The organism is Pseudomonas sp. F9001 (genome assembly GCF_013385435.1).
Taxonomy (GTDB): domain Bacteria; phylum Pseudomonadota; class Gammaproteobacteria; order Pseudomonadales; family Pseudomonadaceae; genus Aquipseudomonas.
The window spans coordinates 1-57,671 of the sequence record NZ_JACAPX010000013.1; the positions used below are offsets into that span (position 1 = coordinate 1).

Annotated in this window: 48 protein-coding genes (1 of these 48 running past the window's edge); 27 read left to right on the top strand and 21 right to left on the bottom strand. The window is 61.4% G+C overall.

Annotated features, from left to right (window positions below; translation table 11 throughout):
* Window positions 1-86: 86 nt before the first annotated feature.
* Window positions 87-1,187 carry a glycine-betaine demethylase subunit GbcB gene (gene gbcB, locus HX818_RS12550; RefSeq protein WP_003216947.1) on the bottom strand — a complete coding sequence of 367 codons (1,101 nt, stop codon included), beginning with the start codon at window positions 1,185-1,187 and terminating at the stop codon, window positions 87-89.
* A gap of 280 nt (window positions 1,188-1,467) precedes the next feature.
* Here gbcB and gbcA point away from each other — a divergent pair, with 280 nt between their 5' ends.
* The gene (gene gbcA, locus HX818_RS12555; RefSeq protein ID WP_003216945.1) at window positions 1,468-2,763 is read left to right on the top strand and encodes a glycine-betaine demethylase subunit GbcA; all 1,296 of its coding nucleotides are present in this window, start codon (window positions 1,468-1,470) and stop codon (window positions 2,761-2,763) included.
* An 801-nt stretch (window positions 2,764-3,564) separates the two neighbouring features.
* On the opposite strand, the gene HX818_RS12560 is transcribed toward gbcA, so the two are convergent.
* The 6 genes from HX818_RS12560 to HX818_RS12585 all read right to left on the bottom strand — a co-directional run bounded on the left by HX818_RS12560 (window position 3,565) and on the right by HX818_RS12585 (window position 11,316).
* On the bottom strand, window positions 3,565-4,335 hold the full coding sequence (locus HX818_RS12560; RefSeq protein WP_177020214.1) for an electron transfer flavoprotein subunit beta: 771 nt from the start codon (window positions 4,333-4,335) through the stop codon (window positions 3,565-3,567).
* Between the two features lie 10 nt (window positions 4,336-4,345).
* Window positions 4,346-5,566 carry an electron transfer flavoprotein subunit alpha/FixB family protein gene (locus tag HX818_RS12565; RefSeq protein WP_008430652.1) on the bottom strand — a complete coding sequence of 407 codons (1,221 nt, stop codon included), beginning with the start codon at window positions 5,564-5,566 and terminating at the stop codon, window positions 4,346-4,348.
* A complete protein-coding gene (gene dgcB / locus HX818_RS12570) occupies window positions 5,566-7,506 on the bottom strand; it encodes a dimethylglycine demethylation protein DgcB (RefSeq protein ID WP_177020215.1) in 1,941 nt (646 codons plus the stop codon). Before dgcB ends, HX818_RS12565 begins: the two co-directional genes overlap by 1 nt.
* 149 nt (window positions 7,507-7,655) lie before the next feature.
* Complete coding sequence (dgcA, locus tag HX818_RS12575; protein ID WP_087694764.1) at window positions 7,656-9,716, bottom strand: dimethylglycine demethylation protein DgcA; 2,061 nt, start codon at window positions 9,714-9,716, stop codon at window positions 7,656-7,658.
* A 15-nt stretch (window positions 9,717-9,731) separates the two neighbouring features.
* Window positions 9,732-10,262: a DUF5943 domain-containing protein gene (locus HX818_RS12580; RefSeq protein WP_008430647.1), complete on the bottom strand. Its 531-nt coding sequence runs from the start codon at window positions 10,260-10,262 to the stop codon at window positions 9,732-9,734.
* Window positions 10,263-10,338: 76 nt separating this feature from the next.
* Window positions 10,339-11,316 carry a dipeptidase gene (locus tag HX818_RS12585; protein ID WP_003216932.1) on the bottom strand — a complete coding sequence of 326 codons (978 nt, stop codon included), beginning with the start codon at window positions 11,314-11,316 and terminating at the stop codon, window positions 10,339-10,341.
* A gap of 219 nt (window positions 11,317-11,535) precedes the next feature.
* Here HX818_RS12585 and HX818_RS12590 point away from each other — a divergent pair, with 219 nt between their 5' ends.
* Both HX818_RS12590 and HX818_RS12595 read left to right on the top strand, forming a co-directional pair.
* Complete coding sequence (locus tag HX818_RS12590) at window positions 11,536-11,937, top strand: lysozyme inhibitor LprI family protein (protein WP_003216930.1); 402 nt, start codon at window positions 11,536-11,538, stop codon at window positions 11,935-11,937.
* Between the two features lie 42 nt (window positions 11,938-11,979).
* Window positions 11,980-12,396, top strand: a complete 417-nt coding sequence (locus tag HX818_RS12595; protein WP_177020216.1) for a DUF3010 family protein — start codon at window positions 11,980-11,982, stop codon at window positions 12,394-12,396.
* 137 nt (window positions 12,397-12,533) lie between these two features.
* Here the strand turns inward: HX818_RS12595 and HX818_RS12600 are convergent, their stop codons facing one another.
* Window positions 12,534-13,478, bottom strand: a complete 945-nt coding sequence (locus tag HX818_RS12600; RefSeq protein WP_003216927.1) for a GlxA family transcriptional regulator — start codon at window positions 13,476-13,478, stop codon at window positions 12,534-12,536.
* A gap of 193 nt (window positions 13,479-13,671) precedes the next feature.
* On the opposite strand from HX818_RS12600, the gene HX818_RS12605 reads away from it, so the two are divergent.
* The 6 genes from HX818_RS12605 (at window position 13,672) to HX818_RS12630 (ending at window position 19,164) form a co-directional block, all read left to right on the top strand.
* Window positions 13,672-14,616, top strand: a complete 945-nt coding sequence (locus tag HX818_RS12605; RefSeq protein ID WP_003216926.1) for a choline ABC transporter substrate-binding protein — start codon at window positions 13,672-13,674, stop codon at window positions 14,614-14,616.
* A gap of 87 nt (window positions 14,617-14,703) precedes the next feature.
* Window positions 14,704-15,591: a 3-keto-5-aminohexanoate cleavage protein gene (locus HX818_RS12610; RefSeq protein ID WP_177020217.1), complete on the top strand. Its 888-nt coding sequence runs from the start codon at window positions 14,704-14,706 to the stop codon at window positions 15,589-15,591.
* A 177-nt stretch (window positions 15,592-15,768) separates the two neighbouring features.
* Window positions 15,769-16,734, top strand: a complete 966-nt coding sequence (locus HX818_RS12615; RefSeq protein ID WP_017476440.1) for an L-carnitine dehydrogenase — start codon at window positions 15,769-15,771, stop codon at window positions 16,732-16,734.
* Window positions 16,735-16,874: 140 nt separating this feature from the next.
* Window positions 16,875-17,351: a thioesterase family protein gene (locus HX818_RS12620; RefSeq protein ID WP_003216921.1), complete on the top strand. Its 477-nt coding sequence runs from the start codon at window positions 16,875-16,877 to the stop codon at window positions 17,349-17,351.
* 9 nt (window positions 17,352-17,360) lie between these two features.
* A complete protein-coding gene (locus tag HX818_RS12625) occupies window positions 17,361-18,521 on the top strand; it encodes a gamma-butyrobetaine dioxygenase (RefSeq protein WP_003216919.1) in 1,161 nt (386 codons plus the stop codon).
* A gap of 379 nt (window positions 18,522-18,900) precedes the next feature.
* Entirely contained in the window at window positions 18,901-19,164 is a 264-nt protein-coding gene (locus HX818_RS12630; protein ID WP_003216918.1) for a hypothetical protein, read from the top strand.
* A 107-nt stretch (window positions 19,165-19,271) separates the two neighbouring features.
* On the opposite strand, the gene HX818_RS12635 is transcribed toward HX818_RS12630, so the two are convergent.
* Both HX818_RS12635 and HX818_RS12640 read right to left on the bottom strand, forming a co-directional pair.
* The gene (locus HX818_RS12635; RefSeq protein ID WP_003216915.1) at window positions 19,272-20,375 is read right to left on the bottom strand and encodes a GlxA family transcriptional regulator; all 1,104 of its coding nucleotides are present in this window, start codon (window positions 20,373-20,375) and stop codon (window positions 19,272-19,274) included.
* Between the two features lie 540 nt (window positions 20,376-20,915).
* Window positions 20,916-22,292 (bottom strand): L-serine ammonia-lyase, encoded by a 1,377-nt coding sequence (locus HX818_RS12640; protein WP_177020218.1) that lies wholly within the window; start codon window positions 22,290-22,292, stop codon window positions 20,916-20,918.
* Between the two features lie 436 nt (window positions 22,293-22,728).
* Here HX818_RS12640 and HX818_RS12645 point away from each other — a divergent pair, with 436 nt between their 5' ends.
* From HX818_RS12645 to choV, 3 genes are all read left to right on the top strand, one after another.
* Complete coding sequence (locus tag HX818_RS12645; RefSeq protein ID WP_003216912.1) at window positions 22,729-23,676, top strand: choline ABC transporter substrate-binding protein; 948 nt, start codon at window positions 22,729-22,731, stop codon at window positions 23,674-23,676.
* Window positions 23,677-23,743: 67 nt separating this feature from the next.
* Window positions 23,744-24,589 carry a choline ABC transporter permease subunit gene (gene choW / locus HX818_RS12650; RefSeq protein WP_003216909.1) on the top strand — a complete coding sequence of 282 codons (846 nt, stop codon included), beginning with the start codon at window positions 23,744-23,746 and terminating at the stop codon, window positions 24,587-24,589.
* Window positions 24,586-25,764, top strand: a complete 1,179-nt coding sequence (gene choV, locus HX818_RS12655; RefSeq protein WP_003216907.1) for a choline ABC transporter ATP-binding protein — start codon at window positions 24,586-24,588, stop codon at window positions 25,762-25,764. Before choW ends, choV begins: the two co-directional genes overlap by 4 nt.
* A 154-nt stretch (window positions 25,765-25,918) precedes the next feature.
* On the opposite strand, the gene HX818_RS12660 is transcribed toward choV, so the two are convergent.
* Window positions 25,919-27,853 carry a BCCT family transporter gene (locus tag HX818_RS12660; protein WP_236260840.1) on the bottom strand — a complete coding sequence of 645 codons (1,935 nt, stop codon included), beginning with the start codon at window positions 27,851-27,853 and terminating at the stop codon, window positions 25,919-25,921.
* Window positions 27,854-28,229: 376 nt separating this feature from the next.
* Here HX818_RS12660 and betI point away from each other — a divergent pair, with 376 nt between their 5' ends.
* The 10 genes from betI to yccS all read left to right on the top strand — a co-directional run bounded on the left by betI (window position 28,230) and on the right by yccS (window position 43,136).
* A complete protein-coding gene (gene betI, locus HX818_RS12665; protein WP_003216902.1) occupies window positions 28,230-28,823 on the top strand; it encodes a transcriptional regulator BetI in 594 nt (197 codons plus the stop codon).
* A 61-nt stretch (window positions 28,824-28,884) separates the two neighbouring features.
* The gene (gene betB / locus HX818_RS12670) at window positions 28,885-30,357 is read left to right on the top strand and encodes a betaine-aldehyde dehydrogenase (RefSeq protein WP_003216900.1); all 1,473 of its coding nucleotides are present in this window, start codon (window positions 28,885-28,887) and stop codon (window positions 30,355-30,357) included.
* Between the two features lie 196 nt (window positions 30,358-30,553).
* Complete coding sequence (betA, locus tag HX818_RS12675; RefSeq protein ID WP_003216899.1) at window positions 30,554-32,257, top strand: choline dehydrogenase; 1,704 nt, start codon at window positions 30,554-30,556, stop codon at window positions 32,255-32,257.
* A 211-nt stretch (window positions 32,258-32,468) separates the two neighbouring features.
* Window positions 32,469-33,911 carry a TldD/PmbA family protein gene (locus HX818_RS12680; protein ID WP_003216898.1) on the top strand — a complete coding sequence of 481 codons (1,443 nt, stop codon included), beginning with the start codon at window positions 32,469-32,471 and terminating at the stop codon, window positions 33,909-33,911.
* Window positions 33,911-35,227 (top strand): TldD/PmbA family protein, encoded by a 1,317-nt coding sequence (locus HX818_RS12685; RefSeq protein WP_177020219.1) that lies wholly within the window; start codon window positions 33,911-33,913, stop codon window positions 35,225-35,227. The genes HX818_RS12680 and HX818_RS12685 overlap by 1 nt, the downstream gene beginning before the upstream one ends.
* Window positions 35,228-35,556: 329 nt before the next feature.
* Window positions 35,557-36,447, top strand: coding sequence for an alpha/beta fold hydrolase (locus HX818_RS12690; RefSeq protein ID WP_177020220.1), 891 nt, complete (start codon window positions 35,557-35,559; stop codon window positions 36,445-36,447).
* Window positions 36,448-36,483: 36 nt separating this feature from the next.
* The gene (gene mdtD / locus HX818_RS12695) at window positions 36,484-37,911 is read left to right on the top strand and encodes a multidrug transporter subunit MdtD (protein ID WP_003216894.1); all 1,428 of its coding nucleotides are present in this window, start codon (window positions 36,484-36,486) and stop codon (window positions 37,909-37,911) included.
* Window positions 37,912-38,041: 130 nt separating this feature from the next.
* Window positions 38,042-39,379 carry an ATP-dependent RNA helicase DbpA gene (gene dbpA / locus HX818_RS12700; protein WP_236260841.1) on the top strand — a complete coding sequence of 446 codons (1,338 nt, stop codon included), beginning with the start codon at window positions 38,042-38,044 and terminating at the stop codon, window positions 39,377-39,379.
* 160 nt (window positions 39,380-39,539) lie between these two features.
* Entirely contained in the window at window positions 39,540-40,718 is a 1,179-nt protein-coding gene (locus tag HX818_RS12705; RefSeq protein WP_177020221.1) for an NAD(P)/FAD-dependent oxidoreductase, read from the top strand.
* A gap of 234 nt (window positions 40,719-40,952) precedes the next feature.
* On the top strand, window positions 40,953-43,136 hold the full coding sequence (yccS, locus tag HX818_RS12710) for a YccS family putative transporter (RefSeq protein ID WP_003216889.1): 2,184 nt from the start codon (window positions 40,953-40,955) through the stop codon (window positions 43,134-43,136).
* A gap of 104 nt (window positions 43,137-43,240) precedes the next feature.
* Here yccS and HX818_RS12715 read toward each other — a convergent pair whose 3' ends face one another.
* Window positions 43,241-43,978 (bottom strand): ABC transporter substrate-binding protein, encoded by a 738-nt coding sequence (locus HX818_RS12715; protein ID WP_177020222.1) that lies wholly within the window; start codon window positions 43,976-43,978, stop codon window positions 43,241-43,243.
* Between the two features lie 220 nt (window positions 43,979-44,198).
* Here HX818_RS12715 and HX818_RS12720 point away from each other — a divergent pair, with 220 nt between their 5' ends.
* A complete protein-coding gene (locus HX818_RS12720; RefSeq protein ID WP_177020223.1) occupies window positions 44,199-44,651 on the top strand; it encodes a GNAT family N-acetyltransferase in 453 nt (150 codons plus the stop codon).
* A 115-nt stretch (window positions 44,652-44,766) separates the two neighbouring features.
* Here HX818_RS12720 and HX818_RS12725 read toward each other — a convergent pair whose 3' ends face one another.
* The 3 genes from HX818_RS12725 to HX818_RS12735 are packed head-to-tail and all read right to left on the bottom strand — an operon-like array spanning window position 44,767 to window position 47,738.
* Window positions 44,767-45,063 carry a helix-turn-helix domain-containing protein gene (locus HX818_RS12725; RefSeq protein ID WP_003216883.1) on the bottom strand — a complete coding sequence of 99 codons (297 nt, stop codon included), beginning with the start codon at window positions 45,061-45,063 and terminating at the stop codon, window positions 44,767-44,769.
* Window positions 45,064-45,082: 19 nt separating this feature from the next.
* Window positions 45,083-45,583: a M48 family metallopeptidase gene (locus tag HX818_RS12730; RefSeq protein ID WP_177020224.1), complete on the bottom strand. Its 501-nt coding sequence runs from the start codon at window positions 45,581-45,583 to the stop codon at window positions 45,083-45,085.
* Between the two features lie 43 nt (window positions 45,584-45,626).
* Window positions 45,627-47,738 carry a bifunctional diguanylate cyclase/phosphodiesterase gene (locus HX818_RS12735; protein ID WP_102605036.1) on the bottom strand — a complete coding sequence of 704 codons (2,112 nt, stop codon included), beginning with the start codon at window positions 47,736-47,738 and terminating at the stop codon, window positions 45,627-45,629.
* 308 nt (window positions 47,739-48,046) lie between these two features.
* On the opposite strand from HX818_RS12735, the gene HX818_RS12740 reads away from it, so the two are divergent.
* The 3 genes from HX818_RS12740 to HX818_RS12750 all read left to right on the top strand — a co-directional run bounded on the left by HX818_RS12740 (window position 48,047) and on the right by HX818_RS12750 (window position 50,877).
* Window positions 48,047-48,712 (top strand): polysaccharide lyase family 7 protein, encoded by a 666-nt coding sequence (locus HX818_RS12740; protein ID WP_177020225.1) that lies wholly within the window; start codon window positions 48,047-48,049, stop codon window positions 48,710-48,712.
* A 141-nt stretch (window positions 48,713-48,853) separates the two neighbouring features.
* Window positions 48,854-50,083: an alanine racemase gene (gene alr / locus HX818_RS12745; RefSeq protein ID WP_003216875.1), complete on the top strand. Its 1,230-nt coding sequence runs from the start codon at window positions 48,854-48,856 to the stop codon at window positions 50,081-50,083.
* A 500-nt stretch (window positions 50,084-50,583) separates the two neighbouring features.
* Complete coding sequence (locus HX818_RS12750) at window positions 50,584-50,877, top strand: hypothetical protein (protein WP_008434070.1); 294 nt, start codon at window positions 50,584-50,586, stop codon at window positions 50,875-50,877.
* 59 nt (window positions 50,878-50,936) lie between these two features.
* Here the strand turns inward: HX818_RS12750 and fba are convergent, their stop codons facing one another.
* The 6 genes from fba to tkt form a co-directional block, all read right to left on the bottom strand.
* Window positions 50,937-52,001, bottom strand: a complete 1,065-nt coding sequence (gene fba, locus HX818_RS12755; protein WP_003177554.1) for a class II fructose-bisphosphate aldolase — start codon at window positions 51,999-52,001, stop codon at window positions 50,937-50,939.
* A 125-nt stretch (window positions 52,002-52,126) separates the two neighbouring features.
* Window positions 52,127-52,462, bottom strand: coding sequence for an MliC family protein (locus tag HX818_RS12760; RefSeq protein WP_003216869.1), 336 nt, complete (start codon window positions 52,460-52,462; stop codon window positions 52,127-52,129).
* A 60-nt stretch (window positions 52,463-52,522) separates the two neighbouring features.
* On the bottom strand, window positions 52,523-52,750 hold the full coding sequence (locus HX818_RS12765; RefSeq protein WP_177020226.1) for a hypothetical protein: 228 nt from the start codon (window positions 52,748-52,750) through the stop codon (window positions 52,523-52,525).
* Window positions 52,751-52,779: 29 nt separating this feature from the next.
* Window positions 52,780-53,943, bottom strand: a complete 1,164-nt coding sequence (locus HX818_RS12770; RefSeq protein WP_003216867.1) for a phosphoglycerate kinase — start codon at window positions 53,941-53,943, stop codon at window positions 52,780-52,782.
* 19 nt (window positions 53,944-53,962) lie between these two features.
* Complete coding sequence (gene epd / locus HX818_RS12775) at window positions 53,963-55,012, bottom strand: erythrose-4-phosphate dehydrogenase (protein WP_008434077.1); 1,050 nt, start codon at window positions 55,010-55,012, stop codon at window positions 53,963-53,965.
* A 209-nt stretch (window positions 55,013-55,221) separates the two neighbouring features.
* A complete protein-coding gene (gene tkt, locus HX818_RS12780) occupies window positions 55,222-57,219 on the bottom strand; it encodes a transketolase (RefSeq protein WP_177020227.1) in 1,998 nt (665 codons plus the stop codon).
* Window positions 57,220-57,468: 249 nt separating this feature from the next.
* Between tkt and HX818_RS12785 the strand changes: the two genes are divergently transcribed.
* On the top strand, window positions 57,469-57,671 hold the 5' portion of the coding sequence (locus HX818_RS12785) for a metalloregulator ArsR/SmtB family transcription factor (RefSeq protein WP_003216864.1). Its footprint extends 793 nt past the window's final position; only the first 203 of its 996 coding nucleotides appear in the window; the start codon lies at window positions 57,469-57,471; its stop codon lies off the right edge, out of view.

Sequence of the window (57,671 nt, forward strand, 5' to 3'; positions counted from 1 at the left end):
GCAGCCCGTGACGCTCCGCGTCACACAGCGGGACGGGACGCGGAGCGTCCAAGGAGGCATTCCCACGCGGAGCGTGGGAACGATCATTAGAACTCGATGCGCACATCACCCTTCGGCACGCTGCAGCACGACAGGATGTAACCCTCGGCTTCGTCTTCCTCGGTGATCCCGCCGTTGTGGTCCATCTCGACCTCCCCGCCCAGCTTCAGCACCTTGCACGTCCCGCAGATCCCCATGCCGCAGGCTTTCGGAATCAGCAGGCCAAGCTTGGCTGCCGCTGCGTGCACGGTCTCGCCCGGTGCCACGCGGATGCTCTTGCCAGAGGCAATGAATTCCACCTGATGCAGGTCCGCCAGGTCGATTTCCGGCGCATCCGCCGCTTGTTCGGCTTGCTCCACCGCGTCGGCCCGGGCTTCCGGTGGCGTCGCGCCGAAGGATTCTTCGTGATAACGCGCCATGTCGAAGCCGGCGGCTTCCAGCAGGCGCTTTACCGCGTTCATGTAAGGCGTCGGGCCGCAGCAGAAGACTTCCCGCTCCAGGAAATCCGGCACCATCAGTTCGAGCATCTTGTGGTTCAGGTAACCGCGATAACCGGCCCAGGGCTCACCCAGGCCGTGTTTCTCGCAAATCAGGTGCAGGCTGAAGTTATCAATCCGCGACGCCATATGCTCCAGCTCGCGGTGGTAAATGATGTCCTTTGGCGAGCGGGCGCTGTGGATAAACGTCATGTCGACGTTGGCGTTGGTGTCGTAGAACCAGCGCGCCATGGACATCACCGGGGTAATACCGACACCACCACTGAGGTACAGCACTTTCGGGCTCGGGAAGTCGATGGCATTGAACAGCCCCACCGGCCCGTGCACCGCCAGCTCCTGGCCTTCGTGCAGCGTGTCATGCAACCAGTTGGACACCTTGCCGCCCGGCACGCGCTTGATGGTCACCGAAAAGCTGTAAGGCACCGACGGCGAACTGGAAATAGTGTACGAACGCATGATCGGCTGGCCGTCGATTTCCAGCTCCAGGGTGACGAACTGCCCGGGCTTGAAAAAGAACAGGATCGGCTGGTCGGCCATAAAGCAGAAGGTGCGCACGTCCCAGGTTTCCTGGATGACTTTGACGCAACGGACGATGTGCCGACCATTGGCCCAGGTCTGGGTTGTTACCGGGTTCAGGAAGCTGTTGGACATGCTGTTCTCCATAGCCGTGTGATCGGCCTTATGGTGGCGATTCTGCGTAACGCGCGAATCACCCATTTACCTATCTGCGACATTCACATACTTATCGCGACCAGCCCCCATACCACGGGGGTTGCGCGTCGGGAACAGAGTGGGCCATGTCGTTCATGGATAAGGTTCTGGCCGTTGTGGGGCCCACACTCGCTCCCAACAAAGACGCTTTCTTTACGCCTTGCTGCAAAACCTAGCCACTATTCGCCGGCCACACAGAATGGCCATGAGGACACACACGATGGACGTCACCGCAACCTTAAGCTTGGGCGATCCGCTGGAACCCGCACGCAAGGCCACTGCGCAAATGCTGCAAGAACGCGAGCGGACCTTTTCGCTGCCGCAGCCGTTTTACTCTGATGAACGGCTGTTCGATATCGACATGCAGGAAATTTTCCAGAAAGAGTGGTTGATCGCCGGCATGACCTGCGAGATCCCCGCCAAGGGCAACTACATCACCCTGCAAGTGGGCAAGAACCCGATCATCGTGATCCGTGGCGCCGATGGTGTGGTGCACGCATTCCATAACGTGTGCCGCCACCGCGGTTCGCGCTTGTGCACCAGCGACAAGGGCAAGGTCGCCAAGCTGGTGTGCCATTACCACCAGTGGACCTATGAACTGGACGGCCGCCTGCTGTTCGCCGGTACCGAAATGGGCGCCGACTTCGACATGAAGCAATACGGCCTCAAGCCGGTGAATGTGAAGACCGCCGGTGGCTACATCTTTATCAGCCTGTCGGAGAACCCGCCGGCCATCGACGACTTCCTGTCGACCTTGAGCCACTACATGGAACCCTACGACATGGAGAACACCAAGGTGGCGATCCAGACCACCTTGTTTGAAAAAGCCAACTGGAAGCTGGTGCTGGAAAACAACCGCGAGTGCTACCACTGCAACGCGTCGCACCCGGAACTGTTGAAAACCCTGCTGGAATGGGACGACGTCACCGACCCGCGGGCCGACCAGGCCTTCAAGGACCACGTGGCCGCCTCCGCCGCCGCCTGGGATGCCGAAAAGATCCCTTACGCCCACGCCAGCTTCGGCCTGCGTAACCGCATCGTGCGCATGCCGCTGCTCAAGGGCACCGTGTCGATGACCCTCGACGGCAAGCAAGGCTGCAACAAGCTGATGGGCCGCATCAAGAACCCGGACCTGGGCTCGATGCGCATCCTGCACCTGCCTCACTCGTGGAACCACTGCATGGGCGACCACATCATTGTGTTCACCGTGTGGCCGATCAGTGCCCAGGAAACCATGGTCACCACCAAGTGGATCGTGCACAAGGACGCCGTAGAGGGTGTGGACTACGACGTCGAGCGCATGCGCAAAGTGTGGGACGCCACCAACGACCAGGACCGTCGCCTGGCCGAAGAGAACCAGCGCGGCATCAACTCCACCGCGTATCAGCCAGGTCCGTACTCCAAGACCTATGAGTTTGGTGTGGTCAACTTTGTGGACTGGTACAGCGAGCGGATGCTGAGCAACCTGGGGGCGGCGCCAGCGCCGTATCTGAAAGGCGTCGCCGTACACGAGTAACCGGCTGACACGCCGCCGATCAAAATGTGGGAGCCGGGCTTGCCCGGCCCCCACACTGGTTTGTGACTGTACAAAATTCATCCAACACCGTGACAGACCGCTGCCCGCCTTACTTCCAGCCATTGCCCAACAACTTATCCACAAAGCCACCCACAGCAATTGTGGGCAACTGCGCTTTCCCGTCGAAATAAAACCAAGAAAATCCGTGACTTATTCAAAGGTACCGGTTTTATCCCACATTGATCATTTTTTGACCTAAAGCCTGAAAGCCACGTCCTGCATGGGCTACAGAGGAACGCAAACACCTTATCCACAGAAGCGCCAACAGACTTTGGGGGCAACTTTGGACCATCTGTGGAAAACCGGCTTAAACCGAGGAAAATCGCGGCTTTGAGAGCAAAACTCAGCTGGAACGGCGATATTGGTTATATTTTAACCAGCACACTGTAAGTCACGTTTTATATGGCCTACAGCGGATAGCGAACATCTTATCCACAGAAGCACCAACAGACTTTGGGGGCAAGTCTGCACCGGGTATTTTCCTTATCCACAGAAAAACCCAAGGAAAAACCGTCAGTTAGGTTGGTTATTTTTCGTACAGCGAGCTGGAGGGCTTGATTTGCATGGGGTGTGGACAGCCGCGAACAGGTTATCCACAGGTGGGTTAACAGGGATTGTGGGTAAAGCCACAATCGCCGCAAAACAGTGTGGGAGCGGGCTTGCTCGCGAAAGCGGCGGATCAGTCGGTACATGAGTTATCTGACACACCGCCTTCGCGAGCAAGCCCGCTCCCACATTGGATCAGCGCACTACACCTTCTTCTATAAGCAACTTGAGAATGGCTTCCGCACCGGCCTCAGGGCTAACACCCTTGAGCACCTGCCCACCGCCGCCGCTGGCCTTGGCCGTTGCAGCCTTCATCCGGTCGGCACCGCTTTTGGCCTTGATCACCTTGAGGCGCTTGGGCCGAGGCTTGGCCGGCTGCAATACAGCGCCTGTGAATAACTCATCCTCCAACACCTCGACGTCATGGGCCGTCAGCTCACCGCGTTGCGCCGGGCCGTAGGCGCTTTGCCGTGGCTTGGGCGCCGCGTTATCCACCGTGGCCATAAACGGCAGGCGCACCTTCAGCCGCCGCCGTTGGCCGCGAGGCAAGGCCTGCAGCACATGGGCCACACCGCCTTCGATGGATTCCACCTGGGCCAGGCCGACAATCAACGGCCAACCCAGTTGCTCGGCCAGCAGGAACGGCAACATCCCCGAGCCTTCGCCGGTTTCCGCCTGGCTGCCGGTGAGCACCACTTGGGCGCCCGCGTCCCGCAGATAGTCGCCGAGCACCGGCAAGGCGTCTGCCCCGGCCGGTTGTTCAAGCACGTGCAACTGCGGCAAGCCCATGCCCAGGTAAGCGCGCAGGGTGGGTTCGGCGATGTCGCCGGCGTGCAGCACTTGCAGGTTATCCCCAGCCAGTTGCAGGCCCAGTTCCACTGCGCGCGCGTCTTGCTCCGCCCGGCGTGGACGGCCGGAAGTCGGGTGGGCACCGATGGACACCAGGCTGATTACATTCGTCGTCATGGCCATTTCCTTAAGCCGCATCGCGCTTGGCGCCGTGGCGGTAGGCCTCGACCGCAACGATCAAGGCTTGCAGTATCGCGGCGCTTTCGCCGATCACCGACAGGTCGGCACGCTTGATCATGTCGCAGCCCGGGTCGAGGTTGATCGCCACCACCTTGTCGCAGGCACCAATGCCTTGCAGGTGCTGGATCGCCCCGGAAATCCCCACCGCCACGTAAACCCGCGCGGTGACCCAGGTACCGCTGGCGCCGACCTGGCGATCGCGCGCCATGAAGCCGTCGTCCACCGCCACCCGCGAAGCACCTTCGGTGGCGCCCAACGCGGCAGCAGTCTGGTGGAACAGCGCCCAGTCCTTGACCCCGTTGCCACCGGAGAAAATAAATTCGGCTTCGGCCATGGGAATCGCCGCCGGGTCCACGGCCACCGCACCCAAATCTTCGATACGCGCAAGGCTGCGGGCCAGGCTTGTGGATAACTCCACCGGCAGCACTTCGTGACGGGTTTCGCTGACGGGATCGGCGCACTCCGCCGCAGCCAGGATCATCCGTGGCAGTGGGCGGGCAAGATCCTCCTGACCCGCGCCTGCACGGCCAATACATTCCTGGCCCTTGATCTGCCAGACCCGCGTGGCCGGGCGCTCCTTGAGGCTGGCGGCAAAGCGCCGCCCCAATTCACCACCGCCGCTGCGGCTGTCCGGCAGCAACCAGTGGCGCGGGTTGAACTGGTTATCCACAGCCCGCAGACCGTGAACCCGTTGCTCCGGTGAATAACCGTCGAACTCATGCCCGTCCAACACCAGCAGCCGATCCACACCGGCAGTGGCGAAGGCGTTTTCCTTGTGTTCGCCGAACACTACGGCCAATACCGCACCGTCGTCACCGGCCAGCTGCCGGGCCAGGCCCAGCAAGTCGCGGTCGTGGCTGCTCAGGCGGCCGCCGACCATGTCCGGCACCACGTTGATGTAGAAAGCGGGCGCCGGTACCTGATGCAGCGGCAACTGCACTTCCACCGCTGCCGTACGCTTGGCCGCGCCGCCCTGCTGGGCGCCGCTGCGGTCAATACGCTTGATGCCGTTGGGGCCGATAAAACCGACACCGTGCACGTTCTTGCGGATGACCCCATTGGGCCCCATCCAGCTGTGTTGCACCGGCTGCATCGCCGCGTGCAGCGGGTGCAGGCGGTTACGGGCGATCCATTCGGCCCGTGGGTCGCGGCGGATAATGTCGCTCATCAATGCACCTCCGCAGGTTCGCGTTTCGGCGCCTTGGCCGGTGCCGCGTCTTCAAGCAACGCGTCAGCTACCAGTTCGGCAATGTCCTTGATCAAGGGACGCGGTTCGACCACGCCTTCCAGCATCGCCGTGCACTGTGGACAACCCACGGCCACCAGTTCGGCGCCGGTCTCGCGGATGTCTTCCATGCGCATGTCGGGAATCCGCTGCTTGCCGGGAATATCGGTGATCGGCGCCCCGCCACCGCCACCGCAGCAGCGCGAGCGGAAACCGGAGCGCTGCATTTCCTTGACCTCGATCCCCAGCGCCCGCAGCACTTGGCGCGGTGCCTCGTACTCGCCGTTGTAGCGGCCCAGGTAGCACGGGTCGTGATAGGTCACGCTGTTGCCTTTGTGCTGGCCCAGGTTCAGGGCGCCGGCGTCGATCAGTTCGGCCATGTAGGTGCTGTGGTGCTGCACCAGGTAGTTGCCATCGAAGGCGCCGTATTCGTTTTTCAGCACGTGGAAACTGTGGGGGTCGCAGGTGACGATGCGCTTGAAGCTGTACTTGGCCAGGGTCTGGATATTGCGTGCGGCCAGCAGCTGGAAAGTGGCTTCATCGCCCAGGCGCCGGGCCACGTCGCCGCTGTCGCGCTCTTCAAGGCCCAGTACGGCGAAGTCGACCTTGGCGGCTTTCAGCACTTTGACGAACGAGCGCAGGGTGCGCTGGTTGCGCATGTCGAAGGCACCGTCGCCGACCCAGAACAGCACGTCGACGGTTTTCCTGTCGCTGAGCAAGGGCAGGTTCAAATCCGCCGCCCAGTTCATCCGCCCGCCCGGTGCGAAGCCGCCCGGGTTGTCGGTGGCGATCAGGTTTTCCAGGACTTCGGCGCCCTTGTTCGGGGTCGCGCCCTTTTCCAGGGTGAGGTGGCGGCGCATGTCGACGATGGCGTCCACGTGCTCGATCATCATCGGGCACTCTTCCACGCAGGCGCGGCAAGTGGTGCACGACCACAGGGTCTCGGCGTCCACCAGGCCATTGACGATTGGCTGGTGCGGGTTGCCTGCGTGTTCGCCGATGGCTTTGCCCGGATACGGGCTGCCGGCGAACTTGGCGTCGGTGCCACCGGCCAGGCCGACGACCATGTCCTGGATAAGTTTTTTCGGGTTCAGTGGCTGGCCGGCGGCGAACGCCGGGCACGCGGCTTCGCACTTGCCGCACTGCACGCAGGCGTCGAAGCCGAGCAGTTGGTTCCAGGTGAAATCCACCGGTTTTTCCACGCCCAGGGGCGCGCTTTTATCGGCGAGGTCCAGGGGTTTCAAACCGGTGGAACGGCCGCCGCCGAAGCGTTCGGCGCGGCGGTGCCAAGCCAGGTGCAAGGCACCGGCGAAGGCGTGTTTCATTGGCCCGCCCCAGGTCATGCCGAAGAACATTTCCGACACGCCCCACAACACGCCCAGACTCAGCAGCGCGGCGAGCAGCCAGCCGCCGAAGTCCGCCGGCAGAATCCCGGCCACCGGCAAGGTCACCAGGAAGAAGCTCACCGAGAACGCCATCAGGCTTTTCGGCAGGCGCATCCACGGGCCTTTCGACAGGCGTGCAGGCGGGTTGCGACGGCGCAGGTAGACGAAGGTGGCGCCGACAAACATCAGCACCGAAGCCAACAGCAAGGCGTAGCCGAGGATGCGGTTATGCAGGCCGAAACCGTGCACCAGGATCGCCAGCAGCGCCGATAGCACAAAGCCCAGGGCGGTGGCGACGTGGGTGTTGGCGATGTATTTGTCGCGGGCGACCACATGGTGCAGGTCGACCATGTAGCGCTTGGGCATGGCCAACAGGCCGCCGAGCAAGTCGACCTTGGAGGACCGGCCGCGGCGCCACATGTTCACCCGGCGCAGCGCGCCGAGGACGGCAAGGCCCAGGGCGGCGAAGAGCAGGATGGGAAGAAGGGTGTTCAACATGGTGAAGCTCCCAAAGACCTCGGGGTCAATGATCGTCCCCACGCTCTGCGTGGGGATGCATCCTGTGACGCTCTGCGTCACGACCTAAGAGCGGACGCGGAGCGTCCAGGGCGGCATTCCCACGCAGAGCGTGGGAACGATCAGGCGGATCAGAAATCCTTGCACAGGCGCAGGGCGTCATAGATGGCAGCGTGGGTATTACGCTGGGCCACGCAGTCACCAATGCGGAACAGCAAGTACCCCTCGCCCGGCTCGCTCAGGCACGGCTGCGGCTTAATCGCGAACAGGGCCTCGATGTCCATCTGGCCCTTGTTGCGCGAGCCTGCCTTGAGCCCGTAGTAGAGCTCTTCGTCCGGACGCACGCCGTTCTCGACCACCACCTGGTCCACCACCCGCTCTTCCCTGGCCCCGGTGTATTCGTTCTCCAGCACCGCCACCAGCTTGTCGCCTTCGCGGTAGACCTTTTCCAGCATCATGTCGCCGGTCATGATCACTTCCTTGGGGTACATGCTGCGGTAGTACGTCGGGAACGACGTACCGCCCACGGCCACGCCCGGCTTGATGTCGTCGGTGACGATCTCGACCTGGCTGCCCTTGTCCGCGAGGAAGTCGGCCACCGACATGCCGGTGAACTCGCAGATGGTGTCGTACACCAGCACGTTCTTGCCAGGTAGAACCTTGCCGTCGAGCACGTCCCAGCTGCTGACCACCAGGCCTTCAGCCGCGCCCCAGTGTTCGTTCTGCTCCAGGAACGGATGACCGCCCACCGCCAGCACCACCACGTCCGGGCGCAGGTCGAGGATGGTCGCCGCATCCGCCGCCACGCCCAGGCGCAGGTCGACGTTCAGGCGCGCCAGTTCCAACTGGAACCAGCGGGTGATCCCGGCAATCTGGTCACGCTGCGGGGCTTTCGATGCAGTGGTGATTTGCCCGCCGATAAATTCTTTCTTCTCGAACAGCGTCACGTCGTGGCCACGTTCGGCAGCCACCCGCGCCGCTTCCATCCCGGCCGGGCCGGCACCCACCACCACGACTTTGCGTTTTGGCCCGGTGGATTTCTCGATGATGTGCGGCACGCCCATGTATTCACGGGAAGTGGCGGCGTTCTGGATGCACAGCACATCCAGGCCCTGGTACTGGCGGTCGATGCAGTAGTTGGCGCCGACGCACTGTTTGATCTGGTCGATCTGGCCCATCTTGATCTTGGCGATCAGGTGCGGGTCGGCGATGTGGGCGCGGGTCATGCCGACCATGTCCACGTAGCCGCCTTCCAGGATGCGCGTGGCCTGGTTCGGGTCCTTGATGTTCTGCGCGTGCAGCACCGGGGCCTTGACCACTTCCTTGATGCCGGCCGCCAGGTGCAGGAACGGCTCCGGTGGATAACTCATGTTCGGGATAACGTTGGCCAGGGTGTTGTGGGTGTCGCACCCCGAGCCGACCACGCCGATGAAGTCGAGCATGCCGGTGTCGTCGTAGTACTTGGCGATCTGTTTCATGTCCTCGTGGGACAGGCCGTCCGGATGGAATTCGTCGCCGCACAAACGGATGCCGACGCAGAAATCCGGGCCGACTTCCTTGCGCACCGCCTTCAACACCTCAAGGCCGAAACGCATGCGGTTTTCGAAGCTGCCGCCCCATTCGTCAGTACGTTTGTTGACCCGAGGGCTCCAGAACTGGTCGATCATGTGCTGGTGCACCGCCGACAGCTCCACACCGTCCAGGCCACCGGCCTTGGCCCGTGCCGCAGCGGTAGCGTAGTTGCCGATCACGCGCCAGATTTCTTCAGGCTCGATGGTCTTGCAGGTGGCGCGGTGCACCGGCTCGCGGATGCCCGAGGGCGACAGCAGCGTGGGCCAGTGCTCGCCGTCCCAGCGCGAGCGACGGCCCATGTGGGTAATCTGGATCATGATCTTGGCGCCATGCTTGTGCATGGCGTCGGCCAGGTTCTGGAAGTGCGGGATGATCCGGTCATCCGCCAGGTTCACCGACTTCCACCAGCCTTGCGGGCTGTCGATGGCGACACTGGAAGAACCGCCGCAGATCGCCAGGCCGATCCCGCCCTTGGCTTTCTCTTCGTAGTACTTCACATAGCGGTCGGTGGTCATGCCGCCGTCGGTGGCATACACCTCGGCGTGGGCGGTACTGAGCACGCGGTTGCGGATGGTCAGTTTGCCGATCTGGATCGGCGCAAACATTGCTTCGAAAGCCATGGCAGGGTCCTCGACTTACAACGGCTTGACGGTGAACAGGCCGTCGTCGTGGCCCTCTTCGGAGCCGCCGTATACCTGTTCCGCAACGGTGCGGATCTTGCTGCCGCGGGCTTCGAGAATCTGGTCCATCGCGCCGGCAAACCAGCCGGTGAACATGTAGTCGACCTTGCGCCCGACCTTGCCGTACACGTAGACAAACGCCGAGTGCTCGAGCTTGACGCTGGCGGTGCCTTTATCGAGGTCGATGTCCTGGATCTTGAACAGGCCCCAGCCGCGCTGCGACAGGCGCTTCATGTAGTGCTCGAACACTGCGACGCCTTCCAGGCCGTGGCATTCAGCTTCTTTTTCGCACCAGTGCCAGGCGGATTTGTAGCCGGCCTTGTAGAGAATCTCGGCGTAGGCCTCGCTGCCCAGAACTTCTTCGATCCCCATGTGGTTGTTGACGAAGAAATGGCGCGGCACGTACAGCATCGGCAGGGCGTCGGAGGTCCAGACACCGGTTTCGCTGTCGACTTCGATAGGCAATTGAGGGGCGATCTTGGCCATGGAAACTTAACTCCGGAAAATGCTTTGGTAAGCCCCCAACGCATAAGGTTGGGGGAAAAGAGGCGTGAGTGGTGGCTTATTCGCCCCAGACGTCCTTCAGGACGTTGACCCAGTTTTCGCCCATGATCTTGCGCACCACGCGCTCGGGATGGCCGCGCTTGAGCAGGGTCTCGGTGAGGTTCGGGAACTCGCCCACGGTGCGGATGCCCAGCGGGTTGATGATCTTGCCGAAGCTGGTCAGGCGGCGGGCGTAGCCCTTGTCGTGGGTCAGCATTTCGAAGAAATCCTGGCCATGGCCCTGGGTGAAGTCGGTGCCGATGCCGATGGCGTCTTCGCCCACGATGTTCATGGTGTACTCGATGGCTTCGGCGTAGTCGTCGATGGTCGAGTCGATGCCCTTGGCCAGGAACGGCGCGAACATGGTCACGCCGACAAACCCACCGTGGTCGGCGATGAACTTCAGCTCTTCATCGGACTTGTTGCGCGGGTGCTCTTTGAGGCCTGAAGGCAGGCAGTGGGAGTAGCACACCGGCTTTTTCGATTCGAGGATGACTTCTTCGGAAGTCTTGGAGCCCACGTGTGACAGGTCGCACATGATGCCGACGCGGTTCATCTCGGCGACGACCTCGCGACCGAAGCCCGACAGGCCGCCATCGCGCTCATAGCAGCCGGTGCCCACCAGGTTCTGGGTGTTGTAGCACATCTGCACCACGCCAACCCCGAGCTGCTTGAAGATCTCGACATAGCCGAGCTGGTCTTCAAACGCGTGGGCGTTCTGGAAGCCGAAGATGATGCCGGTCTTGCCCTGCTCCTTGGCGCGACGGATATCGGCGGTGGTTTTCACCGGGATCACCAGGTCGCTGTTTTCGCGAATCAGGGTCTGGCTGGCCACGATGTTGTTAATGGTGGCCTGGAACCCTTCCCATACCGACACGGTGCAGTTGGCAGCGGTGAGGCCACCCTTGCGCATGTCTTCGAACAGGTCGCGGTTCCACTTGGCAATGATCAGCCCGTCGATAACGATGCTGTCGGCGTGCAATTCGGCTGGGCTCATCAGGCGTCCCCTTATTGGCGATTCATGCGCCGAATCGTCTGCCGGCGCTTTGGGGCCAGCATATGCCCCGGGGCAGAAGGAGCCGGGTGCAAAAACGACAAGGGAATTGCCGAAAGCGTCAATCCGCGACAAAGGCCAACATGACATCTCTGACGGGTGTCTGTTCTTTGTCTTACGCTTGAGCCAGAATTTGCTCATCAACTGATATGAGACGGCGCAATGAAATCGATTTTCCTGGCTTTGGCACTCATCGCAACCGGCGTACACGCCGCTGAAGACACCGACAGCACGCCCTGCGATGGCATCGAGAACGACAAGCAAACCCTGGAATGCGCCACCTACAACAAAACCACCGCCGAACAACTGCTCAAGGATAACTACCAGGGGCTGCTGGAACGCATGGGTTCGACCTATGGCAGCAACAAGACGCAGCTGGCGGACATTACCGCTCGTCTGAAGGATGCCCAGCAGAAGTGGGAAAAGTTACGGGATGCGGATTGCGCCGTAGATACCTTCCCGGCAGTGGCGGGAAGCAAGGCATATGCGATCCAGCAGAATGATTGTCTGGCGCGGATGAGTGATGAACGGTCGGAGTTTTTGGAGTCGATTGGGCAGGAATAAGCGACAATCCCCTCCACTCTCTACTCAGAACCAAGGCTATTCATGACTATCTGCGGCATCGAAATCAAAGGCAGCGAAGCCATTATTGCTGTCGCCTCGCTCGACGGTCAGGCATTGGGCCACGTCGCCCTGGCCACCAAGAAAATCGCCCTTGAAGACGATGATGAGGCGGCCAACGTCAAGGCCTTCGCCACTCAGGTCAGCGCGTTTGTGCGGGAAAACGGCATCAGCCGCATCGCCATCAAGAAGCGCAGCAAGAAAGGCGAATTCGCCGGTGGCCCGACTACGTTCAAGATTGAAGGTGTGTTTCAGTTGCTGGAGGGCGTTGAAGTGACGCTGCTGTCGCCGCAGACCATCAATGCGCAGAACAAGAAACACGACTTTGCCCTGCCGGCGACGCTGAACAAGTATCAGCATGAGGCTTACAAGGCCGCGTGTTCAGCCCTGCTGAAGAAATAAGCCACACCCCATATCTCCTGTGGGAGCTGGCTTGCCTGCGATAGCGGTGTATCAGCCAGTACATCTGGCACTGAAACACCGCTATCGCAGGCAAGCCAGCTCCCACATTTAATCTTCGCTGTTCTCAAAAGCGGTGTTCATACCGCTTCCCGGCGCCGATCTTCCCTTGGGCACTTGGCAAACCTTGCCCGGTAGCTGCGGGTGAAATACGACGGCGATTCAAACCCGCAGGCGATGCTCACCTCCAGCACGCTCAGGTCGCTCTGGCGCAACAACTGCCGAGCCTTTTCCAGGCGCAAACCCAGGTAGAAGTTGCTCGGCGTGTCGTTCAGGTGCAGCCGAAACAAGCGCTCCAACTGCCGCCGCGTGACCTTGATCGCCTCCGCCAGCGCCAGTGTGCTCAACGGCGGTTCCGTGTGCTGTTCCATCTCCCCAATCACCTGCACCAACTTCTTGTTGTTGATGCCGTAGCGCGTGGCGATCTGCATGCGTTGGTGGTCTTTGCGCGGGCGGATGCGGCCGAGCACGAATTGCTCGGACACCTGGATCGCCAACTCTGGCCCGTGGGCCTGGCTGATCAGGTCGAGCATCAGGTCGATGGACGCGGTGCCGCCCGCCGAGGTGATGCGCCGGCGGTCGATCTCGAACAGCTCCTGGGTCACCGTCAGCTGTGGATAAGATTCCTTGAAGGCGTCGATGGCTTCCCAGTGCAGGGTCAGGCGGTGGCCGTCGAGCAGGCCGGCTTCGGCGAGTACGCAGGCGCCGGTGTCGATGGCGCCCAGGGTCACGCCGTCGTGGTCAAGGCGACGCAGCCAGTGTTCCAGTGCGGGCGTGGCGAACTTCAGCGGTTCGAAGCCGGCCACCACCAGTAAGGTCGAGCCTTTCTTCAGCGGCTCCAGCGCGGCGTCGGCGTTGACCGACATGCCATTGCTCGCCAGCACCGCGCCGCCGTCGGCGCTCAAGACGTGCCAGCGGTACAGCTCGCCGCGAAAACGATTGGCGACACGTAAAGGTTCGATCGCGGAAATAAAGCCGATGGCGGAGAAGCCCGGCATCAGCAGAAAGTAGAAATCCTGGGACATGGAGCGCTCTCGTAGGACGGACAGCGTGGTCACTGTGATACGCCAGTTCAATCGGTCATTCAAGGGGGCAGGTCGCTGCAGTGCAAGAGCTGGTCGCCGCCGTGCGTTTTGTCGGGGACCAAGCTGCGTAACTTGGCTGCACGGTGCACAAAGACGCCGGAACCCACAATAACAACCTGCCGAGGGAACCACCATGAACCGACTGATCAGCCGCTGTGTGCTCGCACTCAGCGCCAGCGCCATTTTGAGCACCAACGTCATGGCAGCCGATGCGGCTTCTTGCCAGAACGTGCGCATGGGCGTGGTGAACTGGACCGACGTAATCGCCACCAGTGCCATGACTCAAGTGTTGCTCGACGGCCTCGGCTACAAGACCAAACAGACCAGCGCGTCCCAGCAAATCATCTTTGCCGGTATTCGCGACCAGCGCCTGGACATGTTCCTGGGCTACTGGAACCCGCTGATGACCCAGACCATCACCCCGTTTGTCGACGCCAAGCAGGTCAAGGTGCTCGACAAGCCGTCCCTGGAAGACGCCCGCGCGACCCTGGCGGTGCCGACTTACCTGGCCGACAAGGGCCTGAAGACCTTCGCCGACATCGCCAGGTTTGAAAAAGAACTGGGCGGCAAGATCTACGGCATTGAACCAGGCTCGGGCGCCAACACCCAGATCAAGGCGATGATCGCCAAGAATCAGTTTGGCCTGGGCAAGTTCCAACTGGTGGAATCCAGCGAGGCCGGCATGCTCGCCGCCGTCGACCGCGCCGTGCGCCGCAAGGAGGCCGTGGTGTTCTTCGGCTGGGCGCCGCACCCGATGAACGTCAACGTGGCGATGACTTACCTCACCGGCAGTGATGACGCGCTGGGCCCGAACGAAGGCATGGCCACCGTGTGGTCCGTCACCTCGCCGACCTACGCCGAGCAATGCCCCAACGTGCACAAGTTGCTCAGCAACCTGACCTTCACCGCCGCCGACGAGAGCCGAATGATGCAGCCGCTGCTGGATCACAAGGACGCTTTCGAGTCGGCCAGGCAATGGCTCAAGGATCACCCGCAAGACCAGCAGCGCTGGCTGGAAGGCGTGACCACCTTCGACGGCAAACCCGCCGCAGCCAACCTGCAATTGACCAGCAAATAACCTGTCTTGAATCACCGTTTCGCAGCCGCTCCCGGCTGCGAACGGTATGACTACGCCTGAAAATCACGCCTGTAAGGAACCTGCCTCATGAACCACGACGTCATCATCACCTGCGCACTCACCGGTGCTGGCGACACGACCGCCAGAAGCCCTCACGTGCCGGTCACTCCGAAACAAATCGCTGCCGCGGCGGTGGAAGCAGCCAAGGCCGGTGCCACCGTGGTGCATTGCCACGTACGTGACCCCGAGACCGGCAAGTTCAGCCGCGACGTGGCGCTGTACCGCGAAGTGATGGAGCGCATCCGCGAGGCGGACGTCGACATCATCGTCAACCTCACCGCCGGCATGGGTGGCGACCTGGAAATCGGTGTCGGCGAGAACCCCATGGAATTCGGGCCCAACACCGACCTGGTGGGCCCGCTGACCCGCCTGGCCCACGTGGAAGAGCTGCTGCCGGAAATCTGCACCCTCGATTGCGGCACCCTGAACTTCGGCGATGGCGACACCATTTACGTCTCCACCCCGGCCCAGCTGCGGGCTGGCGCCAAACGTATTCAAGAGCTGGGCGTTAAAGCCGAGCTGGAGATTTTCGACACCGGTCACCTGTGGTTCGCCAAGCAGATGATCAAGGAAGGCTTGCTCGACAACCCGTTGTTCCAGCTGTGCCTGGGCATCCCGTGGGGCGCGCCGGCCGACACCACCACCATGAAAGCCATGGTCGACAACCTGCCGGCTGACGCGGTGTGGGCCGGCTTCGGCATTGGTCGCATGCAGATGCCGATGGCGGCGCAAGCAGTGCTGCTGGGCGGCAACGTGCGGGTCGGCCTGGAAGACAACCTGTGGCTGGACAAGGGCGTGCTGGCGACCAACGGCCAGTTGGTGGAACGCGCCAGCGAGATCCTCAGCCGCCTGGGTGCGCGGGTCATGACCCCGGCCGAAGGCCGCGTGAAGATGGGCCTGACCAAGCGCGGCTAAGACACGCCGCACGACGCCCTGCAGGAACCGAATCAAATGTGGGAGCGGGCTTGCTCGCGAATGCGGTGGATCAGCCACCGAATGCATCAACTGACAGACCGCTTTCGCGAGCAAGCCCGCTCCCACATTTTGATCTTGGCTCTCACACAGAATCACCGAACTCTTTAGGAATTTGCCATGAGCTTTATCACTGAAATCAAAACCTTCGCCGCGCTGGGCAGCGGCGTTATCGGCAGTGGCTGGGTATCCCGCGCACTGGCTCACGGCCTGGATGTGGTGGCCTGGGACCCGGCGCCTGGCGCCGAAGCGGCCCTGCGCAAACGTGTCGCGAATGCCTGGGGCGCCCTGGAAAAACAAGGCCTTGCACCGGGTGCCTCGCAAGATCGCCTGCGCTTTGTGGCCACGATTGAAGAGTGCGTGAAAGACGCCGACTTCATCCAGGAAAGCGCCCCGGAACGCCTGGAATTGAAGCTGGAGTTACACAGCAAAATCAGCGCGGCGGCCAAGCCGAATGCGTTGATTGGTTCGAGTACTTCGGGGTTGTTGCCGAGCGAGTTTTATGAAGGCTCCACGCACCCGGAACGTTGCGTGGTGGGCCATCCGTTCAACCCGGTTTACCTGTTGCCGCTGGTGGAAGTGGTAGGCGGCAAAAACACTGCGCCGGAAGCGATTCAGGCAGCAATCAAGGTGTACGAATCCCTCGGCATGCGCCCTTTGCATGTGCGTAAGGAAGTGCCCGGTTTTATCGCTGACCGGCTGCTGGAAGCCCTGTGGCGTGAGGCGTTGCACCTGGTGAACGATGGTGTGGCAACCACCGGCGAGATCGATGATGCGATTCGCTTTGGCGCCGGTTTGCGCTGGTCGTTCATGGGCACGTTCCTGACCTATACGCTGGCGGGCGGTGATGCCGGGATGCGGCACTTCATGGCGCAGTTCGGCCCGGCCTTGCAGCTGCCGTGGACCTATCTGCCGGCGCCGGAATTGACCGACAAATTGATTGACGACGTGGTGGACGGCACCAGCGATCAGTTGGGCAAGCACAGCATTTCGGCGCTGGAGCGCTATCGTGATGATTGCCTGCTGGCGGTGCTGGAGGCGGTGAAGACCACCAAGGAAAAACACGGTATGACCTTCGCCGAATAAGCCCTGTAAAGATCGTTCCCACGCTCTGCGTGGGAATGCAGCCCAGGACGCTCTGCGTCCCAACGCGTGACGCAGAGCGTCACAGGAGGCGTTCCCACGCAGAGCGTGGGAACGATCACGTACCTACCGGGAACCGAACCATGCCCGCACTCACCACCTACACCACCAAAATCCTCCCCGAGTGGGTCGACTACAACGGCCACCTGCGCGATGCGTTCTACCTGCTGATATTCAGCTACGCCACCGACGCACTGATGGACACCCTGGGCCTGGACAGCGAAAACCGCGAAGCCAGCGGCCACTCGCTGTTCACCCTGGAGTTGCACCTCAACTACCTGCACGAAGTGAAACTGGGCGCCGCCGTCGAGGTGCACACCCACCTCATCGCCCACGACCGCAAGCGCCTGCACCTCTATCACAGCCTGCACCTGGTGGGCGACGAAAAGGAGCTGGCGGGCAACGAACAGATGCTGCTCCACGTCGACCTCGCCGGGCCGCACTCGGCGCCATTCAGTGAAGCGGTGCTGGGCAAGCTTGCCAGCATCAGCGCCGAACAAACCGACCTGCCGAAGCCCGCCCTGCTCGGCCGCGTGATTGGACTGCCACCCCAAAAATAAGGAATCGCCATGCAAACCGCCGCCGCTGTTGCCGACTTCCGTACTTACCCACTGATCAGTGACCTGGCCGATGTGCAGGTGCACGGCGATCACCTCAGTGTGCGATGGGCCGATGGGCGGGTCAGCCCGTTTCATCACCAGTGGCTGCGGGACAACTGCCCGTGCCCTGTTTGCGTCTACAGCGTGACCCGTGAACAGGTGCTGGAAATCGTCGATGTGGACGAACACCTCACGGCCCTCAGTGCACGTATCGACCAGGGTCTGCTGACAGTGGAATGGAGCGGCGGGCATCGCAGCCAATACGATCCCGGATGGTTGCGGGCGCACGCCTACGATGATGAATCACGCGCGGAGCGCCGGGCGGCCAAGCCGAAATCCCGGCTGTGGGACCACAGGTTCGAGCTGCCCGTCTTCGACTACGCGGCATTGATGGAAGACCCGAAAGCCCTGCTGCAATGGCTGCTGGCCCTGCGTGACAGCGGCCTCACCCAAGTGCGCGGTGTGCCCACCGAACCTGGCTCGCTGGCGCTGATCGCCAAGCGCATTTCGTTCATCCGCGAGAGCAACTTCGGCGTGCTGTTCAACGTACAGTCCAAGGCCGATGCCGACAGCAACGCCTACACGGCATTCAACCTGCCGCTGCACAGTGATTTGCCGACGCGGGAGCTGCAACCCGGGCTGCAGTTCTTGCATTGCCTGGTGAACGACGCCGACGGGGGCGAGAGTATTTTTGTCGACGGTTTTGCGATTGCCCGGGCGCTGCGGGACGAAGATCCGGAAGCCTTTCGCGCGTTGTGCGAGATCCCGGTGGAGTTTCGCAACAAGGATCGTCACAGCGACTATCGCCGGCTGGCGCCGATCATCGCGCTGGATGCATTGGGAGAGGTCGCCGAGATTCGCATGGCCAACTTTCTGCGCGGACCGTTTGAGGCGCCTGCAGAGCAGATGCCGTTGCTCTATCGCGCCTATCGCCGGTTTATTGCGATGACCCGGGAGGAGCGTTTTCGACTGGTCAAACGTCTGAATCCGGGCGAGCTGTGGTGCTTTGATAATCGCCGGACCCTGCATGCGCGCAATGCGTTTGATCCGGCGTCCGGCGCGCGGCATTTCCAGGGCTGCTATATCGATCGGGATGAGTTGTTGTCGCGGATATTGGTGTTGCAGCGGTAGACCGAGGCGCCCCCTTCGCGAGCAAGCCCGCTCCCACATTTGACCGAGTTCCTCCTGAAAAAACGCGGTCAACTGTGGGAGCGGGCTTGCTCGCGAAGGGGCCAGCAGCTTCACCTCAAATTTCAGCTCAAAAAAAGCCCCGATCCAGCCGTGACAGGATCGGGGCAGAGTGCTTTGTGTGAGCTACGCATCCCGAGGGTGACCAAACCTTCAAGCTGCTTGCTTGGTGTCAGTGTGCACACTCCCCTGCCTTGCGAGTTAGCCGAAAACGACCTGTTCATAGGTGTGCCGGACATTCATGCATTCAGGCCTTGCCGACTCGGTGATGGCCTACCAGAATCGACTTCAATCCCCCGCTCCCCTAACAAGGATTAACGTCATGATGCACGCGGATTTGATTGACCAGGATGACCTGCTGGGCCAGCTGCGGTCGTTGGGTTTCGAGGTGTCCAGCGGCGCTACCGCCGAGCAGGCTTGCGAGTGTGCGGTGCGCGGCTTGAGCGCGGCGCGGGCCAAGGCGCTCAAGGGTATGGTTGAGCAGATGTACACCGGCAGCGCGACGATCTTGCCGGCGGTGAGGCAGGCGATCGACAAGCAGTTGTTGCCGGCGCTGGTGCAATTTCGGCAGAACTCTGGCGCCTAATATACCGCATTCGCGAGCAAGCCCGCTCCCACATTCGACCGCGTTCCTACTGAAAAAACGCGGTCAAGTGTGGGAGCGGGCTTGCTCGCGAATGCAGGCGACTCGGTCTAAAGCCTTACACTCGCGAAAGTCGACTCATTCCTGGCCTGGCTCAACGCCGACAACGGCCCGGACAACGGTGACAACACCAGCGCCTGCGGAATCGGCATCATCGCCACCTGCTGCGTGGTGTTGGAACCCACACGCTCATCCCGCGGCGGAATGCCGAAGTATTCGCGGTAGCACTTGGAGAAGTGCGGCGTGGAGACAAACCCGCACACCGACGCCACTTCGATGATCGACATCGGCGTTTGCTTGAGCAACTGCCGCGCACGGATCAGGCGCAACTTGAGGTAGTAGCGCGACGGCGAACAGTGCAGGTATTTCTGGAACAACCGCTCCAGTTGACGCCGGGAAACCGCGACGTACACCGCCAGCTCATCGAGGTCGATCGGCTCTTCCAGGTTGGCCTCCATCAGCGCGACGATTTCCTGCAACTTCGGCTGGTTGGTGCCAAGCATGTGCTTGAGCGGCACACGCTGGTGATCCTGTTCGTTGCGGATTCGCTCGTACACAAACATCTCGGAGATCGCCGCCGACAACTCACGGCCGTGGTCACGGCTGATCAGGTGCAGCATCATGTCCAGCGGCGCGGTGCCGCCGGAGCTGGTGAAGCGGTTGCGGTCGAGGGTGAACAGGCGGGTGCTCATGGCCACGCGGGGAAAGGCTTCCTGCATCGACGCCAGGCATTCCCAGTGCACGCTGCAATCAAAACCGTCCAGCAGGCCGGCGCAGGCCAGGGCCCAGCTGCCGGTGCACACCGCGCCAAGGCGACGGGATTGGCGCGCCTGGCTTTGCAGCCACGACACATGTTCACGGGTCACGGTGCGCTGGATACCCACGCCGCCACAGACGATCACGGTGTCCAGGGCCGGAGCTTTGTGCATGGAAGCATCGGGGGTGATTTGCAGACCGTCGCTGGCCCACACCTGGTTTCCGTCCACACTCAACGTCGTCCAGCGATACAGCTCGCGGCCGGAGAGTTGGTTGGCCATGCGCAGGGGTTCGACTGCGGAGGCCAGGGAAATCAGCGTGAAATTGTCCAGCAGCAAAAAGCCGATGGATTGAGGCGCACGGTTCTGGGGTTGAGCCCCGGAGTTGAACGACGTCATCGCGGTATCTCCTCACACAAAGCGGGTGATGGCCTCAGGCGAGGCTCTTGTTATTGCGCTCATCGCCTTAAGGAAACTCCTATGGCGAGAGGCTTTGTATTGATAGAGCAAATGCCATGCCTAAAGTTGAATGCGTATTCAATAACTCCTGAAAACGACCTCATGACGTGTCTATATAAGCCCGCGCATGGAGTGGGGGATATGACCCAGAAAAGACGTGAGAGAACGCAGGCTCAAGGTGTGTGAGCAGATCGGTAGCACTTGTGGGAAGGGAGAGAAACGACGTGGGAAAAGTCTGTCACCACAAGCACGGGTGACCGATGGTCATGAGGGGAAATCGTTCGGGAGCTACTTATCTAATTGCGACGCGCTAAAAGGTGGCGCTTTTGGTTCTGGTGTTCACTTTATGAGCAGTGTTGCCCGGTCTACCGCATTCGCGAGCAAGCCCGCTCCCACACTTGACCGCGTTTTTTCAGTAGGAACTCGGTCGAATGTGGGAGCGGGCTTGCTCGCGAATGCAGGCGACGCGGTCTTTCCGGATCAACACTCCACCGCACTCACCGCCAACCCACCCCGCGATGTTTCCTTGTACTTGTCATGCATATCCGCCCCGGTATCGCGCATGGTGCGGATCACCCGGTCCAGCGAGATGAAGTGCTGGCCATCCCCCCGCAGCGCCATCTGCGCCGCGTTGATCGCCTTCACCGCGGCAATCGCATTACGCTCGATGCACGGCACCTGCACCAGCCCGCCTACCGGGTCGCAGGTCAGGCCGAGGTTGTGTTCCAGGCCAATCTCCGCCGCGTTGCACAATTGCTCCGGCGTCGCACCGAGGATCTCCGCCAAACCCGCCGCCGCCATGGCGCACGCCGAGCCGACTTCACCCTGGCAGCCGACTTCGGCACCCGAGATCGACGCGTTCTTCTTACACAGGATGCCCACCGCCGCCGCGCCGAGGAAATAGTCGACCACGTTGGCTTCGGTCACTTCTTCGCTGAACTTCATGAAGTAGTGCAGCACCGCCGGGATGATCCCCGCCGCGCCGTTGGTCGGTGCCGTGACCATGCGCCCGCCGGCGGCGTTTTCTTCATTCACCGCCAGGGCGAACAGGTTGACCCATTCCATCGCGCTCAAGGTCGAGCCGATCACATTCGGCTTGCCCAGCTCCTGCAAGCTGCGGTGCAACTTGGCTGCACGGCGCCTTACATTGAGGCCGCCGGGAAGGATGCCTTCGTGCTTGAGGCCTTGCTCCACGCAATCCTGCATGGCGCGCCAAAGCTTCATCAGGCCGCTGCGGATTTCTTCTTCCGAGCGCCAGGTTTTTTCGTTCGCCAACATCAGCTCAGCGACCCGCAGGTTGTGGGTCTTGCACAGCTGCAGCAGTTCCACCGCACTGGAAAAATCATAGGGCAGCTCGGTGCGGTCCATGTCCGCCACGCCGCTTTTGGCCTGGGCTTCATCCACCACGAATCCGCCGCCCACCGAGTAGTAGGTGTCGCGGTGCAGCTCGCCGTTATCACCAAACACCACCAGGGTCATGGCATTGGGGTGGAACGGCAGGTTTTCGTCGATCAGGCGCATGTCCCGCGCCCATAAGAAAGGCACCGGCAAACGTGCGTCCAGCAGCAGGGTGTTGGTCTCGCGCAGGGTTTCGATGCGGATGCCGATCTGTGACGGATCGATCGCGTCCGGCCACTCGCCCATCAGGCCCATGATCACCGCGTTGTCGCTGCCGTGACCGATGCCCGTGGCCGATAAGGAGCCATACAGCTGAACTTCGACGCGCCTGACTTGTTCCAACACATCACGTTCACGTAATCCTTGAACGAACAACGCCGCGGCGCGCATGGGGCCGACGGTGTGAGAACTCGAAGGCCCAATGCCGATCTTGAACAGGTCGAAAACGCTGATAGCCATTGCCGTGAAACTCCTCGATGAGCACAGGCCAGGCGCACATAACGCCTGGTGACGGAGCTGCTACGCTCATGTCGCAATCCGCCCAGATGCGGCCATCATCAAGCTTTTGCTGGCGCTCACGGCGTCTCACACCGACGTACCCATGCTCATCAGCGCCGCTGTTGTGGAAGGCGACGTTTTGGCCGTTTTTTGCGGTGCAGATCGGTAAAAAGTGCAGTTTTGCCGTGGAAAAAATCTGTAAGCGACGTCACCGACACTGGATACGACCATCCCTGTACTGGATACGACGCCCCCTGTAGGCGTCAGATTTTCACTGGTACATGATCAGTCTCGACTCGTTTGCACAGTTGCGTGGCAGAGCTGTGCCGCACGCCCAACCGCAACACCTATAAGCGCGGTGTTATTGCCGCCAGAAAAACACCAGGAGTCCACCCCCATGAAAGGTTCCCCGTCGTTGTTGTTGGCCGCCATGCTGAGTCTGCCAGTCGTGGCTCACGCTGCAGAACCGGCGCAATGCCAGACCGTCAACTTCTCCGATGTCGGCTGGACCGACATCACCGTCACCACGGCCACCACCAGCGAAGTCCTCAAGGGCCTCGGCTACAAACCCCGCACCACGATGATTTCAGTACCCGTGACCTACAAGTCCCTGGCCGACGGCAAGAACATGGACATCTTCCTCGGCAACTGGATGCCGACCATGGAAAACGACATCAAGCAGTACCGTGATGCCGGCACCGTGGAAACCGTGCGCGCCAACCTGGAAAACGCCAAGTACACCCTGGCCGTACCGGAAGCGCTGTACAACAAGGGCCTGAAAGACTTCGCCGACATCGTCAAATTCAAGGATGAGCTGGGCGGCAAGATCTACGGGATCGAGCCGGGCAACGACGGCAACCGGACCATCCAGACCCTCATCGACAAGGACGCTTTCGGCCTGAAAACCGCCGGTTTCAAAGTGGTCGAATCCAGCGAAGCCGGGATGCTTTCGCAGGTGGAACGCGCCACCAAGCGCGACCAGGCCATCGTGTTCCTCGGCTGGGAACCGCACCCGATGAACACCCGCTTCAAGATGAAGTACCTGACCGGGGGTGATGATTCATTCGGCCCCAACTACGGCCAGGCCACCATCTACACCAACGTCCGCAAGGGCTACACCCAGGAATGCAGCAACGTGGGCCAGTTGCTGAAAAACCTGTCGTTCACCCTGAACATGGAAAGTACCCTGATGGGTAATGTCCTGGACGACAAAATGAAGCCTGACGCCGCCGCCAAGGCGTGGCTGAAGAAGAACCCGCAAGTGCTCGACACCTGGCTCGCCGGTGTCACCACGGTCGATGGCAAACCAGGATTGGAGGCCGTCAAAGCTTACCTCGCCAAGTAACCGCTGACCCCGGGCCGGTACGCTGGCCCGGGATGTTTTTCCTCTTCGCATGTGGACATTCACTACCATGCTGACTGAACATAAAATCCCGCTAGGCCAGTACATCGCTGCCTTCGTTGAGTGGTTGACCCAACACGGGGCCGCCTACTTCGACGCAATCGCATCGACCCTGGAAACGATGATCCACGGCGTGACGTTCGCGCTGACCTGGTTCAATCCACTGGCATTGATCGGTCTGATTGCGCTGCTCGCTCACTTCATTCAACGCAAATGGGGCCTGACCGTTTTTGTCATCGCCTCCTTCCTGCTGATCCTCAACCTGGGGTACTGGCAGGAAACCATGGAGACCCTGGCGCAAGTGCTGTTCGCCACCCTGGTCTGCGTGGTGATCGGGGTGCCGCTGGGCATTGTTGCCGCGCACAAACCGATGTTCTACACCCTGATGCGGCCGGTGCTCGATCTGATGCAGACCGTACCGACCTTCGTCTACCTCATCCCTACCCTGACCCTATTCGGGCTGGGTGTGGTGCCCGGGCTGATTTCCACGGTGGTGTTTGCGATTGCCGCGCCTATCCGTCTGACTTACCTGGGTATCCGTGATGTGCCGCAAGAGTTGATGGACGCCGGCAAGGCCTTTGGCTGCTCGCGCCGTCAGTTGCTCTCGCGGATCGAACTGCCCCACGCCATGCCGAGCATCGCCGCCGGCATTACCCAATGCATCATGCTGTCGTTGTCGATGGTGGTGATCGCGGCCCTGGTGGGCGCCGACGGCCTCGGCAAACCGGTGGTCAACGCGCTGAACACCGCCGACATCGCCCTGGGCTTTGAAGCCGGCCTGGCGATCGTACTGCTGGCCATCATGCTCGACCGCATCTGCAAACAACCCGACGCCAAAGTAGGGGGTGATGCATGAGCATTATCCGATTCGAAAATGTCGACGTGATCTTCTCCAAAGACCCACGCGAGGCGCTCAAGCTGCTGGACCAGGGCATGACGCGCAACGAGATCCTGAAAAAGACCGGGCAGATTGTCGGCGTTGAAAACGCCAGCCTGGATGTCGAGAAAGGCGAGATCTGCGTGCTGATGGGCCTGTCCGGTTCAGGCAAGTCGAGCTTGCTGCGCTGCATCAATGGCTTGAACACCGTCAGCCGCGGCAAGCTGTTTGTGGAGCATGAAGGTCGCCAGATCGACATCGCATCCTGCACCCCCGCCGAGCTGAAAATGATGCGCACCCAGCGCATCGCCATGGTGTTCCAGAAGTTCGCCCTGATGCCCTGGCTGACGGTGCGCGAGAACATCAGCTTCGGCCTGGAGATGCAGGGCCGCCCGGAGAAAGAGCGGCGCAAGCTGGTGGACGACAAGCTGGAACTGGTGGGCCTGTCGCAGTGGCGCAACAAGAAGCCCGACGAGCTTTCCGGTGGCATGCAGCAGCGTGTCGGCCTGGCCCGCGCATTGGCGATGGACGCCGATATCCTGTTGATGGACGAACCCTTCTCGGCACTCGACCCGCTGATCCGCCAGGGCTTGCAGGATGAGTTGCTGGAGCTGCAACGCAAGCTGAGCAAGACCATCGTATTCGTGAGCCACGACCTGGATGAGGCGCTGAAACTCGGCAGCCGCATCGCGATCATGAAAGACGGGCGGATCATCCAGTACAGCGTGCCGGAAGAGATCGTGCTGAACCCGGCGGATGACTATGTGCGGACCTTTGTGGCCCACACCAACCCGCTGAATGTGCTGTGTGGCCGCAGCCTGATGCGCACGGTGGATAACTGCACCCATGTCAACGGCTCCATCAGCCTGGACCCGGGCGGTGACTCGTGGCTGGACCTGGCCGAAGGCAACACCATCAAGGGCGCGCGGCAGAACGGTTCGGTGCTGAACCTGCAGAACTGGGCACCGGGGCAATCGGTGGAGGGCCTGGGCCGGATGCCGACGCTGGTGGATTCGAATATCGGGATGCGTGAGGCGTTGCAGATTCGGTATCAGACAGGGAACAAGCTGGTGCTGCAGGACAACAACAAGGTGGTGGGGATTCTGGGTGACAGCGAGCTCTATCACGCCCTCTTGGGCAAGAACCTGGGCTAACAGACACCGCAAAAAAAATGTGGGAGCGGGCTTGCTCGCGAATGCGGTGTATCAGTGTCAGATGTACTGACTGACACTGCGCATTCGCGAGCAAGCCCGCTCCCACATTTTGCTCAGGTGGTGTCAGTAACGACACCACCTGTCCTTTCAACACTCAGCTATAGACACGGCCAAGGAGCTGCCGATGGCTTTCAAACTGATCGAGCACGTCCCGGGTGATCTGCTCCTGGGTGAAGCCCATCAGGTCGTATTCCTGAGGCCCGTTGTGCAGGTAAACCTCGGCGCGGTAGTAGCGCGTGCGTTCTTCCTCGGGCAAGTCGTTCGGTGCCGACGAATAAGCATCCAGGCTGACCTCGTAGACAAACGGATTGCCCTCTTGCATCTCGATGCGCACACCAATGCAGCGCTTGGATTTGCCCAGCAGGGTCTGCACTTCCAGCCCCTGGTCACGCAACGCAGTCGCCGCTTCTTCCAGCGCCGGCGTGACGTGCTTGTCCATAAAGCGTTGCACGGTACCCTGGCTCGGTTGCAGGTCCAGGGCAGTCAAACGCTCGCTGAAACCACGCCGACCACGCTCGGCCAACTGCGCCTGCTCCAACTCGATCGCCACGTCCTGGCGCATCGCCTTGTGCAGGCCGAACATGAAGAACACCAGCACCACCGAGAACGGCAAGCCCGCCAGCACCACCATGGTTTGCATGGCTTCGAAGTTACCGGCGAACAGCAGGCCGATGGTCACCAGGGTGATCACCGCCGACCAGAAAATCCGCAGCCAGTGCGGCGCATCTTCGTCAACGTTGCCGCCCTTGCAGGACAGGTTCGCCATCATCACCGCGCCGGAATCCGCCGGGGTCAGGAACAGTACGAAGCCCACGAAGATCGACACACCGATGACGATTTTCGACGCCGGGTAATGCTCAAGCAGTTGGTAGATCGCCATGGACGGCTGTTCCAGCGCCGTCTTGCCCAACTCCACCGCACCATGGTTCACCACCAGGTCCAGGGCCGAGTTGCCGAAGATCGACAGCCACGCCAGGGTGAAGCCCAGCGGGATCAGCAGCACGCCGGCCACCAGTTCACGCACCGTGCGACCACGGGAAATACGCGCGATGAACATGCCCACGAATGGCGCCCAGGAAATCCACCAGGCCCAGTAGAACAGGGTCCACAGGCCCATCCAGCGTTCGGTCTTGTCGGCGTCGCCTTCGTACACGTACAGGTCGAAGGTCTTCAGCACGATGCCGTTCATGTAGTCACCGATGTTCTGCACGAAGCCGTTGAGCAAGTGCAAAGTCGGGCCAAACAGCAATACGAAAATCAGCAGGCCGCTGAACAGCACGATGTTCAGGTTGGACAGGCGGCGAATGCCGTTCTCCACACCCGACACGGCGGCAATGGTCGCCACGGTGCTCATCACGATGATCACGATCAGCAGGTTGGTGTTGCTGTGCTGCATGCCGAACAGGTTTTCCAGCCCGGACGACACTTGCATCGAGCCAATCCCCAGGTTCGTCACCAGGCCCAGCAGGGTCACGAACATGCCGAAACCGTCCACCGCGTGACCGGCCGCGCCTTTGACCCAACGCTCGCCCACCAGCGGGTACAGCGCCGAGCGCAGGGCCAGCGGCTGGTTATGACGGTAGGCAAAGTACGCCACGGCCAGGCCGACCAGTGCGTAGATCGCCCAGCCGTGCAGGCCCCAGTGCAGGAACGTCAACTGCAACGCCTGGCGTGCAGCTTCGCCGGTGGCCGACGCGCCTTCAGGCGGGTTGAAGTAGTGGTCCAGCGGCTCGGAGGCGCCGAAGTACAGCAGCGAGATGCCGATGCCCGACGAGAAGAGCATGCCGGCCCAGGCGCCGTAGCTGAAGTCCGGGGTGTCGTCCTTGCTGCCCAGTTTCAATTTGCCATAGGACGAAAACGCCAGGCCCACCACAAACACCAGGTAGGCGGCGATCACGACCATGTAGTACCAGCCAAAGCTTTTCGACAACCAGGCTTGGGCCACACCGAGCATCCTGCCGGCTTCCTGCGGGGCGATGATCAGAATCGCGGTCAACAACAGAATCAGCGCGGTGGAGGTGTAGAACACCCAACCGTTGACCCGCACCTTTTCTGGCGGGGTCTTTATAAGAGAGGCAGAACTCATGGCACAGATGCTCCGGGCAGTGCAGAGAAACACAAGGCAACGCTTGACCCGAGCCATCGATTTTTCGGCAGTCGACGGACGGGTGTATAAAGACACCCCGAAAAACCATAAACCCCCGGCGAACCGCTGTGCCGGGCTGTTTCATGGGTTTTCCCGATGTCAGGTGGCGCCACATGCACGTAGGAAATACCTGTAGGCAGCGACCATTTGTCGCAGATCTTATTCTTTGTTGATTGAACGTTCAATCAAAACAAAATAGACTGGCCCTCAAGCCGACGGACGTTTATCGCCCGTTGGCAGGCCTAAGGAGAGGTGCACGATGCCCAAGGTCGGTATGCAACCCATACGCCGCCAGCAGTTGATCGAAGCCACATTGACGGCGGTCGATCAGGTCGGAATGGGGGATGCCAGCATTGCGCTGATCGCCCGTCTGGCCGGTGTCTCGAATGGCATCATCAGTCACTATTTTCAGGACAAGAATGGCCTGATCGCCGCCACGATGCGGTACCTGATGAACGTGCTGATCGAGAACGTCACCGAGCGCCGGTTGGCGCTGAAAGATGACAGCCCGCGGGCCCATCTTCAGGTGATCATCGAAGGCAACTTCGACGCCAGCCAAGTCAACGGCCCGGCTATGAAAACCTGGCTGGCCTTCTGGGCCACCAGCATGCACCACCCGTCATTGCACAGGCTGCAGCGGATCAACGATCACCGTCTGTATTCCAACCTGTGTTGCCAGTTCCGCCGAGCGTTGCCGTTGCCCGAGGCACGCAGCGCAGCCCGAGGCCTGGCGGCCCTGATCGACGGTTTGTGGTTGCGCGGCGCCCTGTCGGGAGACGCTTTCGACACGGAGCAGGCGCAACGGATCGCTTACGAATACATGGATTTCCAATTGGCCAAGCAGGTGAGTTAGAGCACACATAAACGCTCAACTCCCGAACCGCGCCAACCACTAATGCACTTGCGAGGACTTTATGGCCCGTTTCGAACTGCAAAAACTCTACATTGACGGCGGCTACTCCGACGCTGGCAGCGATGCCACTTTCGAAGCCATCAACCCGGCTAACGGTGAAGTTCTCGCCAACGTGCAACGCGCCACCAAAGAAGACGTCGAGCGCGCTGTGGTCAGCGCCGAAAAGGGCCAGAAAATCTGGGCCGCCATGACTGCCATGGAGCGTTCGCGCATCCTGCGTCGTGCCGTCGACATCCTGCGTGAGCGCAACGACGAACTGGCCGCCCTGGAAACCCTGGACACCGGCAAGCCGTATTCCGAAACCCAATACGTCGACATCGTCACCGGCGCTGACGTGCTGGAATACTACGCAGGCCTGGTGCCCGCCATCGAAGGCGAGCAGATCCCGCTGCGTGACACCTCGTTCGTCTACACCCGTCGCGAGCCGCTGGGCGTCGTGGCCGGTATCGGCGCATGGAACTACCCGATCCAGATCGCCCTGTGGAAATCCGCACCTGCCCTGGCGGCCGGTAACGCGATGATCTTCAAGCCAAGCGAAGTCACCTCGCTGACCACCCTGAAACTGGCTGAAATCTACACCGCCGCCGGCGTTCCGGATGGCGTGTTCAACGTCCTGACCGGCAGCGGCCGTGAAGTCGGCACCTGGCTGACCGAACACCCGCGCATCGAGAAAGTCTCCTTCACCGGCGGCACCGACACCGGCAAGAAAGTCATGGCCAGCGCTTCGAGCTCTTCGCTCAAGGAAGTCACCATGGAACTGGGCGGCAAATCCCCGCTGATCATTTTCGACGACGCCGACCTCGACCGCGCCGCCGACATCGCGATGATGGCCAACTTCTACAGCTCGGGCCAGGTCTGCACCAACGGCACCCGCGTGTTCGTTCCGACCGCCCTCAAAGGCGCGTTCGAAGCCAAGATCGCCGAGCGCGTTGCCCGCATCCGCATCGGCAACCCGGAAGATGAAAACACCAACTTCGGCCCGCTGGTCAGCTTCGCCCACATGGAAAGCGTGCTCGGCTACATCGCCAAAGGTAAAGAAGAAGGCGCCCGCGTGCTGTGCGGCGGCGACCGTCTGACCGACGGTGAATTCGCCAAGGGTGCCTACGTGGCCCCGACCGTGTTCACTGACTGCACCGACGAAATGACCATCGTCCGTGAAGAAATCTTCGGCCCGGTGATGAGCATCCTCACCTACGACACCGAAGAAGAAGTGATCCGCCGCGCCAACGACACCGACTTCGGCCTGGCCGCTGGCCTGGTGACCAAGGACCTGAACCGCGCCCACCGCGTGATTCATCAGCTGGAAGCCGGTATCTGCTGGATCAACGCCTGGGGCGAGTCCGACGCGAAGATGCCGGTGGGCGGCTACAAGCAGTCGGGCGTGGGCCGTGAAAACGGGATCAGCTCGCTGAACAACTTCACTCGCATCAAATCGGTACAGGTTGAGCTGGGCGACTACGCCTCGGTGTTCTAAAACCTGATTGAGCCTGGCATGGCCCATGTGGCGAGGGGGCTTGCTCCCGTCGGGCTGCGAAGCAGCCCCATGCCAGGTACCGCAGTTCTTTCAGACAGAACTCGAGCGCTGACTTTGCGACTGCTGCGCAGTCGAACGGGAGCAAGCTCCCTCGCCACAAAAGCAGCCTGAACCAACTTTCACGAGGGTGCATTTAATGTCCCAAGAATACGACTACATCATTGTGGGTGCCGGCTCCGCCGGTAACACCCTGGCGACCCGTCTGACCGAAGACGAAGGCGTCACCGTCCTGCTGCTGGAAGCCGGCGGCCCGGACTATCGTTTCGATTTCCGTACCCAGATGCCAGCCGCCCTGGCGTTCCCGCTGCAAGGCCGCCGCTATAACTGGGCCTACGAAACCGATCCAGAGCCACACATGGACGGTCGCCGGATGGAATGCGGTCGCGGCAAAGGCCTCGGCGGCTCCTCGCTGATCAACGGCATGTGCTACATCCGCGGCAACGCGATGGACTACGACAACTGGTCGAAACTGCCGGGCCTGGAAGACTGGACCTACCTGGACTGCCTGCCGTATTTCCGTAAAGCCGAAACCCGCGACATCGGCCCGAACGACTACCACGGTGGCGACGGCCCGGTCAGCGTGACCACGCCAAAGGCCGGCAACAACCCGCTGTTCCACGCGATGGTTGAAGCCGGCGTACAGGCCGGTTACCCACGTACCGAAGACTTGAACGGCTACCAGCAGGAAGGCTTCGGCCCGATGGACCGTACCGTGACGCCAAACGGTCGTCGCGCCAGCACCGCTCGCGGTTACCTGGACACGGCCAAGAAGCGCTCGACGCTGACCATCGTCACCCACGCCCTGACCGACAAAGTCCTGTTCGAAGGCAAGCGCGCCGTCGGCGTGCGTTACCTGATCGGTGCTGCCGAAGAGCGCGTTGAAGCCCGTGCCCGCAAGGAAGTCCTGGTGTGCAGCGGCGCAATCGCTTCGCCGCAACTGCTGCAACGTTCCGGCGTCGGCCCGGCGAAACTGCTGGAAAGCCTCGACATTCCGGTGGTCCACGACCTGCCTGGCGTCGGCGAAAACCTGCAGGATCACCTTGAGCTGTACCTGCAATACGCGTGCACCCAACCGGTCTCGCTGTACCCGTCGCTGCTCTGGTACAACCAGCCGGCCATTGGTGCCGAGTGGCTGTTCAACGGCACCGGCATCGGCGCCAGCAACCAGTTCGAAGCGGGCGGTTTCATCCGTACCCGTGAAGAATTCGATTGGCCGAACATCCAGTATCACTTCCTGCCGGTAGCGATTAACTACAACGGCAGCAACGGTGTGAAAGAGCACGGTTTCCAGGCGCACATGGGTTCCATGCGTTCGCCGAGCCGTGGCCGCGTGCAGCTGAAGTCGAAGAACCCACGGGAATACCCGAGCATCCTCTTCAACTACATGTCTACCGAACAGGACTGGCAGGAATTCCGCGACGGCATCCGCCTGACCCGTGAAATCATGCAACAGCCGGCACTCGACCAATACCGTGGCCGCGAAATCAGCCCGGGCATCGACGTACAGACCGACGAGCAACTGGATAAATTTATCCGCGAGCACGCCGAGACTGCGTTCCACCCGTCCTGCTCGTGCAAGATGGGCACCGACGAGATGGCCGTGGTTGACGCCGAAGGCCGTGTGCATGGCATGCAGGGTCTGCGCGTGGTTGACGCGTCGATCATGCCGATCATCACCACCGGCAACCTGAACGCGCCGACGATCATGATCGCCGAGAAAATCGCCGACAAGATCCGTGGCCGCAAGCCACTGCCGCGCAGCACTGCGGATTACTACGTGGCAGGCGATGCGCCGGTGCGTGGCAAGCCGATGCGTGAAGTGGGTCCTACTGCGCAGTAACTGATGGACCGAGGTGCTCCCTTCGCGAGCAAGCCCGCTCCCACATTTTTGACCGTGTGAACCCGATCAAATGTGGGAGGGGGCTTGCTCCCGAAGATGCCCGATCTGACACCGCAAGACCTCCCGCCCGCCTACACTTTCCTTGATCAGCTCCCAGCCCAGGCCTACTCTGTTTGCCTGCCCGCGCCGAGCCGCCCACAAGGAAGGCCCCATGTTCGAACACCACGCCACACTCAAAAAGCAGTTCAGTGCCCTGCGCACTACCGCCGAATTCTTTTCCCTGCGCTACGTCCGCGAGTCCGGCCAGTACCTGTCGGTACGCAAGAACGTCGCCGAGCCGCCACACCTCAGCCAGGACGAAGGCGCGATGCTCACCGTGCGCCTCAATGGCGTCGAAGCCTACGCCGCCACTCACGACATTTCCCTGCCCGGCCTGCAAGCCGCCCTTGAGCGCGCCGAACAGCAAGCCCGGCTCATCAAGCCCCACGCCCTGCTCGACCTGCGCGACCAGCCAGTGTCCAGCGACACTGCCGACTACCTGTCGCCGAGCCTCGACCAGCCCTTCCCGTCCCTGAGCGACTGCTACCAACTGCTCGGCGCCGAATCGGCCGCCGTGCCCAAGGACGAGCGCCTGGTGAACTGGGAAGTCAGCCTGGGCACCACCCACGTCGAACAGATCTACCTCAACAGCGCCGGCGCCGAACTGCGCCAGGCCCAGCGGTTTGTGTTCCCGGGTGTCAACGTCACGGCCTACGACGGCAACGACAGCCAGACCCGCACCCTGGGCGGCACCAACTTCGGCCAGCAAGGCGGCTTTGACGTGATCAGCCGCTTCGGCCTGGTGGGCGCCGCGCCGCAGATTGCCGACCAGGCGCTGCAACTGCTGCTGGCCCCGAACACGCCCCAGGGCCCGCGCGACCTGCTGCTGATGCCCGACCAGATGATCCTGCAGATCCACGAATCCATCGGCCACCCGCTGGAACTCGACCGCATCCTGGGCGACGAGCGCAATTACGCCGGCACCAGCTTCGTCAAGGCCAGCGATTTCGGTCACCTGCAATACGGCTCCAACCTGCTGAACGTGACCTTCGATCCGGACATTCCCGAGCAGCTCGCCAGCTATGGGCATGACGACGACGGCACGAAGGCCAGCAAACAATTCCTGATCCGCGAAGGCTTGCTGCTCAAGCCGTTGGGCGGTGCGTTGTCGCAATACCGCGCCGGCATGCAAGGCGTGGCCAACAGCCGCGCCTGCAGCTGGAACCGCGCGCCGATCGACCGCATGGCCAACCTGAATATCGAGGCCGGCGACCAGAACATGGCGCAGCTGATTGGCGGCATCGAGAACGGCATCCTGATGTCCACCAACCGTTCGTGGTCGATTGACGATGCACGCAACAAATTCCAGTTTGGCTGCGAGTGGGGCCAGTTGATTGAAAACGGCGAACTCAAAGGCGTGGTGAAGAACCCCAACTACCGGGCGATTTCCGCGCAGTTCTGGCGCAACCTCAGCGCCGTCGGCGACGCCAGCACCTTCAAGGTGCTGGGCACGCCGAACTGCGGCAAGGGCGAACCCAACCAGGTGATCCGCGTCGGCCATGCGTCGCCGGCCTGTGTGTTCAGCAACGTGGACGTGTTCGGGGGAGACGCCTGATGAATAATTTCAAAGCCCTGGTGGATTGGCTCAAGCAGGCCATCACCGACAACGAACAATTCCACCTCGGCTACGCCGACGAGTCCTCCGAGTTTGTGCGTTTCAACCACGGCAAAGTGCGCCAGGCCGGCCAGGTGCAACAGGCCAGCCTGAACCTGAAGCTGATCAACGACGGGCGCCACGCCGACCTCGGTATCACCCTGGCGGGCGAGCCTGAACTGGATCGCCAGCGCCTGGCCGACGGCCTGCAACAACTGCGCGAGACCTTGCCGTTGTTGCCGCAGGATCCGTACCTGCTGCTCAACCACAACGCCTGGCAAAACAAGGACCAGCAGGACCGACCGCTGCCGGACCTGGCCCAGGTGCTGGAAGCAGTCAGCCTTGCCGCTGAAGGTGTGGACATGGTCGGCTTTTACGCCGCCGGCCCTATCAGCCGTGGTTTCGCCAGCTCATCAGGCGCCTTCGGCTGGCACCAGGCCAACAGTTTCAACTTCGACTTCAGCCTGTTCCACGCCAACGGTGAAGCGGTGAAAGCCAGCTACGCCGGCAACGATTGGGACAGCGTGGCCTTCGCGCAGCGTTTCAAGCAGGCCCGTGAGCAACTGGAATACCTTGGTCGCCCGCTGCACCCGCTGGCACCGGGGCAATATCGCGCCTACCTTGCCCCGGCGGCCATGGAAGAAATCATCAGCATGCTCACCTGGGGCGGGTTTTCCGCCCAGGCCATCGCCAGCAAAGGCAGCCCGTTGCAACGGTTGTATGGCGGTGATCAGTCCTTGAGCCCGCTGGTGACCCTGGACGAACAGGTCAGCGGCTCCCTAAGTTCGGCGTTTTCCCGTGACGGCTATCCGCGCAGTGATGTGAAGCTGATCAATGCCGGCAAGGCTGAAGGCCAATTGGTGAACTCTCGCAGTGCTGCCGAATACGGGTTGAGCACCAATGGCGCCAGCGGCGATGAATCTCCCAGCGCCCTGCAGATGGCGGCCGGCGACCTGGCCCAGGCCGATATCCTCAAGCAACTGGGCACCGGTTTGTACATCAGCAACCTGTGGTACCTGAACTACTCCGACCAGCCCGCCGCACGCCTGACCGGCATGACCCGCTTCGCCACGTTCTGGGTCGAAGACGGCGAGATCAAGGCGCCGGTCAGCACCATGCGTTTTGATGACAGCGTTTACAGCCTGCTGGGCTCGCAACTGGAAGCGCTGACCGCTGATCGGGAATTGCTGCTGTCGGCGAGTACGTATAGCCAGCGCAATACGTCATCCAATCTGCTGCCGGGGGCGCTGGTAAAACGCCTGACCCTGACCTTATAAGCAACGCAAAACCCATGTGGGAGCGGGCTTGCTCGCGAATGCGGCGTGTCAGCCACTACATCTGTGACTGAGGCACCGCATTCGCGAGCAAGCCCGCTCCCACAGTTGATCGCATTCCACATTTTGATTCGGTTCATCCTCAAAACCCCACTCCAGACACCTGGCCGTCCGGCCAGTTGTCGCTCGCGAAAAACCTCGTTATAAAGGTTGGTGGCACCTAGCCACGTCCGCGCGGTAAAAAAACTCAAACAACACCCCGCCGTCCTCAACCCACTTGCACGCAAGTGATGCACGACCTTGCCCGGGATAGGGCAAGCTGGAGCGTTGACATGAACCATGGAAGTTTTGTCATTGAAAAGCTGTTCAAGCACTACAACGTTCACGTAGAGCAACTTGGTAACAACCCAGAGAAGAAAACCGTGCTGTTGGTCAACGGCGCGCTGTCCACCACCCGCTCGTTTGCACGCACCAGCAAGTGCCTGTCCGAGCACTTCAATGTGCTGATGTTCGACCTGCCGTTCTCCGGCTATTCACGCCCGCACAACACCGACCTTGACCTTGTGACCAAGGACGATGAAGTGCAGATCCTGCGCGCCCTGGTGGAACGCTTTGAGGTCAACCACCTGGTGTCTGCCTCATGGGGGGGGATTTCCACGCTGCTGACCCTCGCCCACAACCCGCCGTCGATTGAAAGCTCGGTGGTGATGGCACTGGCGCCCAACCTCAACCAGGCCATGCTCGAATACGTAGAGCGGGTGCGCGTGCTGATCGAGGCCGATGACAAATCCGCCGTCGGCCATCTACTGAATGAAACCGTGGGCAAATACCTGTCGCCCCGGCTCAAGCGCAACAATCACCGGCACCTGTCGACCATGGCCACCACCGAGTATCGCCAGGCACGCTTCCATATCCATCAGGTGCTGGCGCTGGGTGACGGCAACTACCTGCCGCAACTGACCCGGATCGAAACCCCGGTGCACTTCCTCAACGGCGTGCTGGACGAGTACACCCCGGCAGACGAAGCCCAACTATTCAAGAAATACGTAGGCCGCAGCAGCTTCGCCACCGCCGAGCACACTGGCCATTTGCTTGACCTGGAATCCCGCGAAGCGGCCCTGGCCGTGCACCGCGCGCTGATTGATTTCCTGGTGGGCAAACACGTGGCGTTGTCAGATATAGACGAAGCGCCAGTGGGAAAAGGAGCTGCCGATGGCGCATAATCGCCGACACATAGGCTGCTAACAAAAAGGTAACTCATGCCGAATCGCGCCCCTCTCGATGCCAAGACCGCCCGCTGGCTACCCTGGGTGGTAGCGATTGCCTTCTTCATGCAGTCGCTGGATGGGACGATTCTCAACACCGCCTTGCCGGCCATGGCTCGAGACCTGGCGGAGAACCCCTTGCGCATGCAAGGCGTAGTGATTGCCTACATGCTCACCGTGGCCTTGCTGATTCCCGCCTCGGGCTGGGTGGCCGACCGCTTCGGCACCAAGAAGATCTTCTTCGGCGCGATCATGCTGTTCAGCATTGGCTCATTGCTCTGCGCACTCTCCAGCACGCTGACCATGCTGGTGGGCGCCCGGGTGATCCAGGGCCTGGGCGGTGCGTTGATGTTGCCGGTGGGCAGGCTGGTGGTGCTGCGCGCCTACCCGCGCTCGGAGCTGGTGCGCATCATGGGTTTCATCACCATTCCCGGGCTGCTCGGCCCACTGCTCGGCCCGACCATGGGCGGCTGGATGGTGCAATACCTGACCTGGCACTGGATCTTCCTGATCAACCTGCCGGTGGGCATCATCGGCTGCTACGCCGTCTGGAAATTCATCCCCGACCTGCGCGGCAGCGAACGTACGCGGTTCGACGGCGTGGGTTTCCTGCTGTTCGGCGCGGCGATGGTGCTGATCACTATCGCCATGGAAGGCCTCGGCGAATTGCACCTGCCGCACCTGCGGGTGATGTTGCTGCTGTTCGGCGGCCTCGCGTGCCTGGCGGCTTACTGGCTGCGCGCCGGGCATATCGACAACCCGCTGTTCTCGCCGGTGCTGTTCAAGACCCGGACCTTTGCGGTGGGCATCCTCGGCAACCTGTTCGCTCGCCTGGGCAGCGGCGCGTTGCCGTTCCTGGTGCCGCTGTTGCTGCAGGTGGCGCTCGGTTACTCACCGTCCGAAGCCGGGATGAGCATGCTGCCCCTGGCGGCGGCGGCGATGTTTGCCAAGTCCATCGCCCGGCCGCTGATCGAGCGCCTGGGCTACCGCGTGGTGCTGACCGGCAACACCCTGGCGCTGGGCATCATGCTGGCGAGCATGGGCCTGGTCAGCGAACACACGCCCTACCCGCTGCTGCTGAGCATGCTGGCGATCCTCGGGGCCATCAACTCGCTGCAATTCACCGCGATGAACACCGTGACCCTGATCGACCTCGACGACGCCCAGGCCAGCAGCGGCAACAGTTTGCTGTCGGTGGTGGCGCAGTTGTCCCTGAGCCTTGGGGTGGCCTGCGCCGGTGCGCTGCTGGGTGGTTTTACCGCCGAAGTGGGCAACGACGGGGTCGACACGGTGCTTGGGGCGTTCCAGTTGACCTTCGTCACCGTGGGCATCATGGCGATGCTGGCGGCGGCGATCTTCCTGCAATTGTCGCCAAAAGACGGCAAACGCGTGGTCAGCCGTGAGCACGACATTGAGCATTAACAGGCTTCTCGTCTAGAACTTGCAGGGAAAATCCCACGAGGCTGGTACACTGCGCGACATTTTGTTTTGCAGAGCCAGTCCCGTGACTACCATCGCCACCGCTTTTAATACTTTGCCCCTGTCCGCCGCCATGCTGGCTAACCTCGACTCGCTGGGTTATGTCGAGATGACGCAGATCCAGGCGCAAAGCTTGCCGGTGATCCTCAAAGGGCTGGACCTGATTGCCCAGGCCAAGACCGGCAGCGGCAAGACCGCAGCCTTTGGCATCGGCCTGTTGAACCCGATCAACCCGCGCTACTTCGGCTGCCAGGCACTGGTCATGTGCCCGACCCGCGAGCTGGCTGACCAGGTGGCCAAGGAAATCCGTCGCCTGGCCCGCGCCGAAGACAACATCAAGGTGCTGACCCTGTGCGGCGGCGTGTCCCTCGGCCCGCAGATCGCCTCCCTGGAGCACGGCGCCCACGTCATCGTCGGCACCCCGGGCCGCATCCAGCAGCACCTGCGCAAGGGTTCGCTGGTTTTGGACGGCTTGAACACGCTGATCCTCGATGAAGCCGACCGCATGCTCGACATGGGCTTCTACGACGCCATCGAAGACATCATCAGCAAGACCCCGGCCCGCCGCCAGACCCTGCTGTTCTCGGCCACCTACCCGGTGAGCATCAAGCAGCTGGCCTCGAAATTCATGCGCGCGCCGCAACAGGTCAAGGCCGAAGCGTTCCACTCGGACGACCAGATCGAGCAACGCTTCTACGAGATCTCCCCGGAAGAGCGCATGGACGCGGTGACCAAGGTCCTGGCGCATTTCCGCCCGGCGTCTTGCGTAGCCTTCTGCTTTACCAAGCAGCAAGTGCAGGAAACCGTGGATCACCTGACCGCCAAGGGCATCTCCGCCGTTGGCCTGCATGGCGACCTGGAACAGCGCGACCGTGACCAGGTACTGGCGATGTTCGCCAACCGCAGTACGTCGGTACTGGTCGCCACTGACGTTGCCGCCCGTGGCCTGGACATTGATGCACTGGACATGGTGATCAACGTCGAACTGGCCCGCGACTCGGAAATCCACATTCACCGCGTGGGCCGTACCGGTCGCGCGGGTGAGACTGGCATCGCTATCAGCCTGGTTGCCCCGTCTGAAGCCCACCGCGCCCAGGCCATCGAGCAGTTGCAGAAGTCGCCGCTGAACTGGGACCAGTTGGACAACCTCAAGCCGCAAAGCGGCGGCCCGTTGCTGCCGGTGATGAGCACCCTGTGCATTGCCGCCGGCCGTAAAGACAAGGTTCGCCCGGGCGACATCCTCGGCGCACTGACCGGTGAAGCCGGGATTCCGGGGGCCCAGGTCGGCAAGATCGCGATCTTTGATTTCCAGGCGTTCGTGGCCGTGGAACGCGGGATCGCCAAGCAGGCATTGCAGCGCTTGAATGACGGCAAGATCAAAGGCCGTTCGTTGCGCGTGCGTATCCTGTAAAGATCTCAAGCTATACCGAGATCAAAAATGTGGGAGCGGGCTTGCTCGCGAATGCGGAGTGTCAGTCACCGAATCTGTCGACTGATACACCGCATTCGCGAGCAAGCCCGCTCCCACATTTGACTGTATTCCAATTCAGAATTTGTATGAGGACATGGCTGTGCGCTCGACCGAAGTTGTGATCATTGGCGCCGGCGCCGCAGGCTTGATGTGTGCGCTGACCGCCGCCGGGCGTGGGCGCAAGGTGATGTTGATCGACCACGCGAACAAGGCCGGCAAAAAGATCCTGATGTCCGGCGGTGGCCGCTGCAACTTCACCAATATGTACACGGAGCCTGCCAACTTCCTCTCCCACAACGCGCACTTCTGCAAGTCCGCCCTGGCCCGCTACACCCAGTGGGATTTCATCGCGCTGGTGGCCAAGCACGGCGTGCCGTACCACGAGAAAAAACTCGGCCAGCTGTTCTGCGACAACAAGTCCAGCGACATCCTCGGGATGCTGCTCGATGAGTGCATCCAGGTCGGCGTGAGCATGCACCTGGACACCTCGGTGCAGGAGATTGCCAAGGTCGATGGCGGCTATCAGTTGCAAACCACCCTGGGTGAGTTGCGCTGCGAATCACTGGTGATCGCCACCGGCGGGCTGTCGATCCCGACCCTGGGGGCCACCGGCTTTGGTTATCAAGTGGCCAAGCAGTTCGGCCATGAACTGCTGCCAACCCGCGCCGGGCTGGTGCCGTTCACCATCACCGACCAGCTCAAGGAATTGTGCGGCGAGCTGTCCGGTACGTCCGTGGATTGCCTGGTGAGCTGCAACGACCAAAGCTTTCGCGAGAACATCCTGTTTACCCACCGCGGCCTGAGCGGGCCGGCGATCCTGCAGATTTCCTCCTACTGGGAACCCGGCGACACCCTGGAAATCAACCTGCTGCCCGATCACGATCCCCACACCTGGCTGCAAGCGCAACAGGTGGAGCGCCCGAACAGCGAGCTGAAAACCCTGCTGGGTGAGATCTTCACCAAGAAGATGGCCAACCTGCTGGCCGAAACCTGGTTCGTTTCCAAGCCGATGAAGCAGTACACCCACGCCGAGATTGCCGACATCGCCGGCAAACTGGGGAGCTGGCAACTGGTGCCGGCGGGTACTGAAGGCTATCGCACCGCCGAGGTCACCCTGGGTGGCGTGGACACCCGGGAGGTTTCGTCCAAGACCATGGAATCCCTGAAAAGCCCCGGCCTGTACTTCATCGGCGAAGTGTTGGATGTGACCGGTCACCTGGGCGGGTTCAATTTCCAGTGGGCGTGGGCCTCCGGTTATGCCGCTGCCCAATTTGCCTGACGGAACGCGGTAAAAAAATGTGGGAGCGGGCTTGCTCGCGAAGGCGGAGTGTCAGCTAATACATCAGTGACTGATACACCGCCTTCGCGAGCAAGCCCGCTCCCACATTTGGTTCGTGGTGTGCTTGGAAGTAATGACTGGAATAAATTTTGCTCTCAGATGTGATCGCCACGCTTGCCGTGGCGTCATTACTGGCTCAATTTAGCGGCATCGTCCCGGAAGACCCCAGACTTCATGTCATCGACCTCCTTCAAGCAGTCCATGCGGCGCCTTTGGGCACTGGATAAGTTCAGTTACAGCGTACGGGTATTCATCGCCCTGACCGGCAGCATGGCGCTGTGCTGGTACCAGAATGAAATGGCGCTGCTGATCCCGCTGTTCCTGGGCATTATCGCCAGCGCCCTGGCCGAGACCGATGACAACTGGCAGGGCCGGCTCAACGCCCTGGCCGTGACACTGGTGTGCTTCAGCACTGCGGCACTGTCCGTCGAACTGCTTTTCCCTTATCCCTGGATCTTCGCGATCTTCCTGGCTCTGTCCAGCTTCGGCCTGACCATGCTCGGTGCCCTCGGCGAGCGTTATGGGGCGATCGCTTCGGCCACCCTGATTCTCTCGGTCTACACCATGATCGGCGTGGACCAGCGCGGTGGCGCCGTCACCGACTTCTGGCATGAACCCTTGCTGCTGGTGGCCGGCGCCGCGTGGTATGGCGCGCTGTCGGTGTTGTGGCAGGTGCTGTTTTCCAACCAGCCGGTGCAGCAGAGCCTGGCGCGACTGTTTCGGGAGCTGGGGCGTTACCTCAAGCTCAAGTCGTCGCTGTTCGAACCGATCCGCCAACTGGATGTGGAAGCGCGGCGCCTGGAACTGGCGCAGCAGAACGGCCGGGTGGTGGCAGCACTGAACGCCGCCAAAGAGATCATCCTGCACCGGGTCGGCAATGGTCGCCCGGGCTCCAAGGTCAGCCGCTACCTCAAGCTGTACTTCCTGGCCCAGGACATCCACGAGCGCGCCAGCTCCTCGCACTACCCTTACAACGCCCTCGCCGAAGCCTTCTTCCACAGCGACGTGCTGTTCCGCTGCCAGCGCCTGCTGCGCCAGCAAGGCAAAGCCTGCCAGACCCTCGCCGAATCGATCCAGATGCGCCAGCCTTTCGTCTATGACGACAGCTTTGCCGAAGCCCTGGGCGACCTGAATGCCTCCCTGGAACACCTGCGCATCCAGAGCAACCCGGCCTGGCGCGGCCTGCTGCGCTCCCTGCGCGCCCTGGCCGCCAACCTGTCGACCCTGGACCGCCTGCTGGGCGACGCCGCCAACCCCGACAGCCTGGCCGATGCCACCGACAGCAGCCTGCTGGACCGTGCACCGCGCAACCTCAAGGAAATGTGGACACGCCTGCGCACGCAGTTGACGCCGACTTCGTTGCTGTTCCGCCATGCCCTGCGCCTGCCCCTGGCGCTGAGTATCGGCTACTGGATGGTGCACTTGATTCACCCGTCCCAAGGCTATTGGATCATCCTCACCACGCTGTTCGTGTGCCAGCCAAACTACGGCGCCACCCGACGCAAGCTGGGTCAGCGGATCATCGGCACGGCCATCGGCCTGACCATCGCCTGGGCGCTGTTCGACCTGTTCCCCAACCCGCTGATCCAGTCGATGTTCGCCATTGCCGCCGGCCTGGTGTTCTTTATCAACCGCACCACGCGCTACACCCTGGCGACCGCTGCGATCACGCTGATGGTGCTGTTCTGCTTCAACCAGGTGGGCGACGGCTACGGGCTGTTCCTGCCACGGCTGTTCGATACCTTGCTCGGCAGCCTGATCGCCGGGCTGGCGGTGTTCCTGTTCCTGCCGGACTGGCAGGGCCGGCGCCTGAACAAGGTGCTGGCCAATACCCTGACCTGCAACAGCATCTACCTGCGCCAGATCATGCAGCAGTACGCCGCGGGCAAAAGCGACGACCTGGCTTACCGCCTCGCCCGGCGCAATGCCCACAACGCCGACGCCGCGCTGTCCACCACCCTGGCGAACATGCTGATGGAGCCGGGGCATTTCCGTAAGGAAGCGGACGTGGGGTTCAGGTTCCTGGTGCTGTCCCACACGCTGCTCAGCTACCTGTCGGGGCTGGGCGCCCACCGGGAAACCCAACTGCCGGCGGAAGTGCGCGAGCACTTGATCGAAGGCGCCGGGAAGACGCTGGCGGCGAGCATCGACGAGATCGCCACCGGGCTGGCGAACAAGCAGCCGATCGCGATTCAGAGTGATGCCGAGGAAGCCTTGGCAGTGGACCTGGAGCAGATGCCGGATGAGATTGATGAAGGGCAGCGGCTGGTGCAGACGCAATTGGCGCTGATCTGCCGGCAACTGGGGCCGTTGCGCACGTTGGCGGCTCACCTGATCAAAGATACCAGCGAAGCCTGAACCCTCTTCGCGAGCAAGCCCGCTCCCACATTCGGCCGAGTTCCACCTTTGGAATGCGGTCGAATGTGGGAGCGGGCTTGCTCGCGAAGGGGCCATTAGCCTCACTACATCCCGTGCTGCTTCATCAACCGCGCATAACTGCCATCTGCCTTCATCCTGGCGATCTCCCGATCAAACCCGGCAACAATCTGCTGATGCTGAGGGTTTTTCAGGCTGACCAGTATGTGCAGGCTGTTTTCGCTCAGCGGCACCGGCAAAAACTCCACCGCGTTGCGCACGGTGGCGGACTCCCGAGCCAGATAGTAGCGGGCGACGAATTCGTCCTCCAGCGTCAGCCGCACCCGCTGCGCCGCCAGCATGCGCACGGCCATGGCGAAGTTATGCACCGGGACTTTCTGCAATTGCGGATCGGCATCGAACGCCGCTGAATAGGCATAGCCACGCACCACCGCGACGGGGTAGTCGTGCAACTGCTCCAGGCTCTGGTAGTCGATGGGATCGTCGCGGCGCTTGAGAAACAGCACCCGGTTGAGCAGGTATTCACCGGAAAACTGCCCCAACTGAGTACGCGCATCGTCGTACCAGGCGTTCACCAATACGTCGTAACGCCCATCGCCCACACCCATCAGGGCGCGGGCCCAGGGCACCTGTTCAAACTCACTGGCGTAGCCGGCACGGGCCAGGGCGGTGGTCACGATGTCGGTGGCCAAACCACCATTGACCAGGGTGGCGTCAGTGAACGGCGGCCAGGCATCCGCCACCAGTCGCAAGCGTTCTGCCGCCACCGCCTGGGCCAGCAACAACAAACCGATCAAAGCAACGGCACGAGAAAATCGCGGCATGCTCAAGTCCTTGGCGGGCATTCTATGGCCTGACCTCTGGGGCAACCCGAGGATTTAACAGTAGCTCATCAATGAGCCTGTACTGCAGATTACACAAAGACGGCAGCGTCGCACGCAGAGAATGATGGCAAATTGATCTCACTCACAAAAAAACCGCAATTTAGACACTCGCCTCCCGCGCGCTTACTATCCTGACCAGACAATCAGCCGAGAGAACACCATGACAGTCGAATGGGTCTGCAAACACCACAGTGACCTGGGCAAGGAGCAGCTGTACGCCATTTTGCGCCTGCGCTCGGAGGTCTTCGTGGTCGAGCAGAAATGCGTGTACCAGGACATCGACGGCCAGGACCTGGATGGTGATACCCATCACCTGATGGCCTGGGATGATGGTCAACTGCAGGCCTACCTGCGCCTGCTGGATCCCGAATCACAGGGTGGTGATGTGGTGATCGGCCGGGTGATCGTTGCGCCGAGCGCGCGGGGTACCGGGCTGGGCCACCAGATGATGGACGAAGCCCTCAAGCAGGCAGAGAAACAGTGGCCCGACGTGCCGATCTATCTGTCGGCCCAGGCGCATTTGCAGGGGTATTACGGGCGGTACGGGTTTGTGGCGGCGGGTGAGGAATACCTTGAGGATGACATTCCACATATAGGCATGCGCCGGGCATGAGGGCCTCTTCGCGAGCAAGCCCGCTCCCACACTTGACCGAGTTCCACCTTTGGAATGCGGTCGAATGTGGGAGCGGCCTTGCTCGCGAAGGCGTCGGCCCGGTCACTACAAGCCTTCAGGGGTAATCCAACACCTGTTTAATGCTCGCCAGGTTCGCCTCGATCCAGCGCCGATCAATCGCGCCCCAATCACGAATCCGATAGCGCCCGGCATGATTGCGGGCCCCGTCTTCCTGTTCAAACTCACACACAATATCCAGGTCCGCCAACGCCGCAATCGTGTCCTGTGCAGTACGCCGGGGCATGCCCGTCACCTCGGTCAGTGCCGGCACGCTGCTGGCCAGCTGGCTATCAATCAGGTACGCCACATACAGGCGCCGGTAGAAGCTGCTTTTGGTCTTGCTCACATCCATGCTCGATCGCCTTTGAAGGTCAGGGCTTGCCCTGCAGGTCCCGCCAGGTCAGGTACACCCGCAGGTCGAATTCCACCTGATGGTAGCCCGGCAACATGTATTCACAGAGTTTGTAGAACGCCTTGTTGTGGTCCGATTCCTTGAAGTGCGCCAGTTCGTGTACGACGATCATGCGCAGAAATTCCGGCGCGGCTTCCTTGAACAGCGAGGCGATACGGATTTCTTTCTTCGACTTGAGGTTGCCACCCTGCACCCGGGAGATGGTGGCGTGCAGGCCGAGGGCGCGGTGGGTCAGGTCCAGGCGGTTATCGAACAACACCTTGTCGATGGCCGGGGCGTTGCGCAGGTGTTCCTGCTTCAGGGCCTGGGCGTAGCTGTACAGCGCTTTGTCGCTCTGCACGCCATGACGTTCGGGGTAGCGCTGGGTCAGGTAGTCGCCGAGTTGGTCCTTGGCAATCAACTGGCGCACTTGCTCCTGCAATGCTGGGGGGTAGGCCTGGAGGTATTTCAGCGCGGTCATGGGGTCAACAACGGGTATTTGAATGGGCGCCAGTGTAGCGAATTCAGCGGGCGGCTGCGCGCAGGCGCCAGTCGGCAATTTCATCCGCGATCAACGGCGGCGCCACCTGCGGGCCCTGGATGAACTGGCAGCCGTTGGCCTTGAGCCACTCAACTTGCTCCTGGGTCTCGACGCCTTCCGCAATCACCAGCAGATCAAAATGCCGGCACAATTCGATAATGCTGCGCGCCATCGCCGCGTCCCGGGATGAACCCGGCAGGCGGGCGATCAGCTTCGGGTCGAGCTTGAGGGTGTCGAATTCCAGGTCCCGCAGGTGGGCCAGGGAGCAGTTGCCCGCGCCGAAGTCATCCAGGGCAATCCGCACGCCGGCCCGGCGCAACAGCTTGAGCTGCTTGGTGGACTCATCCAGATTGTGCATCAGGCTTTCTTCACTGATCTCCACCTCAAGCTGCCGGCCTTGCAACCCATGTCGCTCCAGCACCTGCTGCAGCTGGCTGGCCAGGTTCGGCATATTGAACTGGCTGCTGCTCAAGCTCACGCTCAGGACCAACTCATCGTTGAACACCCCTGCCCATGCCTGCCGCTGGGCGGCCACCTGCTGGTAGATCCAGGTGCTCAACTGGCTGATCAGCCGCGCCTCTTCGAGCAACGGCAGAAACAGCCCCGGCGGCACATCGCCGACACTCGGGTGCTGCCAGCGCAGCAGCGCTTCGACGCCCCGCAGATGGCCGTCGTGCAACGACACCTGCGGCTGGTACACCAGGGTGAAATCCTTGCTGTCGATGGCGCTGCGTACGCTGTCTTCGAGCATCAGGCGCGAGCGGGCCCGGCCGTTCATTTCCTGGTCGTAGTAGCGATATTGCTGACGCCCGGCGCGCTTGGCCTCGTACATCGCGACGTCCGCCGCGCGCAGCAGGCCGTTGAGGTCCGAGCCGCAGTCCGGGAAAGTGGCGATGCCGATACTGACGCCCAGCATCACATCCAGACCGTCGACCTGCTGACAGATCGACACCCGTTCGATCAGTTTTTCCGCAATCTTGGCCGCCTGCTCCGGGAATTCCAGCTCCAGCAGCGCGGTGAATTCATCCCCGCCCATGCGCCCGAGAATGTCGTAGGAGCGCAGGCACGCCTTCAACTGTTCCGAGACCCAGCGCAGCACGCGGTCTCCGGCGTCGTGGCCGAGGGAATCGTTGACCCGCTTGAACCCGTCCAGGTCCAGGTACAGCAGCACCAGCGACTGCTCGTTACGCTCGCTGCGCAACAGCACATTCTCCACCGACTGGTGAAACCCGCGCCGATTGAGCAGGCCCGTCAGCGGGTCGGTGACGGCCTGGAACTCCAGTTGCTGATGCAGATGGCGCACCTCGGACATGTCCAGCACCGTGACCACCATGGCTTTCTGCTCGGCCGGCAGCGGGGCGCACGACATCGCCACGGGCAACTGCTGGCCGGGTGCGGTGCGCAAGATGGCGTCGTGCAGGCGCCAGGTTTCGCCACGTTTGTAGCCTTCATACAAGGCAGAATCGGACCACCCAGGCACATGGGGCTTCTGTAGGAAGCCCAGGAACTCGGCACCCTGGATCTCGGCGACCGGCGCATTGATCAGCCGCGAAATCGCCGGGTTGGCGTAGCTGATCACGCCGTCTTCGCCCACCACCAGGATGCCTTCGGCGGCATTGTCGAGCACCGAGGCATTGAAGGCCCGGGCCGACTCCAGATCGTGACTCAGGCGCTGCAAGGCACGGCGGTTGCGCTGGTGCTCCAGCAGGGCCTGGACCTTGGGCTTGAGGATATTCGGGTCGAAGGGTTTCAGCAGGTAGTCGATCGCGCCGCTGGCATAGCCTTCCAGCATCGCCGCCGGCGATTGGGCGTGAGCGCTGAGAAAGATGATCGGGGTCAGTTGCGTACGTTGGCTGCCGCGCATCAGCCGGGCCACCTCGAACCCGTCCATGCCAGGCATCATCACATCCAGCAACACCAGGTCGACGTCGTGTTCGAGCAGCAATCCCAGGGCTTCCACCCCGGAGGCCGCCGTCACCACATGCCAATCTTCACGCTGCAATAGCGCACGCATGCTGATCAGGTTTTCGGGATAGTCATCGACCACCAAAAGCACTGAACAACCATCGCGAGGCTTGATTGGAGCGCATTCCATTGCTGCTTCTCTTTCGTCGGAGTCATTCCGGTCATTTTTGCGACAAAACCGGATAAACAATAAGGGCTCACTCTAGCCCTGGATCCCATAAAGCAGAAGCCACGACGGTGCCATCATTGCGCCAAAGCCCAGACAACCGACTAACGGTCAGTGTCTACAGCCCGCGGTTTACGGGAAACATGGCTTTTTGACATTTCATTGGCGCCAACAATCCGCCGCAAAGCCATTAACAATCCATTTCGAGCCACCTATAAAGAAAGTGCCGGCTCCCGAGCCAAGGCCTTCTTTCCCCGTTAAAGGCGTATTCAATGATTGATCTGTCCACCTGGAACCTGAGCATCCCCGTCGGCTCCCCGCCCTCGACCATCGACACGCCGAAACTGCTCAGCGGGTTCAAGGACCAATACTTCCAGGCCGAAGGCAGCAGCGTGCAATTCTGGACCCCGGTAACCGGCACGCGTACCGAGAACGCCGTTTACCCTCGCAGCGAACTGCGGGAAACCTACGCCGACGGCCGCCTGCGCAACTGGCTGTACAGCGAAGCCGACAACTACCTGCGCGCCACGTTGGCGGTCAACAAGGTGCCGTCCTCCGGCAAGGTGGTGATCGGTCAAATCCACGCCTACGAAAGCCAGAAGCCACTGATCAAGGTCGAGTACCAATACAAGGAAAAAACCCAGACCGGCAACATCGTCGCCAAGGTGCGCATGCGCCCTGACGAGTCGGAAGGCCGGGTGATCATCGTCGCCGAGAACGTACCGCTGGACCGCGACTTCACCTACGTCATCCACCTGAACAAGGCCGGCCTGCTGAGCGTCGACGCCGCCAACGGGCAGTGGAACGAACGCATCGGTGCTGCGTGGGGCAAACAGCCGCTGTACTTCAAGGCCGGCGCCTACGTGCAGGACAACAGCGGCAACAGCAAGGAAGGCGCCCGCGTGACGTTTGCCAAGCTGGACATTGATCACGACTGAAGCTGATTCGCTTCAGCGATCTATCCCACGACGCTTTAGGACAGAACCGCGACCCAGGGTCTCGACTTTCTTGTAGGACAATCCGAGTATGGCGCCGCGCACGCGCACTACCCCCTACAAGAAAGTCATGGAGACTGCCCAATGCCCTTTTCCCGCACCCTGCTCGCCCTCTCTATGGGCATGGCACTGCTGCAAAACCCGGCCTTCGCCGCCCCGCCCCTCTCGATGGCCGACGGGGTGGCCCAGGTCAATATCCAGGACAGCAACGCCTGGGTCGAAATCAACAAGGTCGCCTTCGAAAACAATATCCGCACCCTGCAAGCCAGCCTCGCTGACAAGTCGAAAATCTGCGCCGTGCTCAAGGCGGACGCCTACGGTCACGGCATCGGTTTACTGATGCCCTCGGTGATCAAACTGGGCGTGCCCTGCGTCGGCATCGCCAGCAACGAAGAAGCCCGCGTGGTCCGTGAAAGCGGCTTCAAGGGCCAACTGATCCGCGTACGCACCGCCGCCCTGAGCGAGCTGGAAGCTGCGTTGCCGTATAACGTCGAAGAGCTGGTGGGCAATCTGGACTTCGCCGTGCGCGCCAGCCTGATCGCCGAAAACCACGGCCGCCCACTGGTCGTGCACCTGGGCCTGAACTCCAGCGGCATGAGCCGCAACGGTGTGGAAATGACCACCGCCCAGGGCCGCCGCGACGCCGTAGCCATTACCAAGGTGCCAAACCTGCAGGTGACGGCGATCATGACCCACTTCGCCGTCGAAGACGCCGCCGACGTGCGCACCGGCCTCAAGGCGTTCAACGAACAAGCCAACTGGCTGATCAACGTCGCCCAGCTCGACCGCAGCAAAATCACCCTGCACGCCGCCAACTCCTTCGCCACCCTGGAAGTGCCCGAGTCGCGGCTGGACATGGTTCGTCCGGGCGGCCTGCTGTTTGGCGATACCGTACCGTCGTTCACCGAATACAAGCGGGTGATGCAGTTCAAATCCCACGTGGCGTCGGTCAACAGCTACCCGAAAGGCAACACCGTAGGCTACGACCGCACCTACACCCTGGCGCGGGATTCGAAACTGGCGAACATCACCGTCGGTTATTCCGACGGCTATCGCCGCGCGTTTACCAACAAAGGCATCGTGCTGATCAACGGGCACCGGGTGCCGGTGGTGGGCAAGGTGTCGATGAACACCCTGATGGTCGATGTCACCGACGTGCCGACCGTGAAGAGCGGCGATGAGGTGGTGTTGTTCGGCAAGCAGGGCGCGGTGGAGACCAGCCAGGCGGAGGTTGAAGACATCAACGGTGCGTTGCTGGCGGATCTGTATACGGTGTGGGGTAACTCGAATCCGAAGGTGCTGGTGGAGAACTAAGTCTCCTCACATCTCGTAGGCACTGTCCTATGGACCCAAGGATCATTCGGTGATTAACACAATCACTTAAACAACACTTATCCCTGTGGGAGCTGGCGGTGCGACGATTCGACTTGCCCGCGATGGCGGTGTATCAGCCAACTTATTCTTCGACTGGCACACCGCCATCGCGGGCAAGTCGAATCGTCGCACCGCCGGCTCCCACATGGGTCCTGTGTCCTACAGGGCCGTTGCGGTGAATCGGAGCGCCGCTTATAGTTCGCCCCGTCGCCGGCATTGAACGGCGATAGGGTTTCGCAGCCCTACAGAGTTAATACCGTACCCGTCAAAATACGACATAGGCAGTCCTGCCAATGCTCGGCTTTTTATGGCGGTTGTACGTGGGAGACCTTCGGGTCTGCCGGGTCTTAACTCCTCGGTCTGCGAACCCGCGTACAGCTGCCACCCTATTTGTTTCGCAGCAAACGGTGGCCAATTTTCTTTTGAGTTAAGGATTTGCCATGAAGCCACAACTCCCACCCCGCCGTTTCACCCCTTGCACCGAAACAGCCACCGAATACCCCGTGCTATTGATCGACAGCGATGCACCACTCACGGACCTGCACGCCTGCCTGCGTGAACGCCTCAACGCCGCCCTCGAACACCTCAACCTGATGGCCTGCTCCAGCCTGCCCGATTTTGCGGAGCGTGACCTGAACCACGTAGCCAACACCGCCCGCATCCTGGTGCAGGACGTAAGCGACGTATTCCGCGTCATCGAATACCGCGGCTTCGACACCCCCGCAGCCGCCTGATCAAATTTCAGCCACAAAAAAGCCCGCATCGCTGCGGGCTTTTCATTAACGCGTAAGGCTTAGTTGACCTTGGCGTTCAACTCACCTTTCAGGTAACGCTGGTACATCGCTTCCAACGAGATCGGCTTGATCTTCGAAGCATTGCCCGCAGTACCGAAGGCTTCATAACGTGCGATACATACGTCACGCATGGCCGTCACGGTAGCGCCGAAGAATTTACGTGGGTCAAATTCGCTCGGGTTGGTGGCCATCAGGCGACGCATCGCACCGGTGGAGGCCAGGCGCAGGTCGGTGTCGATGTTGACCTTGCGCACGCCGTACTTGATGCCTTCGACGATTTCTTCAACCGGCACGCCGTAGGTTTCTTTGATGTCGCCGCCGTACTGGTTGATGATCGCCAGCCACTCTTGCGGTACCGAGGAAGAACCGTGCATCACCAGGTGGGTGTTAGGGATGCGCTTGTGGATTTCCTTGATGCGGTCGATGGCCAACACGTCGCCGGTAGGTGGCTTGGTGAATTTGTAGGCGCCGTGGCTGGTGCCGATGGCGATGGCCAGGGCGTCAACTTGGGTCTTTTTCACGAAGTCAGCAGCTTCTTCCGGATCGGTCAGCATTTGGCTGTGATCCAGCACGCCTTCGGCGCCGATGCCGTCTTCTTCACCGGCCATGCCGGTTTCCAGGGAACCCAGGCAGCCCAGCTCGCCTTCAACCGAAACGCCACAGGCGTGAGCCATGGCCACGGTTTGTTGGGTGACGCGTACGTTGTATTCGTAGTCGGTCGGGGTCTTGCCGTCTTCGCCCAGGGAACCGTCCATCATTACCGAGCTGAAGCCCAGCTGGATGGAGCGCTGGCACACGTCAGGGCTGGTGCCGTGGTCCTGGTGCATGCACACCGGGATGTGCGGGAATTCTTCGATCGCGGCGAGGATCAGGTGACGCAGGAACGGGGCACCGGCGTATTTGCGCGCGCCGGCCGAAGCCTGGACGATCACTGGAGAGTCAGTCTTGTCAGCGGCTTCCATGATGGCGCGCATCTGCTCAAGGTTGTTGACGTTGAAGGCTGGAACGCCATAGCCGAATTCGGCTGCGTGGTCCAACATCTGGCGCATGCTGATAAGTGCCATTGTGAGTCTCTCTCCCGGTCGAGGGTCGTTAATCGTGCAAGCCTGCCGTAGCGGCGGCTGCTATTCAAGTTATTGAAGGTCAGGCTTTCAAAGCCTGCCCTGCTGAATCGTTATTGCTGTCGGGGTTACTGTGCTTTACAGCCACGCCCGATCAAATCATCGGTGGCAACCCAGTAAACCAGGCCTTCCTCACCTTTTGTGTGAAACGCCAACTGGCCGTCGCTGTACAGCACGCCCGAGGCCGCCACATCCTGCTTGAGGCGATACACCTGGTCCGAGCCGCCGAGGCGCACATCCACCTGGGTGCGGGCCTGGTCGGCAAACCGCCAGTTGACTTGCGCCTGGCTGTCACACGTCCAGGTGGTCCACTTGTCTGCCGGCTCTGCCTTCTTGTCGAACATGTTCAGGTTGGTGCATCCGGCCAATAACGCCAGTGCCGCCAGGGCGAAAACGCCTTTCATTGCCAATCCTCAAGCGGCGACCTGCGGCCACCGCTGCTGTCGGTTAGTGAATCAGACCCGTCAAGGGCAACCCTGTTCCTGACCGTTGGGCGCAGAGTCGTATTTCTCCAACCCGTCCGGCCCGATGCGCTTGCTGATCACCGGCATGGTTTCGGCTTGCCAGTCAGCCTGGTAGCAACTCTTGCGCGGCTCAGCCCCGGGCTTTTCAGACTCGGGCGCCGCTTTCGGCGTGCTGCCGCAGCCGGCCAGCAGGCCCGCTGCAATCACCAGTGCCAACGACCTGATCATCGGAATGCTCCTTTTCCTCAGCAAGTGCCTTATCCCTTGGCCCGGCTTTCCAGCACTTCGACAGCCGGCAGTACCTTGCCTTCAACGAATTCGAGGAACGCACCACCCCCCGTAGAAATGTAGGAGATCTGGTCAGCAACGCCATATTTATCGATGGCCGCCAGGGTGTCGCCACCGCCGGCGATGGAAAATGCCGAGCTTTCAGCGATGGCGTGGGCCAGCACTTTGGTGCCGTTGCCGAACTGGTCGAACTCGAACACGCCGACCGGGCCGTTCCACAGGATGGTCTTGGACGACTTCAGCAGTTCAGCGAAGTTGGCTGCAGTTTGCGGGCCGATGTCCAGGATCATGTCGTCAGCGGCAACGTCAGCGATCAGCTTGACGGTGGCTTCGGCGCTTTCAGCGAATTCCTTGGCCACCACCACGTCTACCGGCAGCGGCACGCTGACCTTGGCGGCAATGGCGCGGGCGGTGTCCAGCAGGTCCGGCTCGTACAGCGATTTGCCCACCGGGTGACCGGCAGCCGCCAGGAAGGTGTTGGCAATGCCGCCGCCGACGATCAGCTGGTTGCAGATCTGGCTCAGGCTGTTCAGCACGTCGAGCTTGGTGGACACCTTGGAGCCGGCAACGATGGCGGCCATCGGTTGGGCCGGAGCGCCGAGGGCCTTGCCCAGTGCGTCCAGTTCAGCCGCCAGCAACGGGCCAGCTGCGGCAACTTTGGCAAACTTGGCCACGCCGTGGGTCGAACCCTCGGCACGGTGCGCGGTGCCGAAGGCGTCCATCACGAACACGTCGCACAGGGCAGCGTATTGCTGGGCCAGTTCGTCGCTGTTCTTTTTCTCGCCCTTGTTGAAGCGCACGTTTTCGAACAGCACGATGTCGCCAGCCTTCACGTCCACACCGTTCAGGTAGTCGGCAACCAGCGGCACGTCGCGGCCCAGGGCCTTGCTCAAATATTCAGCTACAGGCTTGAGGCTGTTTTCTGCCGAGAATTCACCTTCGGTCGGACGACCCAAGTGGGAGCAGACCATCACGGCCGCACCTTTTTCCAGGGCCAGCTTGATGGTCGGCAGCGAGGCCAGGATTCGCGCATCGCTGGTGACAACACCGTCCTTGACTGGGACGTTGAGGTCTTCGCGGATCAGTACGCGCTTACCTTGCAGATCGAGGTCGGTCATCTTCAACACGGTCATGGGGGGCAATTCCTGAGAGCTAAAGTTGTGGAGAGGCTGTTTGCAGATAGTGTTCTGCAACGTCCAGCATTCGGTTGGCAAAACCCCATTCGTTGTCGAACCAAGCCAGGATGTTCACCAGCCGTGGGCCGGAAACGCGGGTCTGGCTGGCATCGACGATGGCCGAATGCGGGTCGTGGTTGAAATCACAGCTGGCGTGCGGCAACTCGGTGTAGGCCAACAGGCCTTTGAGCGGGCCGCTGGTGGCGGCGTCGCGCAGGATCCGGTTGACTTCGCCGGCATCGGTGTCGCTGACGGTTTGCATGGTGATGTCCAGGCAAGACACATTCACCGTCGGTACCCGTACGGCTTTGGCCTGGATTCGCCCGGCAAGTTCCGGCAACAGTCGCTCGATACCGCGCGCCAGGCCGGTGGACACCGGAATCACCGACTGAAACGCCGAACGCGTACGGCGCAGGTCTTCATGGTGGTAAGCGTCAATCACCGGCTGATCGTTCATTGCCGAGTGAATGGTGGTGATCGACACGTATTCCAGGCCAATCGCCTGGTCCAGCAGGCGCAACAGCGGCACGCCGCAGTTGGTGGTGCAGGAGGCGTTGGACACCAGCAATTCGGCGCCGGTCAGGCAATCCTGGTTCACGCCGTAGACGATGGTGGCGTCGACATCCGCCTCGCTGGCCATCGGCTGGGAAAACAGGACCCGTGGTGCGCCGGCGTCGAGAAACCGCTGGCCGTCGGCACGGGTGTGATAGGCACCGGAGCATTCCAGCACCAGGTCGACGTCCAGCGCCGCCCAGTCGATGCCCTCAGGGGTGGCACTGCGCAGGACCTTCACGCAGTTGCCATTAATATGCAGACAATCGTCCTCGACCCGCACTTCGCCGGGGAACCGGCCGTGGGTGGAGTCAAAGCGTGTCAGGTATTCGATGCTGGCCATGTCCGCCAGATCGTTGATCGCGACAATTTCAAACCCGGCCGCCGGCCCTCGCTCGAACAGAGCACGCAAGACGCAACGACCAATCCGGCCGTAGCCGTTGAGTGCAACTTTGTAGGGACGCGGTTGAGGCATGGGGTTCTCGCATTGTGGGCGACACAAACCTTTGCAGGAACTCGCTTGTGTGGCGAGGGAGCTTACTCCCGCTGGAGTGCGAAGCACTCCCAGACCGGCTGACGAGGTGTATCTGACACATCTCGATCGCACGGCTTGGGGCCGCTTCGCAGCCCAGCGGGAGCAAGCTCCCTCGCCACAACAAGCTCGCTCCTACAAGGGGACGCGCTTTAGTCTTCCAGCAGCTCTTCAGCCTGACCCAGGATGTTTTCCAGGGTGAAACCGAACTCTTCGAACAACGCTGGCGCCGGCGCCGACTCACCGTAGGTGGTCATGCCGATCACGCGACCTTCCAGGCCCACGTACTTGTACCAGTAGTCGGCGTGAGCCGCTTCGATGGCGATACGTGCGCTGACCTGCAACGGCAACACCGATTGCTTGTAGTCGGCGTCCTGGGCTTCGAAGACGCTGGTGCACGGCATGGAAACCACGCGCACGTTACGACCGGCGGCCGTCAGCTTGTCGTACGCCTGAACCGCGAGGCCCACTTCCGAACCGGTGGAGATCAGGATCAGCTCCGGCTCGCCGATGCAGTCTTTCAGCACGTAGCCACCACGGCTGATGCCTTCGATCTGCGCCGCGTCGCGGGTTTGGTGCTGCAGGTTCTGACGGGAGAAGATCAGCGCCGAAGGACCGTCCTTGCGCTCGATTGCGTGCTTCCAGGCCACAGCCGATTCGACCGCGTCCGATGGGCGCCAGGTGTCCAGGTTCGGCGTGGTGCGCAGGCTGGTCAGTTGCTCGACCGGCTGGTGCGTCGGGCCGTCTTCACCCAGGCCGATGGAGTCGTGGGTGTAGACGAAGATCACACGCTTCTTCATCAACGACGCCATGCGTACGGCGTTGCGGGCGTATTCCATGAACATCAGGAAGGTCGCGCCGTAAGGCACCAGGCCGCCGTGCAGGGCAACGCCGTTCATGATGGCGCTCATGCCGAACTCGCGTACGCCGTAGTACATGTAGTTGCCGCTGGCGTCTTCCGCCGAGACACCTTTGCAACCTTTCCACAGGGTCAGGTTGGAACCGGCCAGGTCAGCCGAACCGCCGAGGAACTCAGGCAGCAGCGGGCCGAACGCGTTCAGGGTGTTCTGGCTGGCTTTACGGCTGGCGATGGTTTCGCCCTTGGCCGCCACTTCGGCGATGTAGGCCGAGGCCTTTTCAGCGAAGTCGGCAGGCAGATCACCGGCCAGGCGGCGAACCAGTTCGTTGGCCAACTCAGGGAATTCGGCGGAGTAGGCCGCGAAACGCTGGTCCCACTCGGCTTCGACCGCCAGGCCGGCTTCCTTGGCGTTCCACTCGGCGTAGATGTCAGCCGGGATTTCGAACGGGCCGTGGTTCCACTTCAGCGCAGCGCGGGTCAGGGCGATTTCCGCGTCACCCAGTGGGGCGCCGTGGCAGTCTTCCTTGCCTTGCTTGTTCGGCGAACCGAAGCCGATGGTGGTCTTGCAGCAGATCAGGGTCGGCTGCTCGCTCTTGCGGGCGGTGTCGATGGCGGTCTTGATCTCTTCAGGATCGTGGCCGTCGACGTTGCGGATCACCTGCCAGTTGTAGGCTTCGAAACGCTTAGGCGTGTCGTCGGTGAACCAGCCTTCGACTTCGCCGTCGATGGAGATGCCGTTGTCATCGTAGAAGGCAATCAGCTTGCCCAGGCCCAGGGTACCGGCCAGGGAGGCGACTTCGTGGGAAATGCCTTCCATCATGCAGCCATCACCGAGGAACACGTAGGTGTGGTGGTCGACAACGTTGTGGTTCGGGCGGTTGAACTGCGCAGCCAGCACTTTTTCAGCCAGGGCAAAACCCACGGCGTTGGCCAGGCCCTGGCCCAGTGGACCGGTGGTGGTCTCAACGCCTGGGGTGTAGCCGTATTCCGGGTGGCCCGGGGTGCGGCTGTGGATCTGGCGGAAGTTTTTCAGGTCGTCGATGGTGACGTCGTAGCCGGTCAGGTGCAGCAACGAGTAGATCAGCATCGAGCCGTGGCCGTTGGACAGGATGAACCGGTCACGGTCGGCGAACGACGGGTTGCTCGGGTTGTGTTTCAGGTAGTCACGCCAAAGTACCTCGGCGATATCCGCCATGCCCATCGGGGCACCGGGATGGCCGCTGTTGGCTTTTTGCACGGCATCCATGCTGAGGGCACGAATGGCGTTGGCACGCTCACGACGGCTGGGCATCGCTGATCTCCTGGAGGTTGAATAAAAGAAACGGAAAAAAGGATCGGCATTTTCCCTCAGCCACGGCCCTCGGGGCAATGACAGATAGTCACTTGAGGGTGTTTTTCCTGCGGATTGACTGGAGAAACCGCCCCCCGCTTCGTCCATGGGTTATAGCGGCTGCTTATAACCACCGATTATCGACCAATATCAAAACTTTTTGATATTGCCCTTGCGGGGTTTTACCACCGTCACTAGACTGCTGGCCTTATGAACCTGAGCGCACCTTCCATTCGACCCGACGACAGCGACGAGCTGGCAGCCCTGTGCAAGGCCGGTGGCGATCCGTTGCGCCTGAATGTGTTGCGCGCGCTGACCAACGATTCGTTCGGGGTGCTGGAGCTGGCGCAGATCTTCGCCATCGGCCAATCCGGCATGAGCCACCACTTGAAGGTACTGGCCCAGGCCGACCT

Excerpts from the sequence above, each read along its gene's own strand:
- gbcB (WP_003216947.1), bottom strand. The coding sequence starts at position 1,187 with ATGTCCAACAGCTTCCTGAACCCGGTAACAACCCAGACCTGGGCCAAT.
- gbcA (WP_003216945.1), top strand. The coding sequence starts at position 1,468 with ATGGACGTCACCGCAACCTTAAGCTTGGGCGATCCGCTGGAACCCGCA.
- HX818_RS12560 (WP_177020214.1), bottom strand. The coding sequence starts at position 4,335 with ATGACGACGAATGTAATCAGCCTGGTGTCCATCGGTGCCCACCCGACT.
- HX818_RS12565 (WP_008430652.1), bottom strand. The coding sequence starts at position 5,566 with ATGAGCGACATTATCCGCCGCGACCCACGGGCCGAATGGATCGCCCGT.
- dgcB (WP_177020215.1), bottom strand. The coding sequence starts at position 7,506 with ATGTTGAACACCCTTCTTCCCATCCTGCTCTTCGCCGCCCTGGGCCTT.
- dgcA (WP_087694764.1), bottom strand. The coding sequence starts at position 9,716 with ATGGCTTTCGAAGCAATGTTTGCGCCGATCCAGATCGGCAAACTGACC.
- HX818_RS12580 (WP_008430647.1), bottom strand. The coding sequence starts at position 10,262 with ATGGCCAAGATCGCCCCTCAATTGCCTATCGAAGTCGACAGCGAAACC.
- HX818_RS12585 (WP_003216932.1), bottom strand. The coding sequence starts at position 11,316 with ATGAGCCCAGCCGAATTGCACGCCGACAGCATCGTTATCGACGGGCTG.
- HX818_RS12590 (WP_003216930.1), top strand. The coding sequence starts at position 11,536 with ATGAAATCGATTTTCCTGGCTTTGGCACTCATCGCAACCGGCGTACAC.
- HX818_RS12595 (WP_177020216.1), top strand. The coding sequence starts at position 11,980 with ATGACTATCTGCGGCATCGAAATCAAAGGCAGCGAAGCCATTATTGCT.
- HX818_RS12600 (WP_003216927.1), bottom strand. The coding sequence starts at position 13,478 with ATGTCCCAGGATTTCTACTTTCTGCTGATGCCGGGCTTCTCCGCCATC.
- HX818_RS12605 (WP_003216926.1), top strand. The coding sequence starts at position 13,672 with ATGAACCGACTGATCAGCCGCTGTGTGCTCGCACTCAGCGCCAGCGCC.
- HX818_RS12610 (WP_177020217.1), top strand. The coding sequence starts at position 14,704 with ATGAACCACGACGTCATCATCACCTGCGCACTCACCGGTGCTGGCGAC.
- HX818_RS12615 (WP_017476440.1), top strand. The coding sequence starts at position 15,769 with ATGAGCTTTATCACTGAAATCAAAACCTTCGCCGCGCTGGGCAGCGGC.
- HX818_RS12620 (WP_003216921.1), top strand. The coding sequence starts at position 16,875 with ATGCCCGCACTCACCACCTACACCACCAAAATCCTCCCCGAGTGGGTC.
- HX818_RS12625 (WP_003216919.1), top strand. The coding sequence starts at position 17,361 with ATGCAAACCGCCGCCGCTGTTGCCGACTTCCGTACTTACCCACTGATC.
- HX818_RS12630 (WP_003216918.1), top strand. The coding sequence starts at position 18,901 with ATGATGCACGCGGATTTGATTGACCAGGATGACCTGCTGGGCCAGCTG.
- HX818_RS12635 (WP_003216915.1), bottom strand. The coding sequence starts at position 20,375 with ATGACGTCGTTCAACTCCGGGGCTCAACCCCAGAACCGTGCGCCTCAA.
- HX818_RS12640 (WP_177020218.1), bottom strand. The coding sequence starts at position 22,292 with ATGGCTATCAGCGTTTTCGACCTGTTCAAGATCGGCATTGGGCCTTCG.
- HX818_RS12645 (WP_003216912.1), top strand. The coding sequence starts at position 22,729 with ATGAAAGGTTCCCCGTCGTTGTTGTTGGCCGCCATGCTGAGTCTGCCA.
- choW (WP_003216909.1), top strand. The coding sequence starts at position 23,744 with ATGCTGACTGAACATAAAATCCCGCTAGGCCAGTACATCGCTGCCTTC.
- choV (WP_003216907.1), top strand. The coding sequence starts at position 24,586 with ATGAGCATTATCCGATTCGAAAATGTCGACGTGATCTTCTCCAAAGAC.
- betI (WP_003216902.1), top strand. The coding sequence starts at position 28,230 with ATGCCCAAGGTCGGTATGCAACCCATACGCCGCCAGCAGTTGATCGAA.
- betB (WP_003216900.1), top strand. The coding sequence starts at position 28,885 with ATGGCCCGTTTCGAACTGCAAAAACTCTACATTGACGGCGGCTACTCC.
- betA (WP_003216899.1), top strand. The coding sequence starts at position 30,554 with ATGTCCCAAGAATACGACTACATCATTGTGGGTGCCGGCTCCGCCGGT.
- HX818_RS12680 (WP_003216898.1), top strand. The coding sequence starts at position 32,469 with ATGTTCGAACACCACGCCACACTCAAAAAGCAGTTCAGTGCCCTGCGC.
- HX818_RS12685 (WP_177020219.1), top strand. The coding sequence starts at position 33,911 with ATGAATAATTTCAAAGCCCTGGTGGATTGGCTCAAGCAGGCCATCACC.
- HX818_RS12690 (WP_177020220.1), top strand. The coding sequence starts at position 35,557 with ATGAACCATGGAAGTTTTGTCATTGAAAAGCTGTTCAAGCACTACAAC.
- mdtD (WP_003216894.1), top strand. The coding sequence starts at position 36,484 with ATGCCGAATCGCGCCCCTCTCGATGCCAAGACCGCCCGCTGGCTACCC.
- dbpA (WP_236260841.1), top strand. The coding sequence starts at position 38,042 with ATGCTGGCTAACCTCGACTCGCTGGGTTATGTCGAGATGACGCAGATC.
- yccS (WP_003216889.1), top strand. The coding sequence starts at position 40,953 with ATGTCATCGACCTCCTTCAAGCAGTCCATGCGGCGCCTTTGGGCACTG.
- HX818_RS12715 (WP_177020222.1), bottom strand. The coding sequence starts at position 43,978 with ATGCCGCGATTTTCTCGTGCCGTTGCTTTGATCGGTTTGTTGTTGCTG.
- HX818_RS12720 (WP_177020223.1), top strand. The coding sequence starts at position 44,199 with ATGACAGTCGAATGGGTCTGCAAACACCACAGTGACCTGGGCAAGGAG.
- HX818_RS12725 (WP_003216883.1), bottom strand. The coding sequence starts at position 45,063 with ATGGATGTGAGCAAGACCAAAAGCAGCTTCTACCGGCGCCTGTATGTG.
- HX818_RS12730 (WP_177020224.1), bottom strand. The coding sequence starts at position 45,583 with ATGACCGCGCTGAAATACCTCCAGGCCTACCCCCCAGCATTGCAGGAG.
- HX818_RS12735 (WP_102605036.1), bottom strand. The coding sequence starts at position 47,738 with ATGGAATGCGCTCCAATCAAGCCTCGCGATGGTTGTTCAGTGCTTTTG.
- HX818_RS12740 (WP_177020225.1), top strand. The coding sequence starts at position 48,047 with ATGATTGATCTGTCCACCTGGAACCTGAGCATCCCCGTCGGCTCCCCG.
- alr (WP_003216875.1), top strand. The coding sequence starts at position 48,854 with ATGCCCTTTTCCCGCACCCTGCTCGCCCTCTCTATGGGCATGGCACTG.
- HX818_RS12750 (WP_008434070.1), top strand. The coding sequence starts at position 50,584 with ATGAAGCCACAACTCCCACCCCGCCGTTTCACCCCTTGCACCGAAACA.
- fba (WP_003177554.1), bottom strand. The coding sequence starts at position 52,001 with ATGGCACTTATCAGCATGCGCCAGATGTTGGACCACGCAGCCGAATTC.
- HX818_RS12760 (WP_003216869.1), bottom strand. The coding sequence starts at position 52,462 with ATGAAAGGCGTTTTCGCCCTGGCGGCACTGGCGTTATTGGCCGGATGC.
- HX818_RS12765 (WP_177020226.1), bottom strand. The coding sequence starts at position 52,750 with ATGATCAGGTCGTTGGCACTGGTGATTGCAGCGGGCCTGCTGGCCGGC.
- HX818_RS12770 (WP_003216867.1), bottom strand. The coding sequence starts at position 53,943 with ATGACCGTGTTGAAGATGACCGACCTCGATCTGCAAGGTAAGCGCGTA.
- epd (WP_008434077.1), bottom strand. The coding sequence starts at position 55,012 with ATGCCTCAACCGCGTCCCTACAAAGTTGCACTCAACGGCTACGGCCGG.
- tkt (WP_177020227.1), bottom strand. The coding sequence starts at position 57,219 with ATGCCCAGCCGTCGTGAGCGTGCCAACGCCATTCGTGCCCTCAGCATG.